Origin of the sequence: Allosphingosinicella indica (assembly GCF_900177405.1) — a bacterium.
GTDB classification, from domain to species: domain Bacteria; phylum Pseudomonadota; class Alphaproteobacteria; order Sphingomonadales; family Sphingomonadaceae; genus Allosphingosinicella; species Allosphingosinicella indica.
The window spans coordinates 1,638,350-1,694,701 of the sequence record NZ_LT840185.1 but is presented as its reverse complement, the minus strand read 5'-3'; the positions used below and the strand labels follow the sequence as shown (position 1 = coordinate 1,694,701).

At 68.5% G+C, this 56,352-nt stretch carries 54 protein-coding genes and 1 pseudogene (2 of these 55 only partly in view); 22 read left to right on the top strand and 33 right to left on the bottom strand.

The annotated features are described in order from the left end of the window. The 3 genes in view from ileS to B9N75_RS08345 are tightly spaced (at most 8 nt apart) and all read left to right on the top strand, a layout consistent with a single transcriptional unit that may run on beyond the window. On the top strand, positions 1–1,319 hold the 3' portion of the coding sequence (ileS, locus tag B9N75_RS08355) for an isoleucine--tRNA ligase (RefSeq protein WP_085218379.1). 1,612 nt of this gene lie to the left of the window's left edge; the window shows 1,319 of its 2,931 coding nt (coding positions 1,613–2,931); its start codon lies off the left edge, out of view; its stop codon occupies positions 1,317–1,319. Continuing rightward, positions 1,312–1,860, top strand: a complete 549-nt coding sequence (gene lspA, locus B9N75_RS08350; RefSeq protein WP_085218378.1) for a signal peptidase II — start codon at positions 1,312–1,314, stop codon at positions 1,858–1,860. Before ileS ends, lspA begins: the two co-directional genes overlap by 8 nt. A gap of 8 nt (positions 1,861–1,868) precedes the next feature. After that, complete coding sequence (locus tag B9N75_RS08345; RefSeq protein WP_425292418.1) at positions 1,869–2,276, top strand: DUF3035 domain-containing protein; 408 nt, start codon at positions 1,869–1,871, stop codon at positions 2,274–2,276. A gap of 7 nt (positions 2,277–2,283) precedes the next feature. Here the strand turns inward: B9N75_RS08345 and B9N75_RS08340 are convergent, their stop codons facing one another. The 15 genes and pseudogenes from B9N75_RS08340 to B9N75_RS08275 form a co-directional block, all read right to left on the bottom strand. Beyond that, positions 2,284–2,466, bottom strand: a complete 183-nt coding sequence (locus tag B9N75_RS08340; protein ID WP_085218376.1) for a hypothetical protein — start codon at positions 2,464–2,466, stop codon at positions 2,284–2,286. Then, the gene (locus B9N75_RS13985; protein ID WP_172840850.1) at positions 2,463–2,600 is read right to left on the bottom strand and encodes a hypothetical protein; all 138 of its coding nucleotides are present in this window, start codon (positions 2,598–2,600) and stop codon (positions 2,463–2,465) included. The genes B9N75_RS08340 and B9N75_RS13985 overlap by 4 nt, the downstream gene beginning before the upstream one ends. Positions 2,601–2,649: 49 nt before the next feature. Further along, positions 2,650–3,681, bottom strand: a complete 1,032-nt coding sequence (queA, locus tag B9N75_RS08335; protein WP_085218375.1) for a tRNA preQ1(34) S-adenosylmethionine ribosyltransferase-isomerase QueA — start codon at positions 3,679–3,681, stop codon at positions 2,650–2,652. A 257-nt stretch (positions 3,682–3,938) separates the two neighbouring features. Then, a pseudogene (locus B9N75_RS14350) lies at positions 3,939–4,592 on the bottom strand (peptidylprolyl isomerase); the annotation flags it as partial. Positions 4,593–4,692: 100 nt separating this feature from the next. Then, positions 4,693–5,196 (bottom strand): pantetheine-phosphate adenylyltransferase, encoded by a 504-nt coding sequence (gene coaD, locus B9N75_RS08325; protein WP_085218373.1) that lies wholly within the window; start codon positions 5,194–5,196, stop codon positions 4,693–4,695. Between the two features lie 13 nt (positions 5,197–5,209). Beyond that, positions 5,210–6,109 carry a polyprenyl synthetase family protein gene (locus B9N75_RS08320; RefSeq protein ID WP_085218372.1) on the bottom strand — a complete coding sequence of 300 codons (900 nt, stop codon included), beginning with the start codon at positions 6,107–6,109 and terminating at the stop codon, positions 5,210–5,212. A gap of 7 nt (positions 6,110–6,116) precedes the next feature. Then, positions 6,117–6,365 (bottom strand): exodeoxyribonuclease VII small subunit, encoded by a 249-nt coding sequence (locus tag B9N75_RS08315; RefSeq protein WP_085218371.1) that lies wholly within the window; start codon positions 6,363–6,365, stop codon positions 6,117–6,119. A 44-nt stretch (positions 6,366–6,409) separates the two neighbouring features. Next, on the bottom strand, positions 6,410–7,477 hold the full coding sequence (locus tag B9N75_RS08310) for an MBL fold metallo-hydrolase (RefSeq protein ID WP_244552302.1): 1,068 nt from the start codon (positions 7,475–7,477) through the stop codon (positions 6,410–6,412). Next, positions 7,455–8,129 (bottom strand): DUF1013 domain-containing protein, encoded by a 675-nt coding sequence (locus B9N75_RS08305; protein ID WP_085218369.1) that lies wholly within the window; start codon positions 8,127–8,129, stop codon positions 7,455–7,457. The genes B9N75_RS08310 and B9N75_RS08305 overlap by 23 nt, the downstream gene beginning before the upstream one ends. 121 nt (positions 8,130–8,250) lie before the next feature. Then, positions 8,251–9,264 carry a polyprenyl synthetase family protein gene (locus B9N75_RS08300; RefSeq protein ID WP_085218368.1) on the bottom strand — a complete coding sequence of 338 codons (1,014 nt, stop codon included), beginning with the start codon at positions 9,262–9,264 and terminating at the stop codon, positions 8,251–8,253. Then, positions 9,261–9,650: a type II toxin-antitoxin system VapC family toxin gene (locus tag B9N75_RS08295; protein ID WP_172840849.1), complete on the bottom strand. Its 390-nt coding sequence runs from the start codon at positions 9,648–9,650 to the stop codon at positions 9,261–9,263. Before B9N75_RS08295 ends, B9N75_RS08300 begins: the two co-directional genes overlap by 4 nt. Then, entirely contained in the window at positions 9,647–9,913 is a 267-nt protein-coding gene (locus B9N75_RS08290) for an AbrB/MazE/SpoVT family DNA-binding domain-containing protein (RefSeq protein WP_244552301.1), read from the bottom strand. The genes B9N75_RS08295 and B9N75_RS08290 overlap by 4 nt, the downstream gene beginning before the upstream one ends. Before the next feature lie 57 nt (positions 9,914–9,970). Next, complete coding sequence (locus tag B9N75_RS08285) at positions 9,971–11,347, bottom strand: sensor histidine kinase (RefSeq protein WP_085218365.1); 1,377 nt, start codon at positions 11,345–11,347, stop codon at positions 9,971–9,973. 43 nt (positions 11,348–11,390) lie between these two features. Continuing rightward, positions 11,391–12,071, bottom strand: a complete 681-nt coding sequence (locus B9N75_RS08280; RefSeq protein ID WP_085218364.1) for a response regulator transcription factor — start codon at positions 12,069–12,071, stop codon at positions 11,391–11,393. Between the two features lie 121 nt (positions 12,072–12,192). Beyond that, positions 12,193–12,501, bottom strand: a complete 309-nt coding sequence (locus B9N75_RS08275; protein WP_244552300.1) for a hypothetical protein — start codon at positions 12,499–12,501, stop codon at positions 12,193–12,195. Between the two features lie 119 nt (positions 12,502–12,620). Here B9N75_RS08275 and B9N75_RS08270 point away from each other — a divergent pair, with 119 nt between their 5' ends. Next, positions 12,621–14,210: an amidohydrolase family protein gene (locus B9N75_RS08270; protein ID WP_085218363.1), complete on the top strand. Its 1,590-nt coding sequence runs from the start codon at positions 12,621–12,623 to the stop codon at positions 14,208–14,210. Continuing rightward, positions 14,207–15,850, top strand: a complete 1,644-nt coding sequence (locus B9N75_RS08265; RefSeq protein WP_085218362.1) for a M61 family metallopeptidase — start codon at positions 14,207–14,209, stop codon at positions 15,848–15,850. The genes B9N75_RS08270 and B9N75_RS08265 overlap by 4 nt, the downstream gene beginning before the upstream one ends. On the opposite strand, the gene B9N75_RS08260 is transcribed toward B9N75_RS08265, so the two are convergent. Both B9N75_RS08260 and B9N75_RS08255 read right to left on the bottom strand, forming a co-directional pair. Beyond that, positions 15,847–17,727 (bottom strand): ABC-F family ATP-binding cassette domain-containing protein, encoded by a 1,881-nt coding sequence (locus B9N75_RS08260; protein WP_085218361.1) that lies wholly within the window; start codon positions 17,725–17,727, stop codon positions 15,847–15,849. The two genes, B9N75_RS08265 and B9N75_RS08260, sit on opposite strands and share 4 nt — an antisense overlap. Before the next feature lie 53 nt (positions 17,728–17,780). Further along, positions 17,781–18,053: a hypothetical protein gene (locus tag B9N75_RS08255; protein WP_157123753.1), complete on the bottom strand. Its 273-nt coding sequence runs from the start codon at positions 18,051–18,053 to the stop codon at positions 17,781–17,783. Between the two features lie 140 nt (positions 18,054–18,193). Here B9N75_RS08255 and B9N75_RS08250 point away from each other — a divergent pair, with 140 nt between their 5' ends. From B9N75_RS08250 to B9N75_RS08235, 4 genes are read left to right on the top strand one after another with little or no spacing between them, the layout of a single operon-like run. Continuing rightward, complete coding sequence (locus tag B9N75_RS08250; RefSeq protein ID WP_085218359.1) at positions 18,194–19,978, top strand: ABC-F family ATP-binding cassette domain-containing protein; 1,785 nt, start codon at positions 18,194–18,196, stop codon at positions 19,976–19,978. 52 nt (positions 19,979–20,030) lie between these two features. Next, entirely contained in the window at positions 20,031–20,474 is a 444-nt protein-coding gene (locus B9N75_RS08245; RefSeq protein WP_085218358.1) for a MarR family winged helix-turn-helix transcriptional regulator, read from the top strand. A gap of 5 nt (positions 20,475–20,479) precedes the next feature. Next, a complete protein-coding gene (locus B9N75_RS08240) occupies positions 20,480–21,523 on the top strand; it encodes an HlyD family secretion protein (protein ID WP_085218357.1) in 1,044 nt (347 codons plus the stop codon). A gap of 3 nt (positions 21,524–21,526) precedes the next feature. Next, a complete protein-coding gene (locus B9N75_RS08235; RefSeq protein WP_244552299.1) occupies positions 21,527–23,080 on the top strand; it encodes a DHA2 family efflux MFS transporter permease subunit in 1,554 nt (517 codons plus the stop codon). Here B9N75_RS08235 and B9N75_RS08230 read toward each other — a convergent pair. The 4 genes from B9N75_RS08230 to B9N75_RS08215 are packed head-to-tail and all read right to left on the bottom strand — an operon-like array spanning position 23,077 to position 29,730. Next, complete coding sequence (locus tag B9N75_RS08230) at positions 23,077–24,909, bottom strand: tetratricopeptide repeat protein (RefSeq protein WP_085218356.1); 1,833 nt, start codon at positions 24,907–24,909, stop codon at positions 23,077–23,079. The two genes, B9N75_RS08235 and B9N75_RS08230, sit on opposite strands and share 4 nt — an antisense overlap. Beyond that, a complete protein-coding gene (gene prsR, locus B9N75_RS08225) occupies positions 24,906–26,285 on the bottom strand; it encodes a PEP-CTERM-box response regulator transcription factor (RefSeq protein WP_085218355.1) in 1,380 nt (459 codons plus the stop codon). Before prsR ends, B9N75_RS08230 begins: the two co-directional genes overlap by 4 nt. Continuing rightward, entirely contained in the window at positions 26,282–28,345 is a 2,064-nt protein-coding gene (gene prsK, locus B9N75_RS08220) for an XrtA/PEP-CTERM system histidine kinase PrsK (RefSeq protein WP_085218354.1), read from the bottom strand. The genes prsR and prsK overlap by 4 nt, the downstream gene beginning before the upstream one ends. Further along, positions 28,342–29,730, bottom strand: coding sequence for a TIGR03013 family XrtA/PEP-CTERM system glycosyltransferase (locus B9N75_RS08215; RefSeq protein WP_085218353.1), 1,389 nt, complete (start codon positions 29,728–29,730; stop codon positions 28,342–28,344). The genes prsK and B9N75_RS08215 overlap by 4 nt, the downstream gene beginning before the upstream one ends. Before the next feature lie 144 nt (positions 29,731–29,874). On the opposite strand from B9N75_RS08215, the gene B9N75_RS08210 reads away from it, so the two are divergent. Continuing rightward, a complete protein-coding gene (locus B9N75_RS08210; protein ID WP_085218352.1) occupies positions 29,875–30,825 on the top strand; it encodes an aldo/keto reductase in 951 nt (316 codons plus the stop codon). Positions 30,826–30,949: 124 nt separating this feature from the next. Here B9N75_RS08210 and B9N75_RS08205 read toward each other — a convergent pair whose 3' ends face one another. From B9N75_RS08205 to B9N75_RS08185, 5 genes are all read right to left on the bottom strand, one after another. Further along, the gene (locus B9N75_RS08205; RefSeq protein WP_085218351.1) at positions 30,950–32,230 is read right to left on the bottom strand and encodes an HD-GYP domain-containing protein; all 1,281 of its coding nucleotides are present in this window, start codon (positions 32,228–32,230) and stop codon (positions 30,950–30,952) included. Positions 32,231–32,320: 90 nt separating this feature from the next. Next, complete coding sequence (locus tag B9N75_RS08200) at positions 32,321–33,643, bottom strand: amidohydrolase (RefSeq protein WP_085218350.1); 1,323 nt, start codon at positions 33,641–33,643, stop codon at positions 32,321–32,323. A 20-nt stretch (positions 33,644–33,663) separates the two neighbouring features. After that, complete coding sequence (locus B9N75_RS08195; RefSeq protein ID WP_085218349.1) at positions 33,664–34,311, bottom strand: DUF4893 domain-containing protein; 648 nt, start codon at positions 34,309–34,311, stop codon at positions 33,664–33,666. Positions 34,312–34,368: 57 nt separating this feature from the next. After that, positions 34,369–35,154 carry a 3-hydroxybutyrate dehydrogenase gene (locus B9N75_RS08190; protein WP_085218348.1) on the bottom strand — a complete coding sequence of 262 codons (786 nt, stop codon included), beginning with the start codon at positions 35,152–35,154 and terminating at the stop codon, positions 34,369–34,371. Positions 35,155–35,169: 15 nt separating this feature from the next. Next, a complete protein-coding gene (locus tag B9N75_RS08185) occupies positions 35,170–36,309 on the bottom strand; it encodes a patatin-like phospholipase family protein (protein WP_085218347.1) in 1,140 nt (379 codons plus the stop codon). 113 nt (positions 36,310–36,422) lie between these two features. Between B9N75_RS08185 and ypfJ the strand changes: the two genes are divergently transcribed. After that, complete coding sequence (ypfJ, locus tag B9N75_RS08180; RefSeq protein ID WP_085218346.1) at positions 36,423–37,295, top strand: KPN_02809 family neutral zinc metallopeptidase; 873 nt, start codon at positions 36,423–36,425, stop codon at positions 37,293–37,295. Between the two features lie 151 nt (positions 37,296–37,446). Here the strand turns inward: ypfJ and smc are convergent, their stop codons facing one another. From smc to B9N75_RS08160, 4 genes are read right to left on the bottom strand one after another with little or no spacing between them, the layout of a single operon-like run. Next, complete coding sequence (smc, locus tag B9N75_RS08175) at positions 37,447–40,890, bottom strand: chromosome segregation protein SMC (protein WP_085218345.1); 3,444 nt, start codon at positions 40,888–40,890, stop codon at positions 37,447–37,449. Between the two features lie 31 nt (positions 40,891–40,921). Beyond that, positions 40,922–41,626 (bottom strand): thioredoxin domain-containing protein, encoded by a 705-nt coding sequence (locus tag B9N75_RS08170; protein ID WP_085218344.1) that lies wholly within the window; start codon positions 41,624–41,626, stop codon positions 40,922–40,924. Further along, a complete protein-coding gene (locus B9N75_RS08165) occupies positions 41,626–42,378 on the bottom strand; it encodes a thioredoxin domain-containing protein (protein ID WP_085218343.1) in 753 nt (250 codons plus the stop codon). Before B9N75_RS08165 ends, B9N75_RS08170 begins: the two co-directional genes overlap by 1 nt. A 3-nt stretch (positions 42,379–42,381) precedes the next feature. Further along, positions 42,382–42,951, bottom strand: a complete 570-nt coding sequence (locus B9N75_RS08160; RefSeq protein ID WP_425292390.1) for a DUF721 domain-containing protein — start codon at positions 42,949–42,951, stop codon at positions 42,382–42,384. Positions 42,952–42,977: 26 nt separating this feature from the next. Between B9N75_RS08160 and mutY the strand changes: the two genes are divergently transcribed. From mutY to B9N75_RS08145, 3 genes are all read left to right on the top strand, one after another. Continuing rightward, positions 42,978–44,027, top strand: coding sequence for an A/G-specific adenine glycosylase (gene mutY / locus B9N75_RS08155; RefSeq protein ID WP_085218341.1), 1,050 nt, complete (start codon positions 42,978–42,980; stop codon positions 44,025–44,027). After that, positions 44,024–44,908 carry an NAD(+) diphosphatase gene (nudC, locus tag B9N75_RS08150; protein ID WP_085218340.1) on the top strand — a complete coding sequence of 295 codons (885 nt, stop codon included), beginning with the start codon at positions 44,024–44,026 and terminating at the stop codon, positions 44,906–44,908. Before mutY ends, nudC begins: the two co-directional genes overlap by 4 nt. Before the next feature lie 72 nt (positions 44,909–44,980). Continuing rightward, positions 44,981–45,685 carry a c-type cytochrome gene (locus B9N75_RS08145; RefSeq protein WP_085218339.1) on the top strand — a complete coding sequence of 235 codons (705 nt, stop codon included), beginning with the start codon at positions 44,981–44,983 and terminating at the stop codon, positions 45,683–45,685. Between the two features lie 266 nt (positions 45,686–45,951). Here the strand turns inward: B9N75_RS08145 and serA are convergent, their stop codons facing one another. Beyond that, entirely contained in the window at positions 45,952–47,529 is a 1,578-nt protein-coding gene (gene serA, locus B9N75_RS08140; RefSeq protein ID WP_085218338.1) for a phosphoglycerate dehydrogenase, read from the bottom strand. 106 nt (positions 47,530–47,635) lie between these two features. Further along, positions 47,636–48,832, bottom strand: coding sequence for a phosphoserine transaminase (locus B9N75_RS08135; RefSeq protein WP_085218337.1), 1,197 nt, complete (start codon positions 48,830–48,832; stop codon positions 47,636–47,638). 168 nt (positions 48,833–49,000) lie between these two features. Here B9N75_RS08135 and B9N75_RS08130 point away from each other — a divergent pair, with 168 nt between their 5' ends. The 7 genes from B9N75_RS08130 to B9N75_RS08100 all read left to right on the top strand — a co-directional run bounded on the left by B9N75_RS08130 (position 49,001) and on the right by B9N75_RS08100 (position 55,046). Continuing rightward, a complete protein-coding gene (locus tag B9N75_RS08130) occupies positions 49,001–49,966 on the top strand; it encodes a hypothetical protein (RefSeq protein ID WP_085218336.1) in 966 nt (321 codons plus the stop codon). 84 nt (positions 49,967–50,050) lie between these two features. Further along, entirely contained in the window at positions 50,051–50,710 is a 660-nt protein-coding gene (locus B9N75_RS08125; protein WP_085218335.1) for an extensin family protein, read from the top strand. A gap of 49 nt (positions 50,711–50,759) precedes the next feature. Further along, the gene (locus B9N75_RS08120) at positions 50,760–51,644 is read left to right on the top strand and encodes an LOG family protein (RefSeq protein ID WP_085218334.1); all 885 of its coding nucleotides are present in this window, start codon (positions 50,760–50,762) and stop codon (positions 51,642–51,644) included. Positions 51,645–51,712: 68 nt separating this feature from the next. After that, positions 51,713–53,002 (top strand): adenylosuccinate synthase, encoded by a 1,290-nt coding sequence (locus B9N75_RS08115; RefSeq protein WP_085218333.1) that lies wholly within the window; start codon positions 51,713–51,715, stop codon positions 53,000–53,002. A 24-nt stretch (positions 53,003–53,026) separates the two neighbouring features. Then, the gene (locus B9N75_RS08110) at positions 53,027–53,767 is read left to right on the top strand and encodes a class I SAM-dependent methyltransferase (RefSeq protein WP_085218332.1); all 741 of its coding nucleotides are present in this window, start codon (positions 53,027–53,029) and stop codon (positions 53,765–53,767) included. Further along, positions 53,764–54,240 (top strand): low molecular weight protein-tyrosine-phosphatase, encoded by a 477-nt coding sequence (locus B9N75_RS08105; protein WP_085218331.1) that lies wholly within the window; start codon positions 53,764–53,766, stop codon positions 54,238–54,240. The genes B9N75_RS08110 and B9N75_RS08105 overlap by 4 nt, the downstream gene beginning before the upstream one ends. Beyond that, complete coding sequence (locus B9N75_RS08100) at positions 54,237–55,046, top strand: fructosamine kinase family protein (protein ID WP_085218330.1); 810 nt, start codon at positions 54,237–54,239, stop codon at positions 55,044–55,046. The genes B9N75_RS08105 and B9N75_RS08100 overlap by 4 nt, the downstream gene beginning before the upstream one ends. A gap of 94 nt (positions 55,047–55,140) precedes the next feature. Here B9N75_RS08100 and thpR read toward each other — a convergent pair whose 3' ends face one another. Next, the gene (gene thpR, locus B9N75_RS08095) at positions 55,141–55,674 is read right to left on the bottom strand and encodes an RNA 2',3'-cyclic phosphodiesterase (protein ID WP_085218329.1); all 534 of its coding nucleotides are present in this window, start codon (positions 55,672–55,674) and stop codon (positions 55,141–55,143) included. Positions 55,675–55,806: 132 nt separating this feature from the next. On the opposite strand from thpR, the gene B9N75_RS08090 reads away from it, so the two are divergent. Beyond that, a protein-coding gene (locus B9N75_RS08090) for a Bax inhibitor-1/YccA family protein (protein WP_085218328.1) crosses the window boundary here: on the top strand, positions 55,807–56,352 show its 5' portion. 195 nt of this gene lie beyond the right edge of the window; only the first 546 of its 741 coding nucleotides appear in the window; it begins with the start codon at positions 55,807–55,809; its stop codon lies off the right edge, out of view.

The following is a 56,352-nucleotide window of genomic DNA, read 5'->3' as shown; positions in this document are numbered from 1 at the left end:
GCGTGCCGATCGCACTCTACGTCCACCGCAAGAGCGGCGAGTATCTCGTCGATCCAGCGGTCAACGCACGGATTGTCGCGGCCTTCCGCCAGGGCGGCGCCGACGCCTGGTTCACCGCCGATCATCAGGCGCTGCTCGGCCCGGACTATGATCTCGCCGATTACGAGCCGGTCAACGACATCCTCGACGTCTGGTTCGACAGCGGGTCGACCCACGCCTTCGTGATCGAGGCGCGCTATGGAGAGGGTGTCCGCGCCGATCTCTACATCGAAGGGTCGGACCAGCATCGCGGCTGGTTCCAGTCCTCGCTGCTCGAAAGCGCCGGCACCCGCGGCCGCGCCCCTTATGATGCCGTGCTGACCCACGGCTTCGCGCTCGACGCGCAGGGCCGCAAGATGTCCAAATCGGTCGGCAACGTAGTCGATCCGCTGGCGATCATCCGCGACAATGGCGCGGACATCCTCCGCCTCTGGGTCGCGAGCACCGATTATTTCGAGGACGTGCGCATCGGCAAGGAGGTGCTGTCCGGCACCACCGACATGTATCGCAAGCTCCGCAACAGCTTCCGCTACCTCCTGGGCGCGCTCGACGGGTTCGACGATGCGGAGCGGGTGGCGCCGGCGGCGATGCCGGAGCTGGAGCGCTACATCCTCCACCGCGTCGCACTGCTCGATGCCGAGCTCAAGGCCGCCGTCGAGGCGTTCGAGTTCAACCGCTACGTCCGCGCGCTGACCAATTTCGCCAACGACGATCTTTCCGCCTTCTTCTTCGATATCCGCAAGGACAGCCTCTATTGCGACGCGCCGGGCGATCCCAAGCGCCGCGCCTATCGCACCGTGCTCGACATCCTGTTCCACGCGCTGGTCCGCTGGGCCGCGCCGATCATCCCCTTCACCGCCGAAGAAGTCTGGCAAACCCGCTTCCCCGACTGCGGCTCGGTGCACCTGCTGGAATGGCCCGAAGTCGATGCCGCGTGGCGCGACGAGGCGCTGGGCGAGAAGTGGGAATTGCTGCGCGGCCTGCGCATCCGCGTGACGGAGGCGATCGAGCCGATGCGGCGCGACAAGGTGGTCGGCTCTAGCCTCGCCGCCAATGTCGCGATCGAGCTCGCCAATCCCGATCTGGTCGCCATCGTGAAATCGCTCGATTTTGCGGAAGTCTGCATCGTCTCCGGTCTCGCGGTGGCTGAGGGCCAGCATGATCGCATCGCGATCGAAGCGAGCGATCGGCACAAATGCGGCCGCTGCTGGCGGCTGCTTCCCGAAGTGACTGAGGACGGCGCGCTCTGCGGCCGGTGCGACAAGGTGGTGCATGGCTGAATTGACCGACACTCCGGCCCCTGTCGCGGCGCCTCACCCCGGCGAGGAAGGCCGCTGGCGGACGTTCGGCTACACGCTCGCGATCGGCATCTTCGTAGTCGACCAGATCCTGAAGTGGATCGTCACCTATCCGCTCCAGCTCCAGCAGCGTGGCGTGATCGATCTGCTGCCGATCTTCGATCTGCGCTGGGTGGAGAATCGCGGCGTATCGATGGGGATGCTCACCGCCGACACCGATCTCGGCCGCTGGCTGCTGGTCGCGATGACCGCGGGAATCGCCATCTTCGTCGCCGTCTGGCTGTGGCGAGAGCCCAAGCGGGCGGACGCGGTGGCGCTGTCGATGATCCTGGGCGGCGCGCTCGGTAACATCGTCGATCGCGTCCGCTACGGCTATGTGGTCGACTTTCTGGACCTTCATTTCGGCGAATGGCGGCCGTTTTTGATCTTCAATGTCGCCGACGCTGCCATTACCATCGGTGTCCTGCTATTGCTGGTCCGATCGCTGCTGACCCGCGACGGCAAGACCAAGAAGGAAGTTTGACTATGCGTATCGCAAAGCTGGCCACGGCGGCCTCCGCCGCCCTCCTGCTCGCCGGCTGCGCCCAGGGCGGGCTGTTCAATCGCGGCGCGCCCGACGAGTTCGCGGTTGCGCGCAACGCGCCGCTGGTGATGCCGCCGGATTATGCGCTCGTTCCGCCCGCGCCGGGCACGTCGAGCGCCGCGTCGGTCGATACCCGCGCGGAGGCGATCAACGCACTGTTCGGCGGGCCGCAGCAGCGCAGCGCCACCGAGACGGAGATGCTGCAGGCCGCGGATCGCGACCGCGCCGCGCAGGGAGCCCGCTCGGTCGCCGGCGATCCGGACACCAATGTGGTGGACAAAGGCGCGGTGACGCAGACGATCCTGCAGGTGCCCGAAGGCGACGGCCAGGAAGCGCGCGTCTCGACGCCGCAGTAACGGAAATTCAGCTCGGCGGCTGTTCCTGCGCGGGCTTGTCCTGCGGAGGATAAGGCTCGTCCCCCGTTGTGCCGGGATGCGGCGCCTCGTGCGGCTGCGGCAGATCGGGATCGGGTCCGGTCGGCGAGGGATTGCCGTCCGGCGCCGCGGGCGCGGGATCGGGCTGCGGACGCTCGCCGGGCTGGCTCATGCGTCGGGCGTGCCGAACAGCGCCGGCCGGGGGATGTGGCGGCCAAGCTGCTTTTCCTGCGCGAAACGCTGCTGCTGCTCGTCGTAGAGACCGCGCGCGCGTCCCTGCTTGTCGGTCTGCTTCGGAGGGAGCACGGGCGTCATAGCATCGGAACGCGCGGACGTGCCGCCCGTTCCGCCGCCGTCATCGTTCCGGTAACAATAAGCTCGCGTCGCCGTAGGAATAGAAGCGGTAGCCTTCAGCGATCGCATGGGCGTAGGCCGCCTGCATCGTCTCACGCCCCATGAGCGCGCCGACCAGCATGAAGAGCGTCGATCGCGGCAGGTGGAAATTGGTCACCAGCCCGTCAATCGCGCGGAAGCGGTAGCCCGGCGTGATGAAGATCGCGGTATCGCCTTCGAACGGACGGATCAGGCCGTCCTCCCCCGCCGCGCTTTCGAGCAGGCGGAGCGCGGTGGTCCCGACAGCGATCACCCGTCCGCCCTCAGCGCGCACCGCGTTGAGGCGATCGGCGGTGGCGGCGTCGATCCGCCCCCATTCGCTGTGCATCCGGTGCGCGTCGGTGTCCTCGGCCTTGACCGGCAGGAACGTCCCCGCGCCGACATGGAGCGTCAGCGTCGCATGGCCGATCCCGGCCGCTTCCAGAGCATTCATCAACACCGGCGTGAAGTGCAGCGCGGCGGTCGGCGCGGCGACGGCGCCTTTCTCCCTCGCGAACATCGTCTGATAATCAATGGCGTCGCGCGCGTCGGCCTCGCGCTTGCCCGCAATATAGGGCGGCAGCGGCATCCGCCCGGCCCGCTCGAGCAGCAGCTCGACCGGCTCGTCGCCCTCGAAGCGCAGGAGGATGCTGCCGTCCTCGCCTTTGTCGCCGGCCAGGGCGGTGACGCCCGCGCCGAAGTCGATCCGGTCGCCGGCGCGGACGCGCTTGGCGTTGCGGACGAAGGCGCGCCAGTCGCGCGGCCCTTCGCGCTTGTGCAGTGTTGCGCCAATCCGCGCTTCGCCGCGCGTCCCTTCGAGCTGGGCCGGGATCACGCGGGTATCGTTGAAGACGAGCATGTCGCCCGCACGGAGCATCGCGGGCAGATCGGCGACACCGCGGTCTTCGAAGCCCTCGGGCCGCACGACCAGCATCCGCGCGCTGTCGCGCGGGCTCGCGGGCCTGAGCGCGATCCGTTCGGGCGGCAGGTCGAAATCGAACAGGTCGACGCGCATTATTGCGGCGTCGGCGTATCCGGCTGCGGCGTCGGCGTGGGCTCGGGGGTTGGCGTCGCCCCGGGCTGCGGCGCGGCCTCGGACGCGTCCTGCGGCGTCGTCGATTCGTTGGGGTTGGCGGTCGACTCGCTCGGCGGCGGGGCCGAAGGCGTCGCCGGCGGCTGCGTGGTCGCAGGCGTCTCGGCCGACGGCGTAGTCGGCTGCGCAGCCTCGGCGGGCGCCGCTTGGCCCGGCTGCGCCGTGCCCGAACCCAGCGACTGGACGGCGGCAGGTGGCGCGGCGGCGCGGCCCCGCGGCAGCGGCGCGGAGGCCACGGCGGCGACTTCCTGCGGCGACGGCGGCGGCACGTTGTCGGCGCCGATCGAGGCACGAACGACGCGCGACGGATTGGCCGGCGGCTCGCCGCGCTCGATCTTGTCGACAAACTCCATGCCGCTCACGACGCGGCCGAAGACGGTATATTTGCGGTCGAGCTGCAGGCGCGGGCCGAACATGATGTAATATTGGCTGTTCGCCGAATTGACGTCGCCGCCGCGCGCCGCCGCGACTGCGCCGCGGACGTGGGGCAGGACGTTGAACTCGGCATTCACGTCAGGAAGGCTGGAGCCGCCGGTGCCGTCGCCGCCCGGATCGCCGCCCTGCGCCATGAAGCCTTCGATCACGCGGTGGAAGATCGTGCCGTTGTAGAAGCCCTGCCGGGTCAGCGTCTTGATCCGCTCGACCGCATTGGGCGCCGCGTCGGGGCGAAGCTGAATGGTGACGCGTCCGCCCGTGGTGAGATCGAGCACCCAGGTGTTTTCGGGATCGAGCGGCGGAGGCGCGACCGAAAAGGCCGGCTGCGCGGTCTGCGCCGCAAGGCCGGTCGCGAAGAACAGCGCCGCGATGGCGGCGAACAGGTTGTTGAGACGCATCGATACCCTCACCCGGAAAAATCTCGTGGCCGCTCTTAGAGCAAAAACATGCTGCGCGGAACGGCGGACGGCGCGCCGTGCCCCCGCGCCGATGAACGGTTCATGACCCCTTGCGGCCGATCTCGGTGACGCGGTGGCCGACCTGCTCGGCCACCGCGGGCGTCACAAACTTGCCGATGTCGCCGCCGTAGAGCGCGATCTCCTTCACCAGCCGCGAGGCGATCGGCTGCAAGGACACGTCGGCCATCAGGAAGACGGTCTCGACGCGGCAGTTGAGCTGCTGGTTCATACCCGCCATCTGATACTCATATTCGAAATCGGCGACGGCGCGGAGGCCGCGGACGATGATCTGCGCCTTCTCGCGCTCGGCGAAGTCCATCAGCAGCGAATCGAAGGTGACGACGCGGATGTCGCCGGAAAGCCCCGCGATCTCGCGCTCCACCATCGCGGTGCGCTCTTCGACGCTGAACATCGGCGATTTGCTGGGATTGGTGGTGACGCCGATCACCAGCCGGTCGACCAGCTTCGCGCCGCGGCGGATGATGTCCATATGGCCGAGCGTGATCGGATCGAAGGTGCCCGGATAAACGCCGATGCGGGTCATGCCATTCCCCCGGTCAATGGTCGCGCGCGACGGCGAAGCGGGCGATGGCGCGAAGCAGGTCCGCCTCGCCGCCGAAGCTCTGGAGATGCGCGACCGCCTGATCGACCAGCATCCCGGCCTGCTGACGCGCGCGATCGGCGCCGACCAGCGAAACGAAGGTTTCCTTGCCCGCCGCGCCATCCTTGCCGACCCGCTTGCCGGTCTTGGCCTCTTCGCCCTCGACGTCGAGCAGGTCGTCGGCGATCTGAAAGGCGAGACCGACATCGCGCGCGTAACCGCGCAGACTCGTGCGGCCTTCGGGGGGCACGCGGCCCATGATCCCCCCCGCCTCGAGGCAGAAGCCGATCAGCGCGCCGGTCTTCAACTGCTGCAGCCGTGTCACCGCCGCCATGTCGAGCGCGCCGTCGCCCGCCATCAGGTCCATCATCTGGCCGCCCGCCATACCGGCGGGGCCGGAGGCACGCGCCAGTTCCAGCATCAGTTCCGAGCGGACGAAGGGATCGTCGTGCGTCGCCTCGTCGGCGAGCACTTCGAACGCGAGCGCGTGCAGCGAATCGCCGGCGAGGACCGCGGTGCATTCGTCGAACGCCTTGTGAACGGTCGGCTTGCCGCGGCGCAGATCGTCATCGTCCATGCACGGCAGATCGTCGTGGATCAGTGAATAGACGTGGATGCACTCGACCGCGACGCCGACGCGCAGCGCGCGCGCGCGATCGACATGAAACAGCCCTGCCGCGGCGACGACCAGCAAGGGCCGCAGCCGCTTGCCGCCGCCGATCGCAGCGTGGCGCATCGCTTCGTAAAGCCGCGCGCGGCTGTCGGCTGGGACGGCGAGCAGCGCATCGAACATGCCATCGACATCGGCGCCGATCCGCGCGAGCGCGGGGCCGAGGCTGGCGTCGGCGTCGGCCATCCGTGCCTCAGCCACCGTCGAACGGCGCCGTGCCGGCCGGCGCGCCGTCGCGGCCGAGCTGGATCTTCTCGATCCGCGCCTGCGCCGCCTCCAGCCGCGCCTCGCACTGACGGCGGAGCGCATCGCCCTCGTTATAGAGCTCGATCGACTGGTCGAGCGAGGCCTCGCCGCTCTCCAGCAGGCGGACGATCTCCTCCAGCCGCTTCAGCGCCGCCTCGAAGGACAGCGCGGCGATGGCGTCACTCTGTTCGGACATGGCCACAAGCATTGGCTTGGCAGCGCGCCATGGTCAAGCAACCGTCAGGCCGCGCGCGCGAACCACCAAGTCCGGCCGCGCTGCTCGCGCACCGCACGGCCGGTGACCTCGAGATGGCGGAGGTGCGCCAGTGCCTCGCCGGTGGCGAGGCCGTAGAGCGTGTCGTCGATCGGCCGGTCGAACAGGATCGGGAAGCAGTCGACCGCGCGCCGGGGCGTGTCGAGAAACGCCTCCAGCGCCGTCAGCCGGTCGCGGTGATTGGTGTCGAGTGCGTCGAGGCGCGGGTGGAGGCCGGTGAACGGGTCGCCATGCGAGGGCAGCACGAGCAGATCGGGCGAGAGGCTGCGCAGCTTGTCGATCGAAGCGAGCCATTCGCCGAGCGGATCGGCGCTTGGCTCGCTGAGGCTAAGCGAGACGTTGGAGGTGATCCGCGGCAGCACCTGATCGCCCGCGATCATGATCCCGCCGGCATCGTCGATCAGGCAGGCATGTTCGGGGCTATGACCGCTGCCGACAACGACGCGCCAGTTGCGATCGCCGATCGCGATGGAGTCGCCGTCCATCAACCGGATGAACTGCGCCGGTATGGCGCTCACGGCGGAGGCGAACAGGCGCCAACCCCGCGCTTCGGCCGCCGCGATCCGCGCTTCCTCCCAGCCGGCACCGTGCCAGTAATCGAACGCCTCTGGCGGCGGCGTGTCGCGCGCGTCGGCGGCGAGCATCCGGCCGAGCAGCCATTCGGTGCGCGTCATCCAGAGCGGCGCCGCAAACCGCTCGCACAGCCAGCCGGCGAGGCCGAGATGATCGGGATGAAAGTGGGTGACGATGACGCGGGTGACGCGGCGCCCGGCGAGCGGGCCGTCGATCAGCGCCTCCCACTCGTCTCGGACACGCGAGGTGTTGAGGCCGGTATCGACGATCGCAACGCCGTCGCCGTCGTCGAGCAGCCAAACGTTCACATGCTTGAGCGGCCCGAGCATCGATAGCCGCGCCCAGCCGATCCCGTCGGCGATCTCGACGATCGCGCCGCGCGCCGGATCGGCATCGCCGAACGGATAGCTCAGCCCCTCGGGAGCCGGCGCAGCCCGTTCAGCGGGCGAAGGGATCGACAAAGCCCTCGGTCTGCTCCTCGGCGGCATGAGCGGCTTCGGCTTCGCGCGCCGCCGCCTCGCGCTCGGCGCGTAGCTCTTCGATCAGCGCCGCACGGTCGCGATCGATGTCGAGATCGACCGGCATGCCCTCGCCACGGCCCGCCTTCGCCGCCTTGGCGACAGCGGCGTCGAGTTCGCGCTGGGTGGTGAGGCCGAGCGTCACCGGATCCTTCGGCTGGATATTGGCGATGTTCCAGTGGCTGCGATCACGGATCGCGCCGATGGTGGTGCGCGTGGTGCCGATCAGCTTGCCGATCTGCCCGTCCGAAAGCTCGGGATGGTTGCGGATCAGCCAGGCGATACCATCGGGCTTGTCCTGCCGCTTGGAGACCGGCGTGTAGCGCGGCCCCTTGGTGCGGACCGCCTTGTCGGGCTCGCGCTGCATCTGCAGGCGATATTTGGGATCGTCCTGCCCGCGGTCGATTTCCGCCTGGCTGAGCTCGCCGGCGCGAATCGGATCGCGGCCGGTGAGCTTGGTTGCGGCGGTGTCGTCGGCGATCGCCTGGACCTCGAGGATATGGAGGCCGCAGAAGGCGGCGATCTGCTCGAAGGTGAGCGCGCTGTTGTCGACCAGCCAGGACGCGGTCGCATGGGGCATGAGCGGCTGAGCCACTGTCTCGTCTCCCGAAAACAATAAGGGCCGCCCCTACCGGAGCGGCCGAACATGGCGGAGGACTTAGTGCAGGCGGCGGACGAGGGCAAGCACGGCATCAGGCCGGAAGGCGGTTCGGCGCCTAGTAGGCGCGGGCGATCGCGAACTCCACCGCCTCGACCAGCGCGGCCTTGGCCTTGCCAGCCGGGAACGGCCCAAGCGCATCGACCGCGCGCTGCCCGTAATGGCGCGCGCGGTCGAGCGTATCGGCCATCGCGCCGCGCGTCTCCAGCAACCGGGTGGCGTGGGCGAGATCGGCATCGCTGGTGCGGCGGCCTTCCATCGCATCACGCCAGAAGGTGCGCTCCGCCGCGTCGCCGCGCGCATGCGCGAGGATCACCGGCAGCGTCACCTTACCATCCCGGAAATCGTCGCCGGCGTCCTTGCCCATCGTCGCGCCGTCCGATGCATAATCGATCGCATCGTCGACGAGCTGGAAGGCGATGCCGAGATTGCGGCCATAGGCGTCGAGTGCCTCCTCGGTCGCATCCTCGCGCTCCGCGACCACTGCAGCGATGCGACAGGCGGCGGCGAACAGCGCGGCGGTCTTCGCGCCGATGATGTCGAGATACTGGTCTTCGCTGGTCTCGATCCGGCGCTGCGCGGTGAGCTGGTTGACCTCGCCCTCAGCGATCACGTTGGAGGCGCGGCTCAGGATGCGCAGCACCTTGAGGCTGCCGTCCTCCACCATCAGCTCGAAAGCGCGGCTGAATAGGAAATCTCCGACCAGCACGCTCGCCGGATTGCCCCAGATGATGTTGGCCGTCCGCCGCCCGCGCCGGAGGCCGGAGCCGTCGACGACATCATCGTGCAGCAAAGTCGCGGTATGGATGAACTCCACCGCCGCGGCGAGCTTGTGATGCCGCGCGCCGCCGTAATCGAGCAGCCGCGCGCAGGCGAGCGTCAGCATCGGCCGCATCCGCTTGCCGCCGCCGGCGATGAGATGCCCGGCCAGCTCCGGGATCAGCGCCACCTCGCTCTGCATCCGCGCGAGGATGACCGCATTCACCTGATTGAGGTCCGCCGCGACAAGCTGCACCATCGCATCGAGCGAAGGCGTAGTCTTGCCCGGAAAAGTGTGGACGGTCGCGGTCATGCGACGGTCTCGACATGTGCCGGTGCCTGCGGACCTGCGCGTCGCGCCAGCGCGCGATCGAAAGTCACGAAAGTTGCGACGTCTGCGGCATCGACCAGATGAATCATGTCAGCCCAGTCGGCTCCTTCCCGGTATCGGTCAAGCGCCCAGCGCAATCCTTGGAGATCGACAGCGTGGACGGTCGCCAGCTCCATGAAGATGGCCAGCGCGTCGGCAATGCGATCGCGAGGCCAGTGGTAAGAAAAGCTGAGAACCCATTCGCTTTCGATCCACACGCCCGACGAGACGAACACGCCCGATGCGATGATTTCGTTTGCCCGTTCTGCCTGGCGCGGATCGTCACCAGTAATCGCGCGGATCAGGATATTGGTATCGATGGCCTTCACCGGCTGTCGGCTTCCTTGCGCTTCCAGCGCTCCGCCATCGCCTCGTCGATCGCTTTTTCCATTTCTTCCAGCGAAACCGCCGGTCCCTCATGGCGCGGAACCCGGCGCCGGAATTCTTCCAGCGTGATCGTCTCGCGACGCGGCGTTCTGGGACGCAATAAAAGACCACCCGCCGTCTCGACGATTTCCAGATCGTCGCCCTGTGCCCATTTCATGCGCTCGCGCACCGCTTTCGGGATGACGATCTGGCCCTTCGCCGACAATTTAGTGTGTGCGTTCATGTCGGTAAGATACGTCTTACCGTAACGTTGCGCAATGGCTCACACCACCGGCAGCTTCAGCCGGGCAAGAAGGCCACCAAGGTCTTCGCTCTCTTCGAGTTCGACCGAGCCGCCGTAGATTTCGGCGACGTCGCGGACGATGGCGAGGCCGAGGCCGGTGCCGGGCTTTTCGAGATCGAGCCGTGCGCCGCGGCCGAAGATGGCGTCGCGCTGATCGGCGGGAATGCCGGGGCCATCGTCCTCGATCTCGATCTCGACGCATTCGGGCGTCTTCTTGACCGTCACGAACACCCGGCCGCCGCCATATTTGGCTGCATTCTCGATGAGATTGCCGAGCATCTCGTCGAGATCCTGCCGCTCGACATGCGCCGCCACCTGCCGGTCACCCGCGAGGTCGATGGTGACATGCTCGTAGAGCCGGTCGACCGCGCGTTCTACCGCCTGCAGCGAGGGCCAGACGTCCGAGCGTGCCTGCGCGTTGGATCGGCGGCCGATCGCGCGGGCGCGGGCAAGGTGGTGATCGACCTGCCGCCGCATCGTCACCGCCTCGCGCCGGACGGTGTCGGCGAGGTCGGGGCTCTTCGCGGTCGCGGCGTTGGTGATGACGGTGAGCGGCGTCTTCAGCGCATGCGCGAGATTGCCCGCGTGGCGCCGCGCCTCCTCCGCCTGCACTTCATTATGTTCGAGCAGCGCGTTGAGCTCTTCGATCAGCGGCTGGATCTCGTTGGGGAATTGGGCGTCGATCCGCGCGCTCTCGCCGGAGCGGATCGCGGCGATCGCGCGACGCACGCGGCGCAGCGGCCACAGCCCGTAAAAGGCCTCGATCACCGCCAGCAGGACGAGGCCTACGCCGAGCAGCACGAAGGAGCGGATCATCGTGCGGCGCAACACGTCGATTTGTTCGTCGAGCCCGTCGCGGCTTTGCGCGACCTGGAAACGCCATTGCGTTTGCGATCCCGGCAGCAGCACGTCGCGCTCCAGGATGCGCAGCGTCTCATCCTGGAATTCGGCGCTGTCGTATATGTGGATGCCGCGATCGTCGTGCGCGGCGCCCGTGCGGATCGCGCGATCCCACAGCGATCGCGAGCGGAACGGCTCGAAGTTCTGGCCGGAGATCTGGAAATAAAGGCCCGAATAGGGTTCCAGGAACCGCTGATCGGCGGGCGGGCGGTTGAGATAGGGCTCGCCGTCAGGGCCAATCTCGGCCGAGGCGATCAGCGCGGTCAGCACATATTCGAGCTGGGCGTCGAAATTGCGGGTGATGGCGCTGGTCAGCACCCGATCGAGCGCGACGCCGCCGACGCCGAGGAGGACGATGATCCACAGCGCCGCTACCGTGATCATGCGCCGGGTCAGCGATCCCGACGCGACGGTGGCGCGGCGCGGCACCAGCCGCTTGGCGAACGCGAACTTCATTGCGGTCCGGCGCGGCCGGCGGCGGGCCGGGGTGCGGGCATCGTCAGTCCTGCGGCGTCCGGTTCTCCGGATCCTCCAGGCTGTAGCCGAGGCCGCGGATGGTGGTGATGACGTCGGCGCCCAGTTTCTTGCGGATGCGCGTGACGAACACTTCGATCGTGTTCGAATCGCGGTCGAAATCCTGATCGTAGATATGCTCGATCAGCTCGGTGCGGCTGACGACCTTGCCCTTGTGGTGCATCAGGTAGCTCAAGAGCTTATATTCCTGCGCGGTGAGCTTCACCGGCTCGCCCTGCAGCGTCACCTTGCCCGATCGCGTGTCGAGCCGCACGTCGCCTGCGGTCAGCTCGGAGCTGGTGTTGCCCGAGGCGCGGCGGATGAGTGCGCGGAGCCGGGCGATCAGCTCCTCGGTCTGGAACGGCTTGGCGAGATAATCGTCGGCGCCGGCATCGAGCCCGGCCACCTTGTCCGACCAGCTATCGCGCGCCGTCAGCACCAGCACCGGCACCTTCATGCCTTCCTTGCGCCAGCGATCGAGCACGGTCAGCCCGTCGATCTCCGGCAGGCCGAGATCGAGGATGATCGCGTCATAGCTTTCGGTGGAACCGAGATAATGGCCGTCCTCGCCGTCGGTGGCGAGATCGATGGCGTAACCGGCGCCTTCCAGCGTGGCGCGAAGCTGGCGGCCGAGATTGGGTTCGTCTTCGACGATCAAAACCCGCATGGATGGACCTTTCTGGCAAAGTATTTGCCCGCGTTTAGCGGCCCAACCGACCTCGCCGTCAATAGTTTCGTCGCCAGAAGATTGCGGCGCACCGCCGATCGTTTCGGATATGCGATAGGGCTCAGTTGCCCGATCGGCCGATGAGCTGGCCGGTGCGCGCGTCGACATCGACCCAGATCACGCGCCCCTCGCGCATGAACTTCAGCCGGTAGCGGCCCGATCCGGCGTCGAGCTCCGGGCCCAGGTAATCGGCGCCGCCCATGCGCGGCACGATGCGCGATTCGATGGTGCGGAGCGACATGATGCGGCCCTGCTGCCGCGCCTCGTAGGCGGCGTCCTGATCGCGCTCGCGCGGGCGCGCGTCGGCCACCGCGCCGAGCGGCAGCGCGAGGGCAAGAACGGTGATCAGGAAGGTCTTACGCAACATCATGTCCCACTGGTCCCCGGAAGGTGTGTTGGTGGCATAGTCAAGCAGCGTTGAATAGGCCATGAATGTGCCGTCAAGCTGCGCGCAAGCCGCGGCGGGGAAACGAGTTCAAGGGGGTTTTCATGCGGTTTTCCGTTCTCGCCCAGGTTGGCGCCTGCTGCGCCCTGCTGCTGGGGATCGCCGCCGATTCCGCGATCGCGCAACGGATGGAGCCGGTTCCCGCGCGTCGCGCGGACGAAGGCGCGGGCCCTTATGCCAAGCTCGTCATCCGCGGCGCGACGCTGATCGACGGCAGCGGCGCACCGCCGAAGGGGCCGGTCGACATCGTCATCGAGGGCAACCGCATCACCGACGTGCGCGGCGCGGGCACGCCCGGCCTCCCCGTCCCCGCAAACCGCGAGCCGCGCGACGCGACGCAGGAGATCGACGCGACCGGCATGTTCGTGCTGCCCGGCTTCATCGACACCCACGGCCACAATGGCGATGCCGGGAAGGCGCCGCAGCCGAGCTACGGCTACAAGCTCTGGCTGGCGCACGGCGTCACCAGCGTGCGCGGCGTGCCGATCCACTTCGGCCCGGAATCGATCGCCGACAAGCGGCGCAGCGCCGACAATAGCATCGTCGCGCCGCGCATCTTCGCTTATGCGGTGCTGGGCGACGGCGGCAATATCGGCCGCCTCGACACGCCCGAAAAGGCGCGCGCCTGGGTTCGCTGGGCGGCGGCGCAGGGCTATGACGGCATCAAGCTGTTCAACGACACCTCGCGGCCCGTCACCGCCGCCGCGCTCGACGAGGCCAAGAAGCTCAAGCTCGGCAGCGTCGCGCATCTCGGCCAGGGCGGCGTCGCGGAGGTCAATGCGCGGATCGCGGGCGAGCTGGGGCTCGGCACCGTCACCCATTTCTACGGCCATTTCGAAAGCCTGCTGCGCGAGGGGCGGCTGCCCAAATATTCGAATGACTATAACATGTTCGACGAGCAGGACCGGTTCTACGAGATCGCCCGCCTGGCCGATCAGATCGTCGAGCCCGGCGGGCCGGAGTGGAAGGCCTATCTCGAGGAGCAGCTCGAGAATGGCGTGATCTTCAATCCCACGCTCAACATCTACTCGGCCTCGCGCGATCTGATGCGCGCGCGCAACGCCGACTGGCACGAGAAATATACCCTGCCCTCGCTCTACCGCTTCTTCGCGCCGAGCCGGGTGAACCACGGCAGCTACTGGTTCGACTGGACGACCGAGAAGGAGGTCGCGTGGCGGCGCTTCTACAATCCGTACATGCGGCTGATGAACGACTATAAGAATATGGGCGGCATCGTCACCGTCGGCTCCGATCCCGGCTATATCTATCAGAGCTGGGGCTTCCCCTACATCCAGGAGCTCGAGATGCTCCAGGAGGCGGGATTCACGCCGCTGGAGACGGTCGTCGCCGCGACGCGCAACGGCGCCTACGAAATCTACCGGCCCAAGGGGATCGAGGCGCCGATCGGCATGGTGCGGCCGGGGATGCTCGCCGATCTCGTCATCGTGCCGGAAAATCCGCTGCACAATTTCAAGACTCTCTACGGCACCGGCTTCGAGCGGCTCGACAAGAACGGCAAGGTGGAGCGGGTCGGCGGCGTGCGCTGGACCATCAAGGACGGCATCGTCTACGACGCGCACGCCCTCCTCGCCGATGTCGCCGCAATGGTGGCGGCGCAGAAGGGCGCGCAATGACGCGCGCGGTCCCGGCGGCGCTCGCGCTGCTGCTGATCGGCGCCGCACCGGCGCCCCCCGCGGGCGTCGAATATGCGATGACGCCGATGACCGGCGCCAACGGCCTCGCCGCGATCGACATCACGTTGCGCTTCGCGGGCGATGCGGACGGAACGACGGTGGTCGAGCTGCCCAACGCATGGGCGGGCAGCGACAAGCTCTACGAAGCGATCGGCGATCTGACCGCCGAGGGTGGCAGGATTGCTGGCGGCGGCGCGCCGGATAAAAGGCGCATCGACCACGCCCCCGGCGCGCCGATCACTTTGCGCTACCGCATCGCCAAGCTCACCGCCGCCGATCCCGCCGTGGAATATGAGAAGGCACGGCCGGTGCTGCGGCCGAACTTCTTCTACATCCACGGCGAGGGCGCGCTGGCGACGCTGGAGGGGCGCCTGGCCGAGCCGGCGCGCTTCCGCTGGGGGCCGGCACCGGCGGGATGGCGGGTGGCGGGGAGCCTCGATTCCGCACCGCGCTTCACCGTCAACGATGCGGCGCAGGGCATCTTCATCGGCGGCACCGATCTCCGCATCGCCAGCCGCGACGTCGGCGGGCAAAAGGTCACGACCGTGCTGCGCGGCCGTTTTCCCTACAGCGACGTCGAATTCGCCGACGCTCTCGCCAAGGTGATCGCTGCCTCCAACGCCTATTGGCAGGCGCCCGCCGTCCCCTATTTCGTGCCGATGATCCCGCTCACCGGCTGGGAGACGGGCGCGATGAGCTATGGCGGCACCGGCCGCACCGGCGGCTTCGCGCTCGCCGCGACCCCAAACGTGCCGATGACCGACATCGTCCGGTTGCTCGCGCACGAATATGGGCACCGCTGGCTCGGCGGCAGCCTCGGCCCGCTCGCTAGGCCCGACGCGGCCGAATATTGGTTCACCGAAGGATTCAACGACTTCGTCACCAATTCGGTGCTGGTCCGCGCAGGGCTGCGCGACGAGAAAGAGGCTGCGGCGGCGCTGAACGAACTGTTCCTCCGCTACGCCTCCTCCCCCGCCCGCACCAAACCCTATGCCGCGCTGGCGGAGAGCTTCTGGCAGGACGGCGACGCGCAGCAACAGGTCTATGATCGCGGCAACATGCTCGCGCTCGCGCTCGACAGCCAGGCGAGCGTCCGCGCGGCGCTGGTCCAGATGGCGCAGCATCCGGGGCGTTTCGCCCCCGGCGAGACTCAGGCCGGGCGTTTCCTGCGTGTCTTTCCCGCGCTGACGCCCGCGCGGCGCGATGCGATGCTCGCCGGCACGCCGGTCGATCTGCTCGGCAACCTCTTCTACGCCTGCGGTCCGCTCCGCTGGCAGGAGCAGCCGCGCTACGAGTCCGGCTATTCCGCCGAGGAAAAGGACGGCGTGCTCCGCTTCGAAACCGTCGACACCGCGAGCCCGGCCTGGGCGGCGGGGCTGCGGCCGGGGATGCGCTACGTCCGCCGCGAGAGCTTCAAATATGGCGACTCGCGCGTACCGATCGTCATGCGCGTCGCCGACGAGCAGGGCGAGCGTGTGCTGAGTTGGCTGCCGCGCAGCGAGGAGCGAGTGCGCTTCCAGCAGTTCGAGCTGAAGCCCAAGGCGGGCGCCGCCTGCCGGAAGCGGCTGGCGGGAAACTAAGCTGCGTCCTGCCGTTCCGCGGCTTCGCTCGCTTCCAGCCACGCCGCCTCCGCCGCTTCGATCTGGTCGGAGACGCGGGCGCGGAGCTTCATCAGCTCGGTCATCGTCCGGCCCGCGTCCTCCGCCTTCGCTGAGGAGGGATCGAACATCGCACGGTCGATCTCGGTGCGCCGCACCTCCAGCTTGGCGATGTCGGCTTCGGCCTGCTGCATGGCCTTGCGCAGCGACTTGTTGCGCTCGCGCGCTTCGGCGGCGGCGCGGCGCTGATCCTTGCGATTGGGCGCCGCTGCGGCGTCTGACCCCGGACGCTGCGCGCCGCGGCCGAGGACCAGATCGGTATAATCGTCGAGACTGCCGTCGAACTCGCGTGCGGTGCCGTCATCGACCAGCACCAGCCGGTCGGCCGCCAGCTCCAGCATGTGCCGGTCGTGGCTGACCATCACGACCGCGCCGCCATAATCGGCCAGCGCCTGGACCAGCGCCTCGCGCGCATCGACGTCCAGATGGTTGGTCGGCTCGTCGAGGATGAGGAGGTGCGGCGCATCGCGGGTGATGAGCGCGAGCGCGAGCCGCGCGCGCTCCCCGCCCGACATCTTCGCGACCTGCATCGTCGCCTTGTCGCCCGAAAAGCCGAAACGGCCCAATTGCGCGCGCACCGCCGCCGGCGTCGCCTTGGGCATCAGCCGGCTCATATGCTGGAGCGGCGTGTCGCCGCTATCCAGCTCCTCGACCTGATATTGGGTGAAATAGCCGACCTTGAGCTTGCCGGGCGCGTTCATCTCGCCGTCCATAGGCGCGAGCTGCGCCGCCAGCAGCCGCGCCAGCGTCGTCTTGCCGTTGCCGTTGCGGCCGAGCAAGGCGATGCGGTCGTCGGGATCGAGGCGGAGGCTGACGCGCGACAGCACGGGCTTGCCGGGCGCGTAGCCGACGGCCGCCATGTCGAGCATCACCAGCGGCGGCTTCATCTCGGCGGGGCTCGGAAAATCGAAGCTGAGGCTCGGGTCGGCAGCGACTTCGGCGATCGGCTGCATCCGGGCGAGCGCCTTGACGCGGCTCTGCGCCTGCTTCGCCTTGGAGGCCTTGGCGCGCCAGCGATCGACGAACGCCTGCAGCTTCGCGCGCTCGGCAAGCTGCTTCTCGCGCATCGCGCCCTGCTGCGCCTGCCGCTCGGCGCGCTGCCGCTCGAACGCGTCATAGCCGCCCGCATAGAGCGTCACCTTGCCACCCTCGAGATGGAGGATGTGATCGACGACATTGTTCAAAAGGTCGCGCTCGTGGCTGACGATCAGCATCGTCGCGCGATAGCTCTTGAGGAAATTCTCCAGCCACAGCGTCGCTTCGAGATCGAGGTGGTTGGAAGGCTCGTCGAGCAGCAGCAGATCAGGCGCGGAGAAGAGCAGGGCGCCGAGCGCCACGCGCATCCGCCAGCCGCCGGAGAAACTGTCGAGCGGCCGCTGCTGCGCCGCCTCGTCGAAGCCGAGACCGACGAGGATGCGCGCCGCACGCGCTGGCGCGGCGTGCGCGCCGATCGCATTCAACCGCTCGTGGATCTCGGAAAGGCGGTGCGGATCGCTCTCGGTCTCGGACGCGGCGAGCAAATCGGCACGCTCGGTGTCGGCGGCCAGCACCGTCTCGAACGGCGTCGCGGTTCCGGAAGGGGTCTCCTGCGCGATATAGCCGATCCGCGCGGCGCGCGGCATCTCGGCGCTACCCTCGTCCGGCTCCATCAGCCCGGCGACGACGCGCATCAGCGTGGACTTGCCCGCGCCGTTGCGCCCGATCAGCCCGACGCGCGCGCCCGGCGGCAGCGCCGCGCTGGCGCCGTCGAGGATCGTGCGCCCGCCGAGGCGGACGGTTATGCCGGACATGTTGAGCATGGCCGCGCCCCTTACACGGGCAGCGGACGGTTGTCAGGGCATTTGGAAAGCGGTCAGCAGTTCGGCGGACAGACTGTCGCGCGCTGCATCTGGACCTTGTCGATATTGCGGCGCGATTCCTCTGCGATCTCGCGCTCCCAGGTCGCCCACTCCTGCTCGGTCGCGCATTTGCGCGTCGCTCCCAGCCGGGTGCCGAGCGCCGGCGCACTCATCTTGCAGACCAGCTTGGTCTTGCTGGGCTTCTTCTTGCCGCCGGACGTTTCCGAAAGTGCGGTCGCCTGGGCAGACATGGCCAAAGCCGCGCACAGCATAACCAGACGGATCATCACCACCCTCCAACAGTGATGCCGGATGATGCCCTAAGACCGTCAAAAAATCAAATGATCTCAAATATGTAAACCGTTGGTTTGCAATCCAAAAATGCGCGTGGGTGACGGGCGGGCGCAAAGCCCCTATCTGCCCCGCCATGTCCGCTCCCATTCTCGCATATGAAAATCTCGGCCTTGTCCAGGGCGCCGGCTGGCTGTTCCGCGGGCTCGATCTGCACATCGGCGCACGCGACCGGCTGGCGCTGATCGGGCGCAATGGCGCGGGCAAGACGACCTTGCTCAAATGCCTCGCCGGGCTGATCGAGACCGACGAGGGGCGGCGGACGATCCAGCCGGGTACCAAGGTGGTGCTGCTGGAGCAGGATCCCGCCGTCGCCGGCTTCGCGACCCTGCGCGATTTCACGCTTGCCGCGCCCGACGCGCCGCCCGCGCACGCGGTGGACGCGATCGCCGGCCAGATCGGCATCGATCTCGACCGGCCCGCCGCCACCGCCTCGGGCGGCGAGCGGCGCCGCGCCGCCATCGCCCGCGCATTGGCGCAGGACCCGCAGGTGCTGCTGCTCGACGAGCCCACCAACCACCTCGACCTCGCCGCCATCGAATGGCTCGAAGATTGGCTCGGCCGCTACAAGGGCGCGTTCATCGCGATCAGCCACGACCGCACCTTCCTCACCCGCCTCACCCGCTCTTCGCTCTGGCTCGACCGCGGCGGCATCCGCCGCACCGAAGTCGGCTTCGGCGGCTTCGATGCCTGGACCGAAAAGGTCTATGCCGAGGAAGCGCGCGCGGCGGACAAGCTCGATGCCAAGCTCAAGCTCGAGCTCCACTGGCTGGAGCGCGGGGTCACCGCGCGCCGCAAGCGCAACCAGGGGCGGCTTGCTAAGCTCCACGAGATGCGCGCCACCCGCGCCGCGATGCTCGGGCCGCCCGGCACCGCGAAGCTCGGCCTCGCCAACGACGACGCCAAGACCAAGACGGTGATCGACGCCGAGCGCGTCACGAAGCGGTTCGGCGAGCGCGCGATCATCCGCGATTTCAGTCTGCGCGTGCAGCGCGGCGACCGGATCGGCATCGTCGGCGCCAACGGCGCCGGCAAGACGACGCTGCTGAAGCTGCTGACCGGCGAGCTGGAGCCCGACGAGGGCAAGGTGGTGCGCGCCAGGACGCTGACCGGCATCGTCATCGACCAGCAGAGGAAGCTGCTCGATCCCGACAAGCGCGTCCGCGACATCCTTGCCGACGGCGGCGACTGGGTGGAGGTGCGCGGCGTCAAGAAGCACGTCCAGGGTTATCTCAAGGACTATCTGTTCGCGCCCGAGCTGGTCGATGCGCGGATCGGCACGCTGTCGGGCGGCGAGCGGTCGCGGCTGCTGCTCGCGCGCGAGTTCGCCCGCGCCTCCAACCTCCTCGTGCTCGACGAGCCGACCAATGATCTCGACCTCGAGACGCTCGATCTGCTCCAGGAAGTGATCGCCGATTACGACGGCACCGTCCTCATCGTCAGCCACGACCGCGACTTCCTCGACCGGACCGTGACCGTCACGCTCGGGCTCGACGGATCGGGCAAGGTCGATGTCGTCGCGGGCGGCTATGCGGATTGGGTGGCGAAGCGCAAAGCGCCGGCGCCCAAGCCTGCCCGGCAGGAGCCGCGCACCGCAGCGGCGGCGATCCCGCCGAAGCGTGCCGCCAAGCTCAGCTACAAGGACCAGCGCGATTTCGATCTGCTGCCCGGCCGCATCGAGGAGATCGGGGCCGCGATCGCGCGCGACGAGGCGGCGCTTGCCGATCCCGATCTCTACACCCGCGATCCGGCACGATTCCAGGCGCTGATGACCGCGATCGGCGCCGCGCGGCAGGAGCGTGACGCAGCCGAAGAACGTTGGCTGGAGCTGGCCGAACAGGTCGAGGCGCTCGCCACCTGATATTTTTTCGTTTCTGGTTGCAACTAATATCGTCTGATATTATTTCACCTGCATGGAAAATCTCGCCTACGAGATCGTCGAGACGTCACGCGCGATTCGCCGTGATTTCGACAAGCGCGCCGCCGCGCTCGGCGTGAACCGCGCGCAATGGCGCGTGCTCGCCAAGCTGCGCCGTCAGGACGGGCTGCGCCAGATCGAGCTCGCCGATGCGCTCGATGTCGAGCCGATCACCATCGGCCGCATGATCGACCGGCTCGCCGAGGCGGGCCTGGTCGAGCGGCGCGCTGACGCCACCGACCGCCGCGCCTGGCGCATCTTCCTGACGCCGGAAGCAGCGCCGGTGGTGGCGAAGCTCCGCCGCGTCGCCGATCGCATGTTCGCCGACGCCTTCGCGGGCATGGATGAGGGCGAACTGGACGCGCTGCGCGACCTACTGGCGCGGGTGCGCGACAATCTGGACAAACGCGGCGAAGGCGCCGCGAGGAGGGCATCGTGAGCGATATGGCGATGACGGCCGATGCGGTCGAAATGGCGGCGGAGCGCAAGACACCCAAATGGCGGAATTGGCTGATGCTGTCCGTGCCGCTGCTGCTGGCGCTGGTCGGCGGCTATTTCTGGCTGACCTCGGGCCGCTACGTCTCCACCGACAACGCCTATGTCCAGCAGGACAAGGTCTCGGTGAGCGCCGAGGTCAGCGGCCCCGTCGCCGAGGTCTTTGTCCGCGAGAACCAGCGCGTGAAGAAGGGCGAGCTTCTCTTCCGCATCGACCAGCGGCCGTATCGCATCGCGCTGGCGCAGGCCGAGGCGCAGATGAAGGCCGCGTCGGTCGAAGTGACGCAGCTCCAGACCCGCTCGGCCGGCACCGATGCCGACATCCGCGGCGCCGAGAGCAACCTCGGCTACGCGCAACGCAACTTCGCGCGCTATTCCGAGCTGCTCGATCGCGGCTTCACCACGCGCCGGCAATATGACGACGCGCTGCACGACGTCGAGGAAGCGCGCGAGCGGCTCGCCAACGCGCGCGCCAGCGCGGCGAATGCGGGCGCCGCGCTCGCCTCCGGCGGCACCTCCAACCAGCCCGCGATCGAGGCGGCGCGGGTGGCGCGCGAGAAGGCGCTGCTGGATCTAAAGCGCACTGAGATCCGCGCGCCCGCCGACGGCATCGTCGCCCAGTCGGACCGACTCCAGGTCGGCAACACCGTCGTTTCCGGCGTGCCGATGGTGACGATCGTGCGCAGCGACGACATCTGGATCGAGGCCAATTACAAGGAAACCGATCTCGCCAAAATGTACGTCGGCCAGCCGGCGGAGGTGGAGTTCGATGCCTATCCGGGGATGAAGGCCAAAGGCCATGTCGCCAGCATCGGCGCGGGCACCGGCTCCGAATTCTCGGTGCTCCCGGCGCAGAACGCCACCGGCAATTGGGTGAAGGTCACGCAGCGCGTGCCGGTCCGCATCCGCATCGATGCGCCGACCAGCCGGCCGCTGCTTGCCGGGCTTTCCGCCGATGTCACCGTCGACACCAAGGGCGGCGCGGAGCGCTGATCCGTGGCGAGCGCCGCCCTCCCCAACCCCGGCACCGCCGCCAGCCACATCGGCGGGTTCGAGCGCGGCATGATCACCGTCGCCGTGATGCTCGGCACGCTGATGCAGGTGCTGGACACGACGATCGCCAACGTCGCGCTGCCACACATGCAGACCAGCCTCGGCGCGACGCCGGAGAGCATCACCTGGGTGCTCACCAGCTACATCGTCGCCTCCGCGATCGCGATCCCGATCACCGGCTGGCTGTCGGAGCGGGTCGGCCGCAAGGGGCTGTTCCTGTTCGCGGTGATCGGCTTCACCGTCACCTCGCTGCTCTGCGCCATCGCGCAGAACATGCCGGAAATGGTGATCTTCCGCGCCGCGCAGGGCATTTCGGGCGCTTTCCTGGTGCCGCTCGCGCAATCGGTGATGCTCGACATCAACCCGCCCGAGCGCCACGCCAAGGCGATGGCGATGTTCGGCGGCGGCATCATGATCGGCCCGATCCTGGGGCCGGTGCTGGGCGGCTGGCTGACCGACAGCTTCAACTGGCGCTGGGTGTTCCTGGTCAACCTCCCCGTCGGCGTGATCGCGACGGTGATGGCACTCCGCTACCTGCCGGAGACCGGCACGATGAAGCGGCGGTTCGATCTGTTCGGCTTCGCGCTGCTCGCGCTCGCGGTCGGCGCGCTGCAATTGATGCTCGATCGCGGCGAGACGGCGGGCTGGTTCGACTCCACCGAAATCTGGATCGAAGGCGGCATCGCGGTCGCGGCGGCCTGGATGTTTGGCGTTCACATGATGACCGCCAAGCGCCCGATCTTCGAGCCGCACATGTTCGCCGATCGCAACCTAGCGACTGCCTTGTTCTTCATGGCGGTAACGGGCGTCTTGCTGCTTGCCGGGCTCGCGTTGCTGCCGCCTTTGCTCCAGCGGCTGTTCGGCTATTCGGTGCTCCAGTCTGGCTTCCTCACCGCGCCGCGCGGCGTTGGCACGCTGATCTCGATGGTGCTCGCCGGCAAGCTGCTCGACCGGATCGACGCGCGCGTGCTGATCTTCGCCGGCATATCGCTGATGGGCATCTCGCTCTGGCAGATGTCGGGCTTCACGCTCGACATGGATTCGCGGCCGATCATCGTCAGCGGCGTGGTGCAGGGGCTGGGGCTCGGCCTCATCTTCGTGCCTCTCAACACGCTCGCCTTCGGCACGCTCGCGCCGCACTATCGGACGACCGCGGCGAGCCTGCTCAATCTCTCGCGCAACCTCGGCGGATCGATCGGCATTTCGATGGTGACCATGCTGCTTGCGCGCAACATCCAGATCAGCCACGCCGATCTCTCGCAGCATATGACCGAGGCGACGATCCCGCCGGTCGATCCCGGCATCGCCGCGCGCTTCTCCAACATCAGCGACGCCGGCCTCGCGATGATCGACGCCGAGATCAACCGGCAGGCCGCGATGATCGCCTATATCGACGATTTCCACGTGATGATGCTGGTGACCTTTGCGGTGCTGCCGCTCGTCTTCCTGTTGCGCAAGGCGAAGCCGCACGCCGGCCCGCCGGTGATGGCGGACTAGGGCGCGACCGAAGCGAGCATCAGCGCCAGCCCCTCGGCCTTGCGGCCGGTCTTGAACAGCATCCAGCCATAAGCGTCCATCGACTGGCGATTGCCGCGATCGACCTCCCAGGCGCGGCGCGCGATCGGCAGTGCAGCGGCATGATCGCCCTGCCGCGCATAGGCCCAGGCAAGATTGCCCGACAGCGCCGCGTCGCGCGTGCCGATGCGGCGGCGGACGGCGTGATAGGCGGCTTCGGCATTGGCCCATTCGCCCGCCCCGGCATAGCGTTCGGCGGCAATGAGCAGCGCCGGGATCGAGCGCGGATTTTGATCGAGGAACAGCCGCAGCGTCTCGGTCGCAGCGGCGTCCTGGCCGGATCGGTCGAGCGCCTCGATCAGCCGCAGCGCCACCGGCTCGGTAAAGGCGATGTTGGCGGCGGTGCGATAGGGATCGACCGCTGCGGCGGGATCGTCTGCGAGCATCAGCACGTCGCCGACCAGCAGCCAGGCATCGGGCGCGCCGGGATTGTCGCGGGCAAGCTGCCGCGCCAGCGCAAAAGCATAAGCGGAATCGGCGCGCGACAGCGCTTCGCGGATCGCCGCGACATCGCCATTGACCGCGCCGGCATCGCCACCGATCGGCGCGATCACGCCGTCCCAGCGCAGCGGTCGTGCAGCACGCGCGCGATAGTCCGCCGCCTCCGCAGCCCTGCCGAGCTTCGCTGCCGCCTCGCCCGCGAGCGCCAGCGCATAGCTGTCGGCATCCTCGCGATCGGCGATCGGGCGGATCGCGGCAAGCGCGTCGGCCATTTCGCCCGCGCGCCATTCGGACGCGGCGAGCAGGCGCCGCGCGCGCAGATTGTCGGGCTGATCGGCGAGCAGCTTGGCGAGCGTATCGGACGCCGCTTCGAAATTGCCCGCCTGATAATCGAGCGCGGCGCCGAACAGTGCCGGCCCCGGCTCCGCGGCGAGCGCGCCGCCGCTCTTGGCGTAGATCGCCCGCGCCAGCGCATAATTGCCGCCGCGCGCGGCAAGCACCGCCTGGAGATAAAAGGCCATCGGGTGGCCGGGGCTGGCCTTCAGCGCCGCACGCGTCGCTGCCAGCATCTCGCGCATCGCGCCCATTTCGCCCAGCGTCGCCGCTTTCTCTAGCAGCACGGTCGCATCGTCGGGCTTCGCCTCGAGCGCACGGTCGAACCAGGGCAGCGCCGCCTTCAGCCCATATTGCGTCCGGGTGAGTTCGCCGCGCACGAGCAGCGCGCCGTCCGCGCGCGGATCGAGCGCCAGCGCGCGGTCCGCCGCGCCGATCGCGCCGCCGATGTCGCCCACCGCACGGCGATAGCGCGCGATATCGACCCAGAGCGGTGCGCTCTCCGGCGTCAGCTCGGCGGCACGATCGAAGCTCGCGCCGGCGGCGTCCATGTCGCCGCCTGCGAGCTGCGCCTTGCCGGCCAGCCGCGCGGCATCGCCGGCATGGGCGGCGGGCGCCGCTTTCGCTTCGGCGAGCGCATCGGCAGGCCGCCCCTGCAACAGCAGCGCCTCGGCCATCAGCGTCCGGGTTGCATCCGCAGGCACGCCCGACGCACGGGCGCGCGCGATCTCCGCTTCGGCGGCGACGCCGTCGCCCAGCGCGATCTGCACCTTCGCCTGGAGCAGCCGCGCGCGTGCGTCGCCCGGCCGCGCCTTGATCGCGTTCATCAGCTCGATGCGCGCGGTCTTGGGATCGCCTGCGTTGAACGCTTCGGCGCCGCGCTTCAGGCTTTGATCAAAGCCGGGCGTGGACGCGTTGGAACAGCCGGCCAGGGCCAGCGCAAGTGCGATCGCTGCGGAGGGCGGAGTGCGGATCACGGCTGCAGGTCGTATTGCTTCATGAGATCGTAGAGCGTCGGCCGGCTGATCCCGAGCAGCTTGGCGGCGGCGGAGATATTGCCCTCCGTCCGCCCCAGCGCGCCGCGGATCACCTTGCGATCGGTCTCCTCGCGCGCGGCCTTGAGGTTCACGGGCAGCGCATCCTCCACCTTCGGAAAATCGAGATCTTCCGGGACGACCAGCTTGCCGTCGGCCATGATGACCGCGCGTTTCACGCGATTTTCCAGCTCGCGGACATTGCCGGGCCAGGCCCAGCCGTCGATCGCGGCAAGCGCGGCGGGCGCGAAGCCCTTTACCGCCGGGTTCATCTCGCGCGCGAAGCGATTGAGGAAATGCTTGGCGAGCAGGGTGGCGTCCCCCGGCCGCTCAGCGAGCGCGGGGATGCGCACCACGATCTCCGCCAGGCGGTAATAGAGGTCGTCGCGGAAGCTCCCTTCGGCGATCATCTCCTCGAGATTGCGGTGCGTCGCGCAGACGATGCGCGTGTCGACCGCCACTTCCTTGCGCCCGCCGATCCGCTCGATCACGCGCTCCTGCAGGAAACGCAGCAGCTTGGCCTGAAGCGGCAGCGGAATGTCGCCGACCTCGTCGAGGAAGAGCGTCCCGCCCTGCGCCAGCTCGATCTTGCCTTCGGTGGTGCGGATCGCGCCGGTGAAGGCGCCCTTTTCATGGCCGAACAGCTCTGCCTCGAGCAAAGTCTCGGGAATCGCCGCGCAGTTGATCGCGACGAACGCGCCGCCGCGCCGCGCGCTCGCATCGTGGAGGCCGCGCGCGAGCAATTCCTTGCCCGTCCCGCTCGCGCCCAGCAGCATCACCGACACATCGGCATTGGCGACGCGCTCGATCGTCCGCGCGACCTTGGTCATCTCAGGCGCCGAGGTCACCATCGTGCCGAGCACGGTGCGGTCGTCGCCCGATCGTTCCTCCAGCCGCCGGTTCTCGCTCTCCAGCGCGTGGAGCTGGAAGGCGCGGCGGACGATGAGGCCGAGCTGGTCGATATCGACCGGCTTGCGGTAGAAATCATATGCGCCCGACGCGATGGCACGGAGCGCGCTCTCCTGCGCGCCGTGGCCCGAGGCGACGATCACCTTGGTCGCGGGCTTCAAGGACAGGATTGCCTCCAGCGTTGCGAAGCCTTCGGTGACGCCGTCGGGATCCGGCGGCAGGCCGAGATCGAGCGTCACCACGTCGGGCTCGGCCGATCGCAGCAGATCGATCGCGGTGGCGCGGTCGGGCGCGACCAGCACTTCATAATCCTCATAGGCCCAGCGGAGCTGGCGGCTGAGCCCCTCATCATCCTCGATGACGAGGAGCTTGGGCAGCACGTCCGCCTTGATCTTGGTTTCGGCGTTCATGCGCGTCTCCGCTCGCTTTCTATCTCGCCGGTCGTTGCCGGCAGCAGGATGGTGAAGCGCGTGCCGCGCCCTTCGCGGCTTTCGACCTCGAGCCGCCCGCCCATCGCCGCAACCAGCGCGCGCGCCTCATAGGCGCCGATGCCGAAGCCGCCCTGCTTGGTGGAGGCGAACGGCTGGAACAGCCGCGTGCGGATGAATTGCGCGGACATGCCGCAGCCTTCGTCGACCACGTCGATCGCGACGTCGCCGCCCTCGAACCGCGCGGCGATGCGCACGATCGCTTCGGGATCGCTGGCGTCGATCGCGTTCTGGACGAGATGCGCGAGCGCCTGCTCCAGCCGCAGCGGATCGGCCGCGGCGATCAGGCCGGGCGCACATTCGGCGGTAAGGAAGTGGAGCGGCGCCTTTGCAGCCGCGACCGCAGCGACGATGGCCTCGACGGCGACCGGACGCAGCGCCTCGCCTTCCGCAGGCGGCGCGTGCGACAGGCGCGCGAGCAGCGCATTCATCTTGGCGACCGAGCCTTGCAGCGTCGCCACCATGTCGGCGCGGAATTCGGGGTTGTCGGCATGGCGTTCGGCATTGCGCGCGACGAGGCTGAGCTGGCTCACCAGATTCTTAATGTCGTGCATGATGAAGGCGAAGCGGCGGTTGAACTCGTCGAACCGGCGTGAATCGGCCAGCGCTTCGGCGCCCCGCGCCTCGGCGAGATAGGATGCGGTCTGGATCCCGGCTGCGCGCAGCAGATCGAAATCCTCCCAATCGAGCGGGCGCCGCAGCCGCGGGTGCGCGAGAATTACGATCCCCGCCAAGCGCTCGTGGTGCAGCAACGGCACGCCTGCCCAGGCAGCGCCGTTGGCCGCCATCCAGTCCGGCACCGGAATGCGGCGGCCATCGACCGTCATGCCGTCGCGCTCGACCTTGTCGAAATCGATGACGTGGCCGGTCGCCTCGACGAAGCGGACGAGATCGAACTCGCCCGGCGTACCCGGCGCGGCCTCCGCGTGCCAGTTCCACCGCGCGGCGGGTACGAGCTTCCCCTCCTCCACCTCGATCAGCAGCCCGGCCGGCGATCCGGCGATGTCGGCGAGCGCCTGGACCAGCCGCTGGCCGAGCGGCGCATCGTCCTCGCCGCCACCGCCCACCGTGCGGGTGAAGCGAAGCCATTCGGCGCGATAATCGTAGCGGTGCTCGAAGAAATGCTTGGCGATCATCACGCCGAGCCATGCGCGCGCCTTGCCCGAGGGAAGGATCACCGCGACCAGCAAAGTGAGCGCAGCGACGAGGCCGATCTGCACCATGTCCGCCCAGCGACCCTCGGCGGTGGCAAGCATCCGCGACGCGGCCATCATCACGACGAGATAGGCGAGGATCGCGATCAGCGAGACCGACTGGAAGGTCGCAGCGCGCGACAGCCGCAGCCGCCATTGCGCGGTCCTCCGGCTGCCGATCGCGAACAACGGCGCGAGCATCGCGACGACCGCGCCGCGCATCGCGAACAGGTCCGCCGCCGGCGCGCCGTTCAGATAGGAAACGGTGTAATAATGGAGATCATAGACCCAGAGGCCGGCCAGCGCGAGCGCGGGGAGGCGCAGCCCCCAGCGCGATTCCTGCGCCGCCTGGCCGTAGAGATTGTGAACCAGCACCAGTGATCCCGCGGCGATGGTGAGGCCGAGCAGCGCGGCGGTCGATTGCAGCGCCGGGCCGACCATCGGTTCGTGGCGGAAGGCGGGGAGCACGCCCGCGATCGCGACCTGGAAGCCGATGACGCCGGCGACGACGACATAGACCGCGGTCAGCGCGCGCGTCCGCTCGTCACGATCCGCCTGCCGTACGATCGCATACATGAAGGAGAGGAAGGCGAAGTTGCGCGCCGCCTCGGCAAGCCCCGGCAGCAGCGCGCCCGGCCCTTCGAACGCAGTCAGCGCCGCCCACAGCGCCGTCGCTCCGAACGCCGCCGACAGCGCCGCCGAGCGACCGCCCCGCATCGCCCAGACCGACAGCGCGAGATAGAGGATCGCGGCGAGCGCGTGGCTCCAGAGGCCGACCGCAACGATCATCGCGCGCCCGACGGCCAGAGGATGACGCGGACGGTGAGCAGCAGGATCAGCAGATCGAGGAAGGGCGTGTAATTCTTGGCATAATAGAGGTCGAATTCCAGCTTGCGCCGCGCATCCTCGACCGAGGCGCCATAGGGATAGTTGATCTGCGCCCAGCCGGTGATCCCCGGCTTCACCATGTGCCGCTCGGCATAATATGGCAGGCGCGCCTCGAGATCGGAGACGAATTGCGGCCGCTCGGGGCGTGGGCCGACGAAGCTCATCTCGCCCTTCAGTACGCTCCACGCCTGCGGCAGCTCGTCGATGCGGAGCTTACGGATGATAGAGCCGATGCGCGTGATGCGCGGATCGTCCTGCTGCGCCCAGACTGCGACGCCGGAGACTTCGGCGTCCTGCCGCATCGAGCGGAGCTTCAGCACGTCGAACGCCTCGCCGAACAGCCCGACGCGGCGCTGCCGGTAGAAAGCGGGCCCGCGGCTTTCGAGCTTGATGAGCAGGGCGGTGAGCGCGATCAGCGGCCAGGCGAGCGCGAGGATCAGCGCGCTGACCAGAATGTCGAAACCGCGCTTGCCGAAGCTCGACAGCCGCCGCCCGGCGGTGAAGCCGTCGGAAAAAATCAGCCACGACGGGTTGAGCGTGTCGAGATCGACGCGCCCAGTTTCGCGCTCCAGGAAGGTCGAGAGGTCGGTGACCTGCACGCCGGTGGTGCGGATGCGCAGCAGATCGGCGAGCGGCAGCGCGTTGCGCCGCTCCTCCAGCGCCAGCACGACCTCGCTGACGCCGTGGGCGATCGTGTAAGCGGCGAGATTGTCGATGCCGGCGCGATTGACCGCGGCGCCGGTCGCCACTGGCCCGTCATTCATCGCGACATAGCCGGCGACTGCGAAATTGGCGCCCTGCTTGGCGGCCAGCGCCTCGACACCCGCCGCGCGCGGTCCCGCGCCCAAGACGAGCACGCGCCGCTTGAAGCTGGCGCTGCCGAGCAGCCGCCCGAACATCAGCCGCGCCGCGACCAATAGCAGCATCGCGAAGATCATCGCGTAGAGGAGATTGGACCGCCAGAAGCTGATTGCGGGGACGAGGAAAAAGACCAGCGCGAGCAGCAGCACGCCAAGCGCCACCGCGACCGCGATGCGCGGCAGGGCGATGCGCAGCGAATGCACCGCATCGACGGCGTAGACGCCCACCGCGGTCATCGCGAGCTGGAGGACGATCGCGAACGAAAGGATCTCCGGCAGCCGGCCGCGATCGGCTGCGATGTCGGTGCCGATCTGCCAGTTGCGGAGCAGCCAGCCGCCCTCCGCGGCGAACAGCAGCATCAGGAAGTCCACGATGCCGAGCAGCAGCGCGGTATAGGGGATATGGTGGCGGAAAAGCCGGATCATGCCGCCCCCGCTGCGCCCGCAACGCGCCCTATCGTAAGAAATCCCGACACGGCCGCGGGTGTCGCAGAAATTGACAAACAATCTCTGAAGGCGGGTGGAATGCGGCCGCCCGCACTCCCATTATCGGGGCAGAAGGAGACTTGCATGCCCCAGCTTCGCCGCATCGGATCGACCGATCTTCAGACCCCGCCGCTGGTGCTGGGCGGCAACGTCTTCGGCGACAGCGCCAAGGGCGACACCGCCTTCGCCATCCTCGATCGCTTCATCGACGCCGGCGGGACGATGATCGACAGCGCCGACGTCTATTCCGCATGGGTCGACGGGCATGAAGGCGGCGAGTCCGAAGCGTTGCTCGGCGAATGGCTCCGGCGGCGCGGGCGGCGCGACGACGTGCTGATCGCAACCAAGGTCGGCATGCTGCCCGGCGAGGGCGGCGCAAAGCTGGAGCCCGCGCGCATCGCCGCCGCGGTCGATGCTTCGCTCAAGCGGCTCGGCACCGATTATATCGATCTCTATTACGCGCATCAGGACGATCCGGCGACGCCGATGGAGGACAGTCTCGCCGCGTTCGACGCGCTGGTGAAGGCGGGCAAGGTCCGCGTCCTCGGCGCCTCCAATTTCACCGCCGACCGGCTGGCGGAGGCGCTCGCGATCTCCGAGCGCGAGGGCCTCGCGGCCTATCAGGTCGTCCAGCCCGAGCTGAACCTGATGCGGCGCGACCAATATGAAGGGCCGCTCCAGACGCTCTGCGTCGAAAAGGGCCTCGGCGTCCTCACCTATTTCGCGCTCGCATCGGGCTTCCTGACCGGCAAATACCGTTCGGAAGCGGATCTTTCCAAAGGCCATCGCGCGGGCCGCGTGAAGCAATATCTCGGCGATCGCGGCACCCGCATCCTCAAGGCGATGGACGCGGTGGTGGCCGACACCGGCGCCACTCACGCGCAGGTCGCCCTCGCCTGGGTCGCGGCGCAGCCCGGCGTCACCGCGCCGATAGCCAGCGCGACGCGGGTGGAGCAGCTCGAAGAACTGCTCGCCGCGATGGAGATGACGCTGACCGCCGACCAGATCGCGCGGCTAGACGAAGCTTCGCGATAACAAGCATCCAACCGCTCATCACGAGCCAGCATCGAGCGCAGCCGAGATGCGTCGTCGAGAGATCTCTCGACTGTCTGTCTCGACTTCGCTCGACAGCCGCTCGAGATGAGCGGGGCGGGAGGTTCTAAGACGCGATCGCCCGGCGCGCCGTGGCGGGCTTGCGGGTGATTAGCTCGGTCCAGAAGTCTTCCCACGGGGTCAGCCCCCAGCGCTCGGGATCCTCGCGGCCGGTGATCAGGTCGTCGCAATCCGGCCGGCTAAGATCGAGGTCGTGGAAGGTCAGCGGCCCGCGATCGGGCTTCGTGAAGATGCGGACCAACGGCGCGGTGAGATCGTCGGTGTTCTGGTCGATGACGAGACCGATCCGGCCCGATCGCATCTTCACCAGCGATCCGACCGGATAGATGCCGACGCTGCGGATGAAGGCGTTGAGCAGCCGTTTGTCGAAATGGCCTTCCCAGCGATACATGTTGGCGAGCGAGTCCGCCGCGCCCCACGCTTCCTTGTAGGGCCGGTTCGACGAGATCGCGTCGTAAACGTCGCAGACCGAAGCGATGCGCGAGGCGAGGCTGATCTCCTCTCCCTTCAGCCCGTGCGGATAACCGGTGCCGTCGATCCGCTCGTGATGGTGGAGGCAGACGTCGAGCGCCATTTCGGGCACGCCTTCCGACCGCGTCAGCACTTCATGGCCGCGCTCGGGATGGCTGCGCATGATGACGAATTCCGCGTCGGTGAGCTTGCCCGGCTTGTTGAGCACCTCGGGCGGCGTCGCGACCTTGCCGACATCGTGCAGCAGACCGGCGACGCCGAGATCGCGCACGACGCCCTCGTCGAGCCCGAGCTGGCGGCCGAGATTGATCATCAGCGCGCAGACCGCGACCGAATGGACGTAGGTATATTCGTCCTTCGATCGGATGCGCGCGATGCTGATCAATGCGGAGGGGTTGCGCGAAACGGAAGAGGACACGTCCTCGACCAGCGGCAGCACCTCGCCGCCGTTCACCGCCTTGCCCATCCGCACCTCGGCGAACAGCCGGTTCACCGCGCGCTTGGACTTGCCCAAGATCTTCGCCGCGCGCTGCATCTCCTCGCCGGCGGAGCAGCGATCGGGGAGCGGCACGGCGCGGCGCGCGCGGATCGGCGTCGCGGCCGGGCTCGGCGCTGGCGCGACATCGGGGACCGGCGCTGCGGACGGGAGCGGCTCGGCCGATCCGGCTTCCGGCGCCGTCCCCTTCTCGTCGTCGATCAGTACCGCTTCGATGCCGCTGTCCCGAAGTGCTGCGAGATCGTCGGGATCGGTGAGCAGGAACTTGGTTTTCCAAAAGGGGTGCGTCAGCCACGATCCTTCTAGGCCGTGGATATACATCCCCAGCCGAACAGCGCGCGCCTCAACCCGCCTTATCACCTTGGCCCCACTCCAAGCGATCAACGACAATCGTCCGAAGCCAGGGTTTTATTACCGAACTCTTTTGAAATCGTTACGGTTAGTCCTGCGTCAGCTCTTGCCGATCACGCCCATTGCCGCCGTCACCATCGCCTCGGTTGCGGTGGAGATGACGGTGTCGGCCTCAGGCGCCCAGAACGGGCTGTGGAGCGAGGGCAGCTTCGCCGTATCGCCGTCGACCGCGTCCCATTTCGCCTGCGGCACGCCGCCGACCCAGAAGATCAGGCTCTCGATCTTGCTGTCCTCAAGGTGATAGCGGCCGAAATCCTCGCCCACCATCGGCGGCGGCACCGCGCGGACGCGGTCTTGGCCGAAGCGCGTGCGGAATAATGCCACGGTGCTGTCGGTCAGCCCCTCGGTGTTGATCGCCGCCGGGGTGAATTCGCCGTCGCGGATCTTGACCACCGGCATCCGGTCCTCGGGCACGCCGGCGGCGATCGCCTCGCCCTTCGCGATCCGCGCGATGCCGTCGAGCAGCATCTTCCGCGTCTTCTGGTTGTAGCTGCGCACCGTCAGCAACAGCGTCGCCTCGTCGGAGATGATGTTGTGCTTGGTGCCGCCCTGGAAGCTGCCGACGGTGACCACCGCGGCATCCTGCGGATCGAGCTCGCGGCTGACCAAGGTCTGGAGCGCGCCGACGATCCGCGCGCCGAGCACGACCGGATCCTTGGTGTTCTGCGGCACCGCCCCATGCCCGCCGAGCCCGCGCACGACGATGTCCACGCTGTCGACATTGGCGAAGGACGGCCCGGGCGTATAGCCGAGCACGCCGGCGGGAAGCGACGCGCTGTCGTGGAAGGCGATCGCATGGGTGGGCTTCGGGAAGCGGGTGTAGAGGCCGTCCTCCAACATCGCGCGCGCGCCCTGGCCCGTCTCCTCGCCGGGCTGCAGGATCATCACCAGCGTGCCCGACCATTGATCCTTCATCGCCGTCAGCCGGCGCGCGGTGCCGACCCAGGCGGACATGTGCGTGTCGTGCCCGCAGGCGTGCATCACGCCGCTCTCGGTGCCCGAAACGCTGGTCGCGCGCACCTTGCTGGCGAAGGGCAGCCCGGTCTGCTCGACGACGGGGAGCCCATCCATGTCGGCGCGCAGCAGCAGCACCGGGCCGGGGCCGTTCCTCATCACCGCCACGACGCCGGTCTTGCCGACGCCGGTTGTGACTTCGAAGCCCAGCTTCTTCGCCTCGGCAGCGAGCTTGGCAGAGGTCTTCACCTCCTGCATCGAAAGCTCGGGCGCAGCGTGCAGCTCCTTGTAGAGCGTCATCAGCGCCGGCATGTCTTTCTTCACCGCATCACTCAGCGGATCGGCGGCGGCCGGCGCGGCGGCGAGGACCGCGGCGAGTGCCGCGGCGGCGAAAAGTCCCTGTTTCATCTGATAACCCCTGCTTGCGCTCATTCCCGCGGAACGAGCTCCATCACGTCCATCTTCGATTCGAAGTGCGGCTGCGGAAAGGCCAGCCGCCAGCGGTTCGGTCCGATCCTGTCGAGGAATCCCGCCATGTCGCGCTCGCGGTCACGGCCATATTGCAGCGCGCGCGTCTCGTCGCCGAGCTGCAGCGTGCCGAGAAAGACCATGCGGTCGCCCCCGCGCGCGGGGACCAGCAGCCCCAGCGGGCGCTGCGATCCGCTCAATTTGGCGAAGCTCGTCATCCCGCCCTCGTCGCGGATGCGGCAGCGGAACGGCGGATAGGCGACGTAGGGAAGTCCCGCCGCGCCCTTGGTGCCGAGCTTGATCACCCGGCAATCATATTCGCCCATCGGCGGCGTGCGCCATTCGATCGCCGCGTCCGGCTGGAGCAGCGCGCCTTCCTTGGCGACATCCGCGGCATGGCCGCCGGTCCGCGCCTCGGCAAGCGCGCGCATCCAGGCATTGCGCCACTGGCGAAGGCGGAAGCGGTCCGAATCCGTGGCGAGCTGGCGCCAGTCGAGCGCTGCGGGTGCCGATGCGAGGCCCGAGCGCCCCCCGCCTTGCGCGGCGCAGGCGGAAGCGAGGACGGCGGCCAGCGCACAAGCGGCTGGAGCAAGCGGAAAAACTCTCACGAAGCGCAGCCTGCTACAGCCGGGCCGTGCGGGCAAGGCCCAACCCGGCCGCGGGCGTCACTGCGCGGTCCAGCCGCCGTCCATCGAGAGGTTCGCGCCGGTGATCGCGGCGGCATCGTCGCTGCAGAGATAGAGCGCGAGGCTCGCCACCTGTTCGGGCGTCACGAACTGCTTGGTCGGTTGCGCGGCGAGGAGCACGTCATTCATCACCTGCTCGCGGGTCAGCCCCCGCGACTTCATCGTATCGGGGATCTGGTCCTCGACCAATTGGGTCCAGACATAGCCCGGGCTGATGCAATTGACCGTGATGCCGTGGGTCGCGACTTCCAGGGCCACCGTCTTGGTGAGGCCGGCGATGCCGTGCTTCGCCGCGACATAGGCCGATTTGTTGGGGCTCGCGACAAGGCTGTGCGCCGATGCGGTGCTGATGATCCGCCCCCACTTCTTCTCCTTCATGTGCGGCACCGCGAGGCGGATGGCGTGGAAGGCGGCGGAGAGATTGAGCGCGATGATCGCATTCCATTTGTCGATCGGGAATTCGTCGACCGGCGCGACATGCTGCATGCCCGCATTGTTGATGAGGATATCGACCCCGCCGAGCGAACTCTTGGCCTGGCCGATCATCGCCTCGATCGCCGCGGGATTGGTCAGATCGGCGTCCGAATAATCGGTCCTGGCGCCGCTCAGTCCCTCGATCTCGCGCTGGATCTTGGCGATCGCGTCGCGGTCGCCGAAGCCGTTGAGCATGATGTGCGCGCCCGCGCCCGCCAGCGTCTTGGCATAAGCGAGGCCGATGCCGGAGGTGGAGCCGGTGATGAGCGCGGCCTTACCCTTGAGAGACATGTTATGCGCCTTCCTTCATTTGGCGAGATCGAACGAAGCGGTCTTGCCGTCCACGATATTGCTGGCGATCAGCGCGTCCTTCTCGAGCGTGCTCGCCACCGCGAGCCGCCCTTCGTCCCAATGGTGATCCATGCTGTCGCGCGAGAATTCGAAATCGCGCGCGCCGCCCTCCCAGCCGCGCGCGCGGTATATGAGGTGGACGACGCTCACCGCCCGCTCCGCCGCGAGCGCGCGGAGCGCGGCGACGTCATCGTCCTTCGAAAGCGCAGGTGGCAGCTTGTCGAGCACCTTGCGGATAAGCTCGCGCTCCTTGCGCAGCCGCAGGAGCTGGTCCGTCACCTGCCGGGTGCGGCTCGAATAGCGGATGTCCTTCTCGCGCGAATAGACGTCCATGATCGTGTGCGGCCGCGCGCCGCGCGCCGGGAACAGATCGACCTGGAAGACCAGCATGTCGCCCGCCTGATGATCGAGGACGTGGGTCAGCGGGGTATTGGAGACGATGCCGCCGTCCCACCACAGGCAGCCGTCGATCTCGACCGGCGGCAGCCCGGGCGGCAGCGCGCCGGATGCCATGATATGCCGCGCGTCGATCCGGTCGGTGGTGGTGTCGAAGAAGCGGAAATTGCCGCTCTCGACGTTCACCGCGCCGACCGACAGCCGCATCGGCCCGTCGTTGAGCAATTGCCAGTCGACATGCGCATCGAGCGTCGCGGCGAGCGGCGCGCTGTCGTAGAAGCTCAGCGCATCGGCGCTCCCCGGCGCGGCGAAAACCGGCGGAACCAGGCGGGGATTGAAGAAGCCCGGAACGCCCGTCGCGGCCACATATCCGGCCGAGAAGAGATGCACGGCCTGCTGCCAAGCGTCGGTGCCCTCCAGCGACAGGCTGGGCAGCGCGGAGGTCGCCTGGTTCCAGAAGCTGCGGAGCTTGGCGACACGACTCTCGGGCGGATTGCCGGCGATGATCGCGGCATTGACCGCGCCGATCGAAATGCCCGCCACCCAGTCGATTTCGATCGCGGTATCGGCGAGCGCCTCGAACACCCCAGCCTGGAACGCACCGAGCGCGCCGCCGCCCTGGAGGACGAGCGCCACCATGTCCGGGAGCGGCAGATGCTGCGGCGTCTTGGCGCGGCGATTGGGATTGGCGTCAGCCATGTTGCAGTGCACAAACTCTCGAGCAGGCGGAGGGTTTCATCTGCCTGTCGCGGCGGCTTTGCAACCGTCCGCGTTCACAAGCATTGTGACCCCGTAACGACAGGGGCGCAGCCATGAAGCTCGACGATTACCGCAGCAGCGACAATGTGGGTGACCAGCGCGGGATGAGCTTCGGCGGCGGCGGGGGCGGCGGAATGGGCATGCTGCTCGGCCTCGTCGGCAGCAAGTTCGGCATCGGCGGCATCCTCGTCGTCGTGGTCCTCGCCATGCTGTTCGGCTTCAACCCGTTCGGCGGCGGCACGCCCACCCGGCAGGTCGCGCAGAGCGGCAAGAGCGCGGCCGAGGCCTGCGCGGTCAATCCCGAAAGCCGCTTCTCCTGCCAGGTGCTCGCCAGCACCGAGGATACGTGGGGCACCATCTTCCAGGAGAACGGCCAGACCTACCGGCCTGCGGGGCTTATCTTCTACGACCGCAACGGCCAGTCGGGCTGCGGCGCCGCACAATCGGCGATGGGGCCGTTCTACTGCCCGAACGACAACCGCATCTATCTCGACACCAGCTTCTTTGCCGAGCTGCAGAACCGCTTCGGCGCGGCAGGCGATTTCGCGCAGGCTTATGTCATCGCGCACGAAGTCGGCCATCACATCCAGCAGATCACCGGTACGCTCGATCAGGCGCAGACTGCGCAGGCGCGCGCCGGCCAGGCCGAGGGCAATGAGGTGCAGGTGCGCGTCGAGCTGCAGGCGGATTGCTATGCCGGTGTATGGGCCGCGCGTAACCGCGAGCGGCTGGAGGCCGGCGACGTCGAGGAAGGCATGCGCGCCGCCGAGGCGATCGGCGACGACACGCTGCAAAAGGCCGCGCAGGGCTATGCGGTGCCGGAGAGCTTCACCCACGGCACCTCGGCACAGCGCATGGCCTGGCTCCGCCGCGGGCTGGAAAGCGGCAATCCCAACACCTGCGACACGTTCAGCGGGAATATCTGAGCCCCACCCGGCCGCTCATATCGAACAAACCAAACCGCTCATCTCGAGCGGCTGTCGAGCGAAGTCGAGACAGTCAAGTCGAGAGATCTCTCGACGACGCATCTCGGCTCCGCTCGATGCTTGCTCGAGATGAGCGGTGAGGTGCTTTACCTTACTCCGCCGCCAGCAATCGCTCCGCGCCACCGAGATCGACGCTGACGAGGCGGCTGATGCCCTTCTCGATCATCGTCACGCCGAACAGGCGGTGCATCCGGCTCATCGTCACCGCATTGTGCGTGACGATCAGGTAGCGCGTGTCGGTCTCGCCCGTCATCCGGTCGAGCAGGTCGCAGAAGCGCTCGATATTGGCATCGTCGAGCGGCGCGTCGACCTCGTCGAGCACGCAAATCGGCGCCGGATTGGTGAGGAACAAGGCGAAGATCAGCGCCACCGCGGTCAGCGCCTGCTCGCCGCCCGAAAGCAGAGTCAGCGATTGCAGCCGCTTGCCCGGCGGCTGCGCCATGATCTCCAGCCCCGCCTCGAGCGGATCGTCCGATTCGATCAGCTCGAGATGCGCCTGGCCGCCGTCGAAGAGCGTGGTGAAGAGGCTGCGGAAATGGCGGTCGACCGCCTCGAACGCGGCGAGCAGTCGCGCGCGGCCCTCGCGGTTGAGACTGCCGATCGATCCGCGCAGCCGGTTGATCGCAAGCCCCAGCTCCTCGCGCTCGCTCTGGTTGATCGTGCGGCTGTCCTCCAGCTCGGCCAGTTCACGCTCGGCGACGAGATTGACCGGGCCGATCCGCTCGCGGTCGACGGTCAGTCGGTCGCGTGTGGCGGACTCCTCCTGCGCGATGCGGATCGTCGCTTCATCGAACCCGGCGCGCTCGGGCAGCAGCGGCGGCGGGCATTCGAACTTCTCGCCCGCGATCCGCCCCATCTCGACGCGGCGCATCTCCTGATTCTCGTGCCGCGCGACCGCGCCCGCGCGCGTCTCGCGCGCCAGCGCCAGCGCCTCGCCCACCTCGGCGAGCCTTGCCTCGGTGCCGCGCAGCGCCTCTTCCGCCTCGCGCTCGGCGGTGGCAGCGGCTTCAGCGGCGGTGCTGGCTTCGCCCGCCTCGCCCTCGGCAGTAGAGACATCGCGCGCCAGCCGCTCGGGCGCGTCGGCGAGCGTTTCCGCTTCCGCTTCGGCTTCGGCGATGCGGCGGCCCATGTCGGCGTGGCGCTTGGCGGCGTCGGACACGCGCGCCTTCCAGTCGGTCAGTTCGCGCGTCGCCGCCTCGGCGCGCTGTTTGTCTGCGCTCACCGCCCGCGCATGGGTCGCGGCTTCGGCGCGGACTTCGGCCAAGGCAGCGCCCGCCGTCTCCGCCGCTTTGCGCAGCGCGGCGACTTCCTCTTCCGTGGCGGCCGAGTCCGGCAAGGACGACGCCGCTGCCTCCGCCTCGCCGAAGGCCTGCCGTGCGCTTTCCAAATCCGCGGCCGCCTGGTCGGCGCGTTCGGCAAGGCCAGTGCGGCGCATCTCGAGCCGCTCGATCGCGACATTGGCGGCATCCTCGGCGCGCCCCGCCTCGCGTATTGCCGCCGCCGCTTCGCCCTCGCTGCGCCGCGCCGCCTCGGTTCGCTCGCGCGCCGCATCGATCGCCGTGCGCGCATCCGCGACGCCGGTCTCCGCCTCGCTCACTTCCGCCGCCGCCTTCGGCAACGCGCTCTCGATCTCGGCGAGGCGGTTGACGCGGATCAGCCGCTCCGCCGCGGCGGCGCCAATGCCGGTCGCGACGAAGCCATCCCAGCGCCGCAGCCGACCGTCCCTCGTCACCAGCCGCTGACCAACCGCCAGGGCGAGCGCATCGTCGTCGCTCTCGACAACCGCAATCTGCGCCAGCCGCCGCGCCAGCGCCGGGGGCGCTTCGACATGATCGCTCAACGGATCGGAGCCCGCCGGCAGGGCGGGATCGCCCGCCGCCGGTGCCGCGCCCGCCCAGCGCCGCGGGCCGTCACCCTCCAGCGCGGCCTCGAGATCGTCACCCAGCGCAGCAGCAAGCGCGCGTTCATAACCCGGCGCCGCCTTGACCCGGTCGATCGCGCGGTCGCCGCCGCCCTGCCGCTCGACCGCACGGACCAGCGCCTTGGCTTCGGATTCGAGCGTCGCCAGCGCCGCGCGCGCGGCCGCGACATTGCTTTCCGCCGCATCGCGCCGCGCCGCCGCCGCCTGCCGCGCGGCCTCCGCATCCGCGATCGCCGTCGCCGCACCGGCCAGCGCCTGTTCCGCCGCTTCGCGCTTCGCCCGTGCTGCGCGCCGTTCCTCGACCAGCGGCGCGGCATCGCCGATCTCGCCCAATTGCTCGGCGATGCGCGCGGCTTCCGCCTCCGCCCGCGCGAGCTTGGCGCGCGCCGTTTCCAGCGCCGCGCCCGCGACCCGCGCCTCGGCCTGCTCGGCTGCCTGGCGCGCGCGAACGCGGGCGAGCGCGGCTTCGGCATCGCGCGCCGCATCCTCGCGCTCGACGGTACGGATATCGATCGTGCCGCGCGCGGCTTCCGCATCGGCGAGCCGCGCCGCGATCGCCGCCAGTTCCGCTTCCAGCCGAGCCAGCGCGGCGCGCGCGTCCTCGCCCAGCGCCGCCTCGCGAGTGCGATCGGCCGCAAGCACCTTCTGTCGGCCGGCAAGCTCGGCGATGCGCCGCTCGACGCCGCCCTGCTCGGCGCGCAGCGTCGCGAGGCGATGCGCGAGCGCGGTCGCCGCCTCGCGCGCGGCCTGCGAGTCCTTCCGCCGATCGGCCAGCGTGGTCGCGGCTTGCGTCTGCCACGCCGCCGCGGCGCGCTGCGCTTCGGCTGCTTTATCGACCGCTGCTACCGCCGCATCGGCATCGCGCTTCGCGGCATCCGCCGCCGCCGCCGCCTCGCGCCAGCGCGCGAAGATCACCCGCCCCTCGGCGACGCGGATCTCGTCGCTGAGCTTGCGATATCGCTCCGCCGCGCGCGCCTGCCGTTTGAGCGCCGAGGCGCGCTGCTCCATGTCGGCCAGCAGCTCGTCGATGCGCGTGAGGTTGGTCTCGGTGGCGCGCAGCTTCTGCTCCGCATCCTTGCGGCGGACGTGGAGCCCGGCGATACCCGCCGCTTCCTCCAGCATCTGCCGCCGCTCGGTCGGCTTGGCGGCGATCACCGCGCTGATCTTGCCCTGGCTGACGAGCGCCGGGCTGTGCGCGCCGGTCGCGGCGTCGGCGAAGAACAGCGCGACGTCCTTCGCGCGCACGTCCCGCCCGTTGACGCGATAGGCGGAGCCGGCGCCGCGCTCGATCCGCCGCGTCACCTCGATCTCGCCGTCCGCGGGGATGCCCGATTCCGCCACCCCCTCGCCCGCCGCACGCTCGGCAAGCAGCGACACTTCGGCAAAGTCGCGCGACGGCCGCGTCGCGGTGCCGGCGAAGATCACGTCCTCCATCCCCGCCCCGCGCAGCGACTTCGCGCTGCCCTCGCCCATCACCCAGCGGATCGCTTCCAGGAGGTTGGATTTGCCGCAGCCGTTGGGGCCGACGACGCCGGTCAGCCCCGGCTCGATCCTGAGTTCCGCCGGCTCGACGAAGCTCTTGAAGCCGGAAAGCTTGAGCCGCTTTATCCGCAAGGCAGCGCCCCCACGCTCGGCGGCCCCGCGATCAGCCGGCCGGCGTCTTGAGCAGCGGCTCCAGCCCCGCCCAGTCGTGGACAGCGAGCGGCTTGCCGTTGAGCAGGAAATGCGGCGTGCCCTGCAACTGGTCGCGCTCGGCGGCGATCTTGCGCATCTCGGCAAGCTTCTTGAACGCCGCCTCGTCGGTGACGCAGGCCTTCGCCTTGGCAGCCGGAACGCCGTGGCGCGCAGCGATCGCATAGAGCCCGCCGAACTCGGCGAGCTTGTCGATCTTCTGCCCCTGCGTCAGCGCGTTCATCTCCGCCGATTGCGCGGGCGTCATCGCCTGATAGCGCGCGATCCAGTCGCGCTGCGCATCGAACAAAGCGTCGGTCAGCGCGAAGAAATCGCCCGGCCCGGCGCAGCGCGCCAAGAGCGCCGCGGTCATATCGTAGGGATCGCGCACGAAATTGCGGAATTCGAAGCTCAATTGCCCGCTCTTCACCGGCCCGGCGAGGAGCTTGGGCATCCCGTCACGCGCGAAATGGGCGCAATGGTCGCAGGTCAGCGATCCGTATTCGACAAGCTTCATCGGCGCCGCCGGATTGCCGACACGAAAGCCGCCGTCCGGCGTCGCGCTGACCGCACGGGTCCAGTCGCGCGCCGCCGCCTTGCCCGCCGGCTGCGCGGGGAGCGACGCCGCCGCCCCCAGTGCGGCGACGGCAAGCGCGGCGGCGATCGCGCGGGTAATCATCACAGCTTCTCGCGGATCTGCGGCTCGAGCGCTTCCCACGTGCCGGTGTTGCGCGCCATCTCGCCGTTGATGAGGAAGGTGGGTGTGCCCGGGAAGTCCGGATGCTGCTGCATCGTCTTTTGGCCGAGCTCGACCAGCTTGTCGATCTCGCTCTGGTTGGCGAGGCACTGGCGCGCCTTCTCCTCCGGAATGCCGCGGACGCGGACGAAATCGATGAGCCCCGCGGCGTCGGCGATCGCGCCGGTCACCTGGTTGGGCGCCATGCCCTCGAACGCCTTCTGCTGATCGGGCGAGAGCGTCTGCAGCTTGCCGACCCACTGGTCCTGCGTCTGGTACATCTGCTCGGTGAGCTTGAAGAAGGGCGTCGCCCCGCCGCACCGCGCGAGCAGCGATGCCGACATGTCGATCGCGTTCAGCAGGAAGTTGCGGAATTCGTAGCTGACCTGGCCCGTCTTCACATATTTCTCTACGAGCTGCGGCGTGCCGGTCGCGGAGAAATCGCGGCAGTGCGGGCAGGTCATCGAGGCATATTCGACGACCTTCACCGGCGCATTCGGATTGCCCATGATGAAGCCGCCTTCGGGCGTCGCGGAGACGGTGGTCGTCCAGTCGCCGCCGTTGGGCGCCGGGATCGCCTCGCCGACCGGGGCAGTGGCCGCGGTGCTGCTGTTGCCGTCCGCCGTCTTGTTGTCGCCGCAGCCGGCCAGGAGCATCGCCAGCGACAGCGCGCCGGTCTGGATCAGAGCTTTCATTCCTTATCCCTTTAGCTTGCCGAGGACGGGTATGGAGGCCACGCCCGGAGAATGGCTTGGTGCATCGCCCGCCGCGAGCCCGCGCGCAAGCGATTCGAGGCAGGCGCGCAGCTCCGGATCGGCGACCTCGCGCAGGCTCTCGCCCAGTTCACGCGGCAGCGGCGCGGCCGGCGCCGGCATCCGCTTCGCCTGCTCGCGCGCCACCCGCACCAGCCCCTGGCGGAAGGCGACGCGCGCCACTGCCGGATAGCCGAAGAAGCGGTTGACCCGGTCGATGATCGCCGGGGCGACATGCTGCATCATCGGCGCGTGCGCGCCTTCCACTACCAGCGTCAGCACCCCGTCCGACTTCTTGCCATAGGGAAAGCGGATCGATTCGGGCGCCGAGACGGCGGCGTAACGCTCGCCGACGATCTCGCGCCAGCGGCTGACGATCGACGACTGGACGAAGCCGAAACGGCGGAAAGCGGCACGGCCAACGTCGGGCAGCATCTCCGACACCGCCCGCGGACGCATCGCCCGCGGAGCCTCTTCGGGCTTTTTCCTGCCCTTCGCGCCAAATGATTTCGCCATCCCGCCGAGCATGGCATAGGCGCCCCATGCCCGTCGATGCCTGGCCCGAACTTTTGCGCTGGTACGATGTGCATGCGCGCGATCTGCCGTGGCGCGCCAAGCCCGGCGAAACGCCCGATCCCTATCGCGTCTGGCTGTCCGAAGTGATGCTTCAGCAGACCACGGTCGCCGCGGTGCGCAGCTATTTCGCGCGCTTCACCGAGCGCTGGCCGACCGTCGACGCGCTCGCGGAAGCGGACGAGGGCGAAGTCATGGCCGCCTGGGCAGGGCTCGGTTATTATGCCCGCGCCCGCAACCTCGTCGCCTGCGCCCGCGCGGTGGCCGAGGAGCATGACGGCATCTTCCCCGACACTGAGGAGGGGCTGCGCGCACTTCCCGGCATCGGCGCCTATACCGCCGCCGCGATCGCCACGATCGCCTTCGGCCGTCGCGCCGTGGTGGTCGACGCCAATGTCGAGCGCGTCGTCACCCGGCTGTTCGCGATCGAAACGCCGCTCGCCGCCGCGCGGCCCGAGATCCGCGCGCGCACCGATACCATCACCCCCGACGACCGCGCCGGTGATTTCGCGCAGGCGATGATGGACCTGGGCGCGACGATCTGCACCCCGCGCAATCCCGCCTGCGCGATCTGCCCGCTGAGCGACATCTGCACCGCCCGGCGCCGCGGCGATCCCGAAGCCTTTCCGGTCAAGGCGCCGCGCGCGGCGCGCCCGCACCGCCACGGCGATGCTTATTGGGTCGAGTATCGCGGCCAGGTGCTGCTCGTCCGCAGGCCCGCCAAGGGCCTGCTCGGCGGGATGCTCGCGCTGCCGACCGGCCAATGGACCGAGGCGCCGCCGCCCTTGTCCGGCGCGCCGATCGATGCGCGCTGGGAAGAGGGCGGCGCGATCGAGCACGGCTTCACCCATTTCACGCTGGCGCTGACCCTGCGCTGCGCCGAGGTCCGCGATGCCCCTGTGGATGGCATCTGGTGGCCCGCCGATCGCATCGCCGAGGCGGGTCTCCCCACCCTCTTCGCCAAGCTCGCCGCGCGCGGCCTCGCCTGGCGCGAACAACGCTGGAAAGGCGCGGCATGATCGGCTTCACCGGCGCCGGCATCGACCGCGCCGACAATCTCCGCCACGATCCCGAGCGGATCGCCGCGCTCGCCGCCGATCCGGCTGCGCTCATCCTGCGGCTCGCCGGCGTCGATCCGGTGCTCGATCCGTCGGGGCGCCTCGAATGGGAGCCGCTCGGCGGCCACGATCAGCACATCTTCCTGGGGCTCAGCGACGGCACGCCGCTCTTCGCGCCGATGCCGCGGATCGAGCTCGGCCGCACCGCGTGGAGCGTTTTCGCCATTCTCGATGCGATGGCGGCGGACGAGGCGGCGCTGTGGGGCGGCGCGCGCAGCCTCATCGAATGGCACAACCGCCACGGCTATTGCGGCATCTGCGGCTCCGCGACGGCGCCGTTCCGCGCCGGCTGGGGCCGCCGCTGCGAAGGCTGCGGCGCCGAGCATTTCCCCCGCGTCGATCCCGTCGTCATCATGCTCGCCGAGCATGACGGCCGCGTGCTCGTCGGCCGCGGCCTTCATTATCCGCCGCGCCGATATTCGGCGCTCGCCGGCTTCGTCGAGCCCGGCGAATCGATCGAGGAGGCCGTCGCGCGCGAGCTTGCCGAAGAAGCGGGCATCGCCGTCGCCAACGTCCGCTACGTCGCGAGCCAGCCCTGGCCCTTCCCCGGATCGCTGATGATCGCCTGCATCGCCGATTCGCCGAGCGATGCGATCACGCTCGACGCCACCGAGCTTGCCGATGCGATGTGGGTGGACCGCGCCGAGGTCCGCGCGGCACTCGATCGCACGCCCGATGCCCGCTTTCAGGCGCCGCCGCCTTACGCCATCGCCCACACCTTGCTGCGTGCCTGGCTGGATAGTGGTCAACCGCAGCTTGCCCCGGCGGCTCCCGCCGCTTAAAGGGCGCCAGGGATCATTCGCGCGCCGCCCGCGCTCGGCGGACGCGCGTCTTCGAAAGGCTCGGAAAGCGACATGGACGATCGGTTCAACACGATTGCGGGGTGGGTGCTTGGCGCGGGGATCGTCGCGCTGGGTGCATCGATCGTAACCGGCGAAGTGTTTCGCGGCGAACGGCCCGAAAAGATGGGCTATCCCATCGAGGGCGTGGAGCGCGAAGGCGAAGCGGGCGCCGAGGCCGAAAAGCCGATCGCTTTCTATCTCGCCTCCGCCACTGCCGAGCAGGGTGCGCAGGTCTTCAAGAAGTGCGCCGCCTGCCACACCGACAGCCAGGGCGGCCCCAACGGCCTCGGCCCGAACCTCTGGGCCAACATGGGTCAGAAGATCGCCCACGTCCCCGGCTTCGCGTATTCGGATGCGCTGAAGTCGCATGGCGGCAATTGGGACTGGGACAATATGAACGCGTGGCTGAAGAGCCCGCGCACCTTCGCGCCCGGCACCAAGATGACCTTCGCTGGCCTCTCCAAGCCGGAGGATCGCGCCGCGGTGATGATGTTCCTCAACCAGCAGGGCGGCGGTCTCCCCGTCCCGCCGCCGCCTGCCGCCGACACGCCGGCCGAAGTCGCTGCCGAGAACGGCGACGCGAACGCCGCCGCCGGCAAGGCGCCCGATCAGCCGGAAGTGAACGAAGCGGCCGCAGCCGCGCAGCCCGAAGGCAATATCGGCGGCGACGGCGCCCCCGCCGTCACCGGCCGTGCCGCGCAGGAAAAGCAGCAGTAGGGGTTAGCCCAGACGTTCTTTAACCCCCTCCCCTTGATGGGAAGGGGTTTGGGGTGGGGTGGCGTCTCCGAGGGAGGCGCAAAGATCTCCACCCCCACCCCCACCCCATGACCGATGTCCTACATCGCCGCTTTCTGCGATGACCGGGCTGTTCGGCTCCTTCCCATCGTCTGCCCGTCCTCTGCCCGCGCGAACGGGTGTGGCCACCCTTATGGCCAGTGCGAACATTGGGAACATTCGCGCCCCGCGACGCCCGATCCGCGCTCCTAGAACCGCAGCGGCTTCACCCGCTTAACGCCCGGCAAGGCCTTGAGCGCCGCCACCGTCGCGCCATCGATGTGGCTGTCGACCGACACCAGCGCGACCGCCTCGCCGCCCGCGGTGTGCCGGCCGAGGTTGAACGTACCGATGTTGACCCCCGCCTCGCCGAGCGCCGTGCCCAGCCGGCCGATAAAGCCGGGCGCATCCTCGTTGACAATGTAGATCATCTCGCCGTCGAGCTCGGCCTCCACCTTGATGCCGAATATCTCGACGAGGCGCGGCGCGGTGTTGGCGAAGAGCGTGCCTGCCACCGACTTCTGCCCCTCCGGCGTCGTTACTGTTACGCGCAGCAAGGTGTGGTAATCGCCCTCGCGGTCGTGCCGCACTTCGCGCACGTCGAGCCCGCGCTCCTTCGCCAGGAACGGCGCGTTCACCATGTTCACCGTGTCCGAATAGACCTGCATCAGCCCGGCGAGGACCGCAGCGGTGATCGGCTTCTGGTTGAGGCTCGCCGCCGCGCCCTCCACCTCGATCGCCACCCCGGTCATCCGCTGGCCCTCGAGCTGGCCGACGAGCGATCCGAGCTTCTCGGCGAGCTGCATGTAGGGGCGGAGCTTCGGCGCCTCCTCGGCCGAAAGGCTCGGCACGTTGAGCGCGTTGGTGACCCCGCCCGTGGTCAGGAAATCGGCGATCTGCTCGGCGACCTGGATCGCGACATTGACCTGCGCCTCGGTGGTGGAGGCGCCGAGGTGCGGCGTCGCGACGAAGCCCGGCGTGCCGAACAAAGCGCTTTGCTTCGCCGGCTCCTCGACGAAAACGTCGAGCGCCGCTCCCGCGACATGGCCGCTGTCGAGCGCGGCCTTCAACGCCGCCTCGTCGATCAGCCCGCCGCGCGCGCAGTTGATGATGCGCACGCCCTTCTTGGTCTTGGCGAGATTTTCGGCGGAGAGGATGCCACGCGTCTGATCGGTCAGCGGCGTGTGCAGCGTGATGAAGTCGGCGCGGGCGAGGAGATCGTCGAGCTCGACCTTCTCGATGCCGAGCTGCAGCGCGCGCTCGGGCGTCAGGAAGGGGTCATAGGCGATCACCCGCATGCGGAGGCCCAGCGCACGGTCGGCGACGATCGATCCGATATTGCCCGCCCCGATCAGTCCCAGCGTCTTCGCGGTGAGCTCGACGCCCATGAAGCGGTTCTTCTCCCACTTGCCCGCCTGCGTCGAAACGTCGGCCTCGGGAAGCTGGCGGGCGAGCGCGAACATCAGCGCGATGGCATGTTCGGCGGTGGTGATCGAATTGCCGAACGGCGTGTTCATCACGACCACGCCCTTCGCCGAGGCGGCGGGAATATCGACATTGTCGACCCCGATCCCGGCGCGGCCGACGACCTTGAGGTTGGGCGCGGCCTCCAGCACGTCCGCGGTCACCTTGGTGGCGGAGCGGATGGCGAGCCCGTCATAGCCGCCGATGATCGCCTTCAGCTCGTCCTTCGAAAGGCCGGGCCGCTCGTCCACCTCCAGCCCCCGCTCCCGGAAGATCTCAGCGGCCTTGGGATCCATCTGGTCGGAAATCAGCACTTTGGGCATGGGAATGTCTTTCATCTTGTCATTCCCGCGAAAGCGGGAACCCAGTTTGGGAGAGGGGGCGGGTCGGGGAAGCGGACTGGGCTCCCGCGTTCGCGGGAGTGACAGTTCAAGCAGCCCGCGCGGTGGCGTAGGCCCAGTCGAGCCAGGGGCCGAGCGCCTCGATGTCGGCCGTCTCGACCGTCGCGCCGCACCAGATGCGCAGTCCCGGCGGCGCGTCCCGATAGCTGGCGATGTCGAAGGCGGCGCCTTCATTCTCCAGCAGCGACGCCATCGCCTTGACCAGCGCAGCGGCGGCCGCATCGTCCAGCCCTGCCGCGGCTGCGAAGGCGAGGCAGACGCTCGTCGTGCTGCGCGTCGCGGGATCGGCGGCGAGATGCGCGATCCACGGCGTGCGCTCCACCCAGGCGTCGAGCGCGCGGGCATTGGCCTCGCACCGACCGATCAGCGCCGGCAGCCCGCCCAAGCCCTGCGCCCATTCGAGCGCGAAGATATAATCCTCGACCGCCAGCATCGACGGCGTGTTGATCGTCTCGCCCTGGAAGATGCCCTCGTTGAGCTTGCCGCCTTTGGTGAGGCGGAAGAGCTTGGGCAGCGGCCAGGCGGGCGTGTAGGTCTCAAGCCGTTCCACCGCGCGCGGGCCGAGGATCAGGATGCCGTGCGCGCCCTCCCCGCCCATCACCTTCTGCCACGAGAAGGTGGTCACATCGAGCTTGTCCCACTGCAGCTCCATCGCGAACGCCGCCGAGGTCGCGTCGCAGATCGTGAGACCCTCCCGCGCATCGCCGATCCAGCCGCCGTCCGGCACGCGGACCCCCGAAGTGGTGCCGTTCCAGGTGAATACCACGTCGTGCCCGGGATCGACCGCGCCGAGATCGGGGAGCGCGCCGTAAGGCGCCGTCATCACCTTCGCGTCGAGGCGGAGCTGCTTCACCGCATCGGTGACCCAGCCTTCGCCGAAGCTCTCCCAGGCGAGCATCGTCACGGGCCGCGCGCCGAGCATGGTCCACATCGCCATCTCGACCGCGCCGGTGTCGGAGCCGGGGACGATGCCGATGCGGTGGGTATCGGGCACGCGAAGCAGCTTGCGCGTCAGATCGATCGCATGATGAAGCCGCGCCTTGCCGATCTTCGAGCGATGCGAGCGGCCGAGCGAACCGGTGGCGAGATGTTCGGGACCCCAGCCCGGCGGCTTGGCGCACGGGCCCGACGAGAAATGCGGGCGGCGGGGCTTGTCGGAAGGCTTGGCGGTAGGCCGGGCGGGCGCGTCGAGCACGCCGGCGCCGCCGGTAGAATCATTCGTCATCAATAACTCTCCTCACAGAGAGCACGCGCCGCGTTGGGACGGCGTGGCCCGCCGACGGGGTTAAGCCACGGCGCCCCCAAGTCAAGCGATCTGCGCCGGCCTACGATTCCCTCTTGCCAGCCCGCGCGCGCCGTCGCAGCTTCCGCCCCGTCTTCGGGGGGAGTCACCATGAAATCATCCATTCTCGTTATCGCGTGCACGCTCGCGTTCGCCACCGCCGCACCGGCCGCGGCGCAGCAGTTTCCGGTCAAAATGACCGGCCAGCATTCCGGGCTGGTCAAGGGCCGCGACAAGTTTGCCATCCCATCCTATTCGATCAACTATATCATCGGCCAGCGCGCTTCCGCGTCCGGCGGAGTCATGGCCAAGGCCAGCGCCACCACGATCCTTGCCGGCGTCGATGAAGCGATGATGCGCACGCTCGCCAACGAGGCGCACGCCGATCTGAAGGCGCAGATGGCGGCGGCAGGGCTGACGGTGTCCGACGATGCCGAAGCGCGCGGCGTGCTTGCCAGTGCGGGCGTCGAAATGGCGCCCGGCAACATGCACCAGGGCGGCGACGGCGGCATTGTTATCGGCAAGGGCGTCAAGAAAAAGTTCGTCAGCGTCGGCGCAGACGCCGCGCCGCTCACCGAATTGTTCGTGCCCGGCGGCAAGACGACCGGCATCGCAGGCATCGCCCGCATCGGCGCCACCGGCAAGCTCAACGGCGCTGGCGCAGCGATCGGGGCGGTGATGATCTTTCCATCGCTGACCGTCGATTTTGCCGAAAGCGAGGCCAAGGTCGGCCGCACGTTGACCGGCGACAAGCGGGCGACCGCCAGCAACGAGGTGCGCTTTGCAATCCGTGCCGAATCCCCCGTCAACTTCCAGAATCCCGTGCGCGCGGGGATCGGCACACCAGGCGTCGTCCGGCCCGCCAAGGACTATCCCACCGACGCCGCATTCGCGACGGTAGAGGGCGCGGGCGGCGCGACGTCGCGCCAGCGCTGGAATTCGCTGTTCGACGACGGGATGCTCCGCGCCAGCAACCAGGTGACCGTGGATCCGGCGAAATGGACCGCGCTCGTCCAGGACGCCTACCGGTCTTACAATGCAGCGATCGTGGCGGCGATCGTCGGAGTGCGCAAATAGCCCCGTCGCGCACGTGGCACGGCTCGACTCGCTGACGCTTCGCCGCGCTTGACGTCTGCTTGCTGCGGGTCGTTACTCGCAAGCATGAAGCGGGGGTTGGTGTTGGCGTGTTTGCTGGTCGCGGGGTGCATTCCGCGCGTCGACCGGCCCGAGCCACCGTCGCGCCCATCGCCGTCGCGCCCGCCCGTCGTCCGTCCCGCCGAGCCGAGCGCCGCCACGCTGCAATGCCATGCCGACATGCGGCGCGAAGAGTTCCGTTATCGGCCGCTGCCCGATCAATATTTCTCCGGCGGGTGCAGCGCGCTCGGCGCCGTCCAGCTCATCGATATCGGCACGCCGACCACCAATCTCGGCGCGATGACCTGCCCGCTGGCGCTGCGCTTCGGCCGCTGGGTGCGCGAGGCGGTGCAGCCCGCCGCCGGCCAGTGGCTCCGGAGCCGCGTCGTCAAGGTCGAGAGCATGGGTACCTACGCCTGCCGCCCGGTCAACAATGTGGCGGGCAACCGGATCAGCGAGCATGGCCTCGCCAACGCCGTCGACATCGGCGGCTTCGTGCTGGAAGACGGGCGGCGCATTACCGTGCTCGCCGGGTGGAACGGCGAGGACGAGGATGTCCGCCGCTTCCTCCGCGCCGTCCACCAGGCCGGCTGCCGCCGCTTCGGCATCACGCTGGGGCCGGACGCGAACGCGCTCCACCGCGACCATTTCCACTTCGACATGGGACGCGGCCCCTATTGCCGCTGAGGCCCTCGCGGCTTTCCCGCGTCACATTCTCGCTCTAGACAGCGCGACCATGACTGATCCCAAGCCCCCTGAACGCGTCTTCGCCCCCGCGCGCGAAGAAGCCGAAGTCGCCAATCAGCCGACCTCCAGCCCGCAGACCGAGCATCCCGCCTACCGCCTCGCCTTTCAAGACATGGACTTCCTGCTGCGCGAGGATTTGCGCCCCGTCCGCTTCCAGCTCGAGCTGCTGAAACCCGAGCTTGCGCTCGACGAAGCGAAGATCGCCTCCACCTTCGTTTTCTACGGGTCGGCACGCATTCCGGAACCCGACAAGGCCGATGCACTGATCCAGACCGCGGCCAACGATGCGCAGCGCCGCATCGCCGAAAGCCTCAAGGCGAAATCGCATTTCTACGACGAGGCGCGCAAGCTCGCCCGGCTCGCCAGCCGTGTCGGCGCCGACGAGGATGGCTTGCGCCAGTTCGTCGTCTGCTCGGGCGGCGGCCCGTCGATCATGGAAGCGGCCAACCGCGGCGCCGAGGACGAGGGCGAGGAATCGATCGGCCTCAACATCGTGCTGCCGCACGAGCAGCTCCCCAACCCTTACGTCACCCCGTCGCTGAGCTTCCAGTTCCACTATTTCGCATTGAGAAAGATGCATTTCCTGATCCGCGCGCGCGCCGTCGCGGTGTTCCCCGGCGGCTTCGGGACGATGGACGAGAGCTTCGAGCTTCTGACCCTCATCCAGACCGGCAAGGTGAAGCCCATGCCGATCCTGTTCTTCGGCCGCGATTTCTGGACTCGCGTGGTCAATTTCGACGCGCTGGTCGAGGAAGGCACGATCGCGCCTGACGATCTCAAGCTGTTTCGCTTCGTCGAGACCGCCGAGGAAGCCTGGGACTATGTCTGCGCGCATTATGCCGAAAACGGCGAGCCGCTGGAGTTCGCGAAATAGGCGCACCGCTGGACGCGCGGGCGCTGCCCGCCTAGAGGCTCCCGCGGCACAATTTCCAGGGAATCACTGTGGCGAACGTAACCGTCATCGGCGGACAATGGGGCGACGAGGGCAAGGGCAAGATCGTCGACTGGCTGGCGAGCCGCGCCGATTGCGTCGTCCGCTTCCAGGGCGGGCACAACGCCGGCCACACGCTGGTGGTGGGCGACAAGACCTACAAGCTCTCGCTGCTCCCCTCGGGCATCGTCCGCGGTACGCTGTCGGTGATCGGCAATGGTGTCGTGCTCGATCCCTGGCACCTCAAGGGTGAGATCGAGAAACTGGGTGGCCAGGGCGTCGCGATCACGCCCGACAATCTCCACATCGCCGAGACCTGCCCGCTGATCCTGCCGTTCCACCGCGATCTCGACGGGCTTCGCGAGGATGCGTCCGGCTCCGGCAAGATCGGCACCACGCGGCGCGGCATCGGCCCGGCCTATGAGGATAAGGTCGGTCGCCGCGCGATCCGCGTCTGCGATCTTGCCCATCTCGATTCGCTCGGCCCCCAGATCGAGCGGCTGTGTGCACACCATGACGCGCTGCGCGCCGGCTTCGGCGAGCCGCCGATCGACCGCGAGCGGCTGATGGCCGATCTCGCCGAGATCGCGCCGATCGTCCTGCCCTTCGCCAAGCCGGTGTGGAAGACCCTCAACGACGCGCGCGCCCGCGGCCGCCGCATCCTCTTCGAAGGCGCACAGGGCGTGCTGCTCGACGTCGATCACGGCACCTATCCCTTCGTCACCTCGTCGAACACCATCGCGGGGACGGCGGCAGGCGGCACCGGACTCGGCCCCTCGGCGGCGGGCTTCGTGCTCGGCATCGTCAAGGCCTACACCACCCGCGTCGGCTCCGGCCCCTTCCCGACCGAGCAGGACAATGACATCGGCCAGCGGCTCGGCGAGAAGGGCCATGAATTCGGCACCGTCACCGGGCGCAAGCGGCGCTGCGGCTGGTTCGATGCGGTGCTCGTCCGCCAGTCCTGCGCGGTATCGGGCGTCACCGGCATCGCCTTCACCAAGCTCGACGTGCTCGACGGCATGGACGAAGTGAAGATCTGCACCGGCTATCGCCTCGACGGCGAGACGCTCGATCATCTCCCCGCCCACGCCGCCGATCAGGCGCGCGTCGAGCCGATCTACGAGACGGTCGAGGGCTGGCAGCAATCGACCGCCGGCGCGCGGAGCTGGGCGCAGCTTCCGGCCCAGGCGATCAAATATATCCGGCGAGTGGAAGAGCTGATCCGCTGTCCCGTTGCGCTGGTTTCGACCAGCCCGGAACGCGAGGACACGATCCTCGTTCGAGACCCGTTCGCCGACTAGGACGGAAAAATATATGGTGGCTGGATGACATCGCGCGAGGCCACCGGGCTGCTGCCGCGCGCGTTGCACGGCTTTCGTCCCAGCCGCTCGCTGCGCGACTGGGCGAGCCTGCTCACCTTCGCGCCGATCACGGCGCCGTTCCTGCTCAAGAGCCTCTATGGCGGGACGGAGGACCAGCGCCATGCGCTGCTCGACCGGATCGGCCTGCCGCACGATGCGCTGCCGCATCTCGGCAGTTGGAAGGCCGATGTCGGGCTGCTCAACTTGCTGGTCGATCACATCCTGGCCGAGAAGCCGCAGGTGGTGGTCGAATTCGGCGCGGGGGCTTCGACCCTCGTTATCGCCAAGGCGATGCAGATGGCGGGCGGCGGCACGCATATCGCCTTCGATCAGCATGGCGATTTCGTCGAAGCGACCGGCCGGTGGCTCGCCGATCACGGCCTGGAAGCGGACCTCCGCGCCGTGCCGCTCGTCCCCGCACCGGGCGGCTGGCCGGGCCTCTGGTACGACCACGAGCCGCTGCCCGATGCGATCGATCTGCTGGTGGTCGACGGGCCGCCGTGGACGATCCACCCGCTCACCCGCGGCGCGGCCGGAACGTTGCTCGGCCGGCTCAACCCCGGCGGCGCGGTGATCCTCGACGATGCCGCGCGGCCCGGCGAGCGGGTCATCGCGCGGCGCTGGCGGCGGATGTGGCCCGACTTCGATTTCCGCTTCGACGGGCGCGGCAGCAAGGGCGCGCTGATCGGGCGGCGTGTGGCGTGACCCGCGTCCTTTTCGTCTGCCTCGGCAATATCTGCCGCTCGCCGCTCGCCGAAGCCGCGTTCCGGCGCGAGGCTGAGAGACGCGGGCTCGATGTCGAGATCGACAGCGCGGGCACCGGCGACTGGCATATCGGCCACCCGCCCGATCATCGCGCCGTTGGGGTCGCCAAGCGCAACGGCGTCGATATCGCGCATCTCCGCGCGCGGCAGGTGACGGCGGACGATTTTCGGCGGTTCGATCATATCGTCGCGCTGGATGCCGAGAATCTGCGCAATCTGACGCGTCTCCGCCCGGCCGACGCCACCGCGGAGCTGTCGCTGCTGCTGGATCATGCCGGCCGCGCGGGCGAGGCGGTCGCCGATCCTTATTATGGCGACGAGGCCGGGTTCGACACGACCTGGGCCGACGTCACAACTGGCGCGGCCGGACTTGCCGAGAGGATCGCGGCTCAAAGGAATCCGACCGGCCGATGAGCGCCTTCGCGCGCACCGTCGCCGCACTCACCGCTACGCCGGAGGAGCATCTGCACCGGCTCGGCGGCGGCGATCTCTCCGAAATCCTTCTCGTCGATCGCGCCGATGGCCGCACCAGCGTCGCCAAGGGCGGCGCGGCGACCGGCACCGAGGCGGCGATGCTGCGCGCCATCGCCAATGCCGGCGTCCCCGCCCCCGCCATCGAAGGCGAGTTCGCGGGCGTGCTGCTGCTCGAGCATATCGCCAACGACGGCGTGATGAGCGCCCGCGCCTGGGCGTCGGTCGGCGCGGCGGTGGCGCGGCTCCATGCGGTCACCGCCGAGCGTTACGGCTGGCCGGTCGATTATGCGCTCGGCACGGTCGCGCTCGACAATCGCGAGCGCAGCGACTGGCCCGCCTTTTGGGGCGAACAACGTCTGGTCGCCACCGCGAGCGTCCTCGACAAGCCCTGGCGCGAGCGGGTCGAATGTCTCGCCGGACACCTGCCCGATCTGCTCCCCGCCGCGCCGCCGCCCGCGCTGCTCCACGGTGATCTGTGGGGCGGCAACATATTGGTGCGCGACGGCGCGCTCGCCGCGCTCATCGATCCGGCCTGCTATCACGGCCATGCCGAAGTCGATCTGGCTATGCTGGCGCTGTTCGACAGCCCGCCCGAAGCGTTCGACGAGGCTTATGGCGCGCTGGAGCCGGGCTGGCGGATGCGGCGCCCGCTCTACCAGCTCTTTCCCGCGCTGGTGCACCTGCGCCTGTTCGGCACCAGCTATGCGCCGATGGTGGACCGCCTGCTCACCGCGGCGGGCTGCTGACCCTTCTGCCCGTCATCCCGGCGAAGGCCGGGATCCAGTTTCTCTGCTCGGACTGGGCCCCGGCCTGCGCCGGGGTGACGACCAGCGCATGATCTCAATCCAATCGATACCGCTCGGCGATCGTGTAATGCGCACCCTCCGGCGTCATTGTGCTTTCGTAGAGCGCGAAATGATCGACCTCGAACGGCGCGCTCGCCAGCCCGCCGTTCTGCTCCGCGAAGCCGTCGATCGGCCCGCTCGCGCGGTTGAGCCGCGCCAGTGTGATGTGGGGCAGGAACGCGCGGCTGTCCGGCGCGATGCCGGCGCGCGACACGGCCTGATCGACCTTGTTGTGGAGCGTCTTGAGCGGCTCGTGCGGCGCCACCCCCGCCCACAGATTGTCGCGAATGCCGCGCTTGTCGAAGCTGCCGAGCCCGGCGAGCGCGATCGAGAAGCGCGGGTGGTGGATCGACCCCAAAGCGGCAGCGACATCGGCCGCGACGTGCCGGTCCACTTCACCCACGAAGCGGAGCGTCAGGTGGAGCTGATCGTCGCTCTGCCAGCGCGCGCCGGATACGCCGCCCATGATCGACAGGAGCTGCGCGCGAATGTCCCGCGGCGGGCGGATGGCGACGAACAGCCGGTGCATGGCCGCACCCTAACCCCCTGAAACCGGCGGTCCAGTGTGGTTAATCCCGCTTTTCCTTGAACCTTCGGCCGTTTCACACGATATTACCGAGAGGACGGCGGGTGTTCCGCCGCGAAAGGAGATGCAACGGAAATGGCGAATTGGTCTGACCCGCGAATGACCGCCGCGCAGGGTGCGCCGGCCACCGGCGTCGGCCGTGACGGCGCCGTGGTCGATGCCGGCCTGCGCTCGTACATGCTGTCGGTCTACAATTACATGACCTCGGGCGTGCTGCTGACGGGCATCGTCGCATTGCTGTTCGCGCAGAGCGGCATGGCAGCTCAGATTCTGATGGGCCCCGGCATCCTCAAATATCTCATCATGTTTGCGCCGCTGGCGTTCGTCATGGTGATGAGCTTTGGCATCAACCGCATCAGCTACGGCACGCTGCAGCTGCTCTTCTGGTCGTTCGCGACCGTGATGGGCCTGTCGATGGCGTCGATCTTCCTGGTCTTCACCGGAACCTCGATCGCGACCACCTTCTTCGCGGTGGCCGCGGCCTTCGCCGGCCTCAGCCTGTTCGGCTACACCACCAAGAAGGACCTGTCCGGCATGGGCACGTTCCTCATCATGGGCGTCGTTGGCCTGTTGGTGGCGATGCTGATCAACCTCTTCGTCCAGTCGAGCGTGATGCAACTG

Excerpts from the sequence above, each read along its gene's own strand:
- lspA (WP_085218378.1), top strand. The coding sequence starts at position 1,312 with ATGGCTGAATTGACCGACACTCCGGCCCCTGTCGCGGCGCCTCACCCC.
- B9N75_RS08340 (WP_085218376.1), bottom strand. The coding sequence starts at position 2,466 with ATGAGCCAGCCCGGCGAGCGTCCGCAGCCCGATCCCGCGCCCGCGGCG.
- queA (WP_085218375.1), bottom strand. The coding sequence starts at position 3,681 with ATGCGCGTCGACCTGTTCGATTTCGACCTGCCGCCCGAACGGATCGCG.
- coaD (WP_085218373.1), bottom strand. The coding sequence starts at position 5,196 with ATGACCCGCATCGGCGTTTATCCGGGCACCTTCGATCCGATCACGCTC.
- B9N75_RS08320 (WP_085218372.1), bottom strand. The coding sequence starts at position 6,109 with ATGGCCGACGCCGACGCCAGCCTCGGCCCCGCGCTCGCGCGGATCGGC.
- B9N75_RS08315 (WP_085218371.1), bottom strand. The coding sequence starts at position 6,365 with ATGTCCGAACAGAGTGACGCCATCGCCGCGCTGTCCTTCGAGGCGGCG.
- B9N75_RS08300 (WP_085218368.1), bottom strand. The coding sequence starts at position 9,264 with ATGACCGCGACCGTCCACACTTTTCCGGGCAAGACTACGCCTTCGCTC.
- B9N75_RS08285 (WP_085218365.1), bottom strand. The coding sequence starts at position 11,347 with ATGAAGTTCGCGTTCGCCAAGCGGCTGGTGCCGCGCCGCGCCACCGTC.
- B9N75_RS08280 (WP_085218364.1), bottom strand. The coding sequence starts at position 12,071 with ATGCGGGTTTTGATCGTCGAAGACGAACCCAATCTCGGCCGCCAGCTT.
- B9N75_RS08275 (WP_244552300.1), bottom strand. The coding sequence starts at position 12,501 with ATGATGTTGCGTAAGACCTTCCTGATCACCGTTCTTGCCCTCGCGCTG.
- B9N75_RS08270 (WP_085218363.1), top strand. The coding sequence starts at position 12,621 with ATGCGGTTTTCCGTTCTCGCCCAGGTTGGCGCCTGCTGCGCCCTGCTG.
- B9N75_RS08265 (WP_085218362.1), top strand. The coding sequence starts at position 14,207 with ATGACGCGCGCGGTCCCGGCGGCGCTCGCGCTGCTGCTGATCGGCGCC.
- B9N75_RS08260 (WP_085218361.1), bottom strand. The coding sequence starts at position 17,727 with ATGCTCAACATGTCCGGCATAACCGTCCGCCTCGGCGGGCGCACGATC.
- B9N75_RS08255 (WP_157123753.1), bottom strand. The coding sequence starts at position 18,053 with ATGATCCGTCTGGTTATGCTGTGCGCGGCTTTGGCCATGTCTGCCCAG.
- B9N75_RS08250 (WP_085218359.1), top strand. The coding sequence starts at position 18,194 with ATGTCCGCTCCCATTCTCGCATATGAAAATCTCGGCCTTGTCCAGGGC.
- B9N75_RS08245 (WP_085218358.1), top strand. The coding sequence starts at position 20,031 with ATGGAAAATCTCGCCTACGAGATCGTCGAGACGTCACGCGCGATTCGC.
- B9N75_RS08240 (WP_085218357.1), top strand. The coding sequence starts at position 20,480 with ATGGCGATGACGGCCGATGCGGTCGAAATGGCGGCGGAGCGCAAGACA.
- prsR (WP_085218355.1), bottom strand. The coding sequence starts at position 26,285 with ATGAACGCCGAAACCAAGATCAAGGCGGACGTGCTGCCCAAGCTCCTC.
- prsK (WP_085218354.1), bottom strand. The coding sequence starts at position 28,345 with ATGATCGTTGCGGTCGGCCTCTGGAGCCACGCGCTCGCCGCGATCCTC.
- B9N75_RS08215 (WP_085218353.1), bottom strand. The coding sequence starts at position 29,730 with ATGATCCGGCTTTTCCGCCACCATATCCCCTATACCGCGCTGCTGCTC.
- B9N75_RS08210 (WP_085218352.1), top strand. The coding sequence starts at position 29,875 with ATGCCCCAGCTTCGCCGCATCGGATCGACCGATCTTCAGACCCCGCCG.
- B9N75_RS08200 (WP_085218350.1), bottom strand. The coding sequence starts at position 33,643 with ATGAAACAGGGACTTTTCGCCGCCGCGGCACTCGCCGCGGTCCTCGCC.
- B9N75_RS08190 (WP_085218348.1), bottom strand. The coding sequence starts at position 35,154 with ATGTCTCTCAAGGGTAAGGCCGCGCTCATCACCGGCTCCACCTCCGGC.
- B9N75_RS08185 (WP_085218347.1), bottom strand. The coding sequence starts at position 36,309 with ATGGCTGACGCCAATCCCAATCGCCGCGCCAAGACGCCGCAGCATCTG.
- ypfJ (WP_085218346.1), top strand. The coding sequence starts at position 36,423 with ATGAAGCTCGACGATTACCGCAGCAGCGACAATGTGGGTGACCAGCGC.
- B9N75_RS08170 (WP_085218344.1), bottom strand. The coding sequence starts at position 41,626 with ATGATTACCCGCGCGATCGCCGCCGCGCTTGCCGTCGCCGCACTGGGG.
- B9N75_RS08165 (WP_085218343.1), bottom strand. The coding sequence starts at position 42,378 with ATGAAAGCTCTGATCCAGACCGGCGCGCTGTCGCTGGCGATGCTCCTG.
- B9N75_RS08160 (WP_425292390.1), bottom strand. The coding sequence starts at position 42,951 with ATGGCGAAATCATTTGGCGCGAAGGGCAGGAAAAAGCCCGAAGAGGCT.
- mutY (WP_085218341.1), top strand. The coding sequence starts at position 42,978 with ATGCCCGTCGATGCCTGGCCCGAACTTTTGCGCTGGTACGATGTGCAT.
- nudC (WP_085218340.1), top strand. The coding sequence starts at position 44,024 with ATGATCGGCTTCACCGGCGCCGGCATCGACCGCGCCGACAATCTCCGC.
- B9N75_RS08145 (WP_085218339.1), top strand. The coding sequence starts at position 44,981 with ATGGACGATCGGTTCAACACGATTGCGGGGTGGGTGCTTGGCGCGGGG.
- serA (WP_085218338.1), bottom strand. The coding sequence starts at position 47,529 with ATGCCCAAAGTGCTGATTTCCGACCAGATGGATCCCAAGGCCGCTGAG.
- B9N75_RS08135 (WP_085218337.1), bottom strand. The coding sequence starts at position 48,832 with ATGACGAATGATTCTACCGGCGGCGCCGGCGTGCTCGACGCGCCCGCC.
- B9N75_RS08130 (WP_085218336.1), top strand. The coding sequence starts at position 49,001 with ATGAAATCATCCATTCTCGTTATCGCGTGCACGCTCGCGTTCGCCACC.
- B9N75_RS08125 (WP_085218335.1), top strand. The coding sequence starts at position 50,051 with ATGAAGCGGGGGTTGGTGTTGGCGTGTTTGCTGGTCGCGGGGTGCATT.
- B9N75_RS08120 (WP_085218334.1), top strand. The coding sequence starts at position 50,760 with ATGACTGATCCCAAGCCCCCTGAACGCGTCTTCGCCCCCGCGCGCGAA.
- B9N75_RS08110 (WP_085218332.1), top strand. The coding sequence starts at position 53,027 with ATGACATCGCGCGAGGCCACCGGGCTGCTGCCGCGCGCGTTGCACGGC.
- B9N75_RS08100 (WP_085218330.1), top strand. The coding sequence starts at position 54,237 with ATGAGCGCCTTCGCGCGCACCGTCGCCGCACTCACCGCTACGCCGGAG.
- thpR (WP_085218329.1), bottom strand. The coding sequence starts at position 55,674 with ATGCACCGGCTGTTCGTCGCCATCCGCCCGCCGCGGGACATTCGCGCG.